This window comes from Roseibium sp. AWQ4_290 (assembly GCF_056160985.1).
The window spans coordinates 171,822-229,492 of record NZ_JBSWYG010000006.1 but is presented as its reverse complement, the minus strand read 5'-3'; the positions used below and the strand labels follow the sequence as shown (position 1 = coordinate 229,492).

The 57,671-nt window shown below is 56.9% G+C and carries 44 protein-coding genes and 1 pseudogene (2 of these 45 cut by a window edge); 25 read left to right on the top strand and 20 right to left on the bottom strand.

Going from position 1 to position 57,671, the window contains the following annotated elements; translation table 11 throughout:
* On the bottom strand, positions 1-2,310 hold the 5' portion of the coding sequence (locus ACXAH0_RS08465) for a GcvT family protein (RefSeq protein ID WP_475190269.1). 90 nt of this gene lie to the left of the window's left edge; only the first 2,310 of its 2,400 coding nucleotides appear in the window; the start codon lies at positions 2,308-2,310; its stop codon lies off the left edge, out of view.
* Positions 2,311-2,400: 90 nt separating this feature from the next.
* Here ACXAH0_RS08465 and ACXAH0_RS08460 point away from each other — a divergent pair, with 90 nt between their 5' ends.
* The 8 genes from ACXAH0_RS08460 (at position 2,401) to ACXAH0_RS08425 (ending at position 12,695) form a co-directional block, all read left to right on the top strand.
* Positions 2,401-3,270 (top strand): MurR/RpiR family transcriptional regulator, encoded by an 870-nt coding sequence (locus ACXAH0_RS08460; protein WP_475190267.1) that lies wholly within the window; start codon positions 2,401-2,403, stop codon positions 3,268-3,270.
* A 52-nt stretch (positions 3,271-3,322) separates the two neighbouring features.
* The gene (locus ACXAH0_RS08455; protein ID WP_475178437.1) at positions 3,323-4,288 is read left to right on the top strand and encodes a TAXI family TRAP transporter solute-binding subunit; all 966 of its coding nucleotides are present in this window, start codon (positions 3,323-3,325) and stop codon (positions 4,286-4,288) included.
* A 187-nt stretch (positions 4,289-4,475) separates the two neighbouring features.
* On the top strand, positions 4,476-7,091 hold the full coding sequence (locus tag ACXAH0_RS08450; protein WP_475190266.1) for a TRAP transporter permease: 2,616 nt from the start codon (positions 4,476-4,478) through the stop codon (positions 7,089-7,091).
* A gap of 14 nt (positions 7,092-7,105) precedes the next feature.
* The gene (locus ACXAH0_RS08445; protein WP_475178425.1) at positions 7,106-7,534 is read left to right on the top strand and encodes a universal stress protein; all 429 of its coding nucleotides are present in this window, start codon (positions 7,106-7,108) and stop codon (positions 7,532-7,534) included.
* 348 nt (positions 7,535-7,882) lie between these two features.
* A complete protein-coding gene (yghU, locus tag ACXAH0_RS08440) occupies positions 7,883-8,743 on the top strand; it encodes a glutathione-dependent disulfide-bond oxidoreductase (protein ID WP_475190263.1) in 861 nt (286 codons plus the stop codon).
* A 394-nt stretch (positions 8,744-9,137) separates the two neighbouring features.
* Positions 9,138-10,721, top strand: coding sequence for a Re/Si-specific NAD(P)(+) transhydrogenase subunit alpha (locus ACXAH0_RS08435; protein WP_475190261.1), 1,584 nt, complete (start codon positions 9,138-9,140; stop codon positions 10,719-10,721).
* A 12-nt stretch (positions 10,722-10,733) separates the two neighbouring features.
* Positions 10,734-12,167, top strand: coding sequence for an NAD(P)(+) transhydrogenase (Re/Si-specific) subunit beta (locus ACXAH0_RS08430; RefSeq protein WP_475190259.1), 1,434 nt, complete (start codon positions 10,734-10,736; stop codon positions 12,165-12,167).
* A 225-nt stretch (positions 12,168-12,392) separates the two neighbouring features.
* A complete protein-coding gene (locus ACXAH0_RS08425) occupies positions 12,393-12,695 on the top strand; it encodes a hypothetical protein (RefSeq protein WP_475190256.1) in 303 nt (100 codons plus the stop codon).
* Positions 12,696-13,018: 323 nt separating this feature from the next.
* Here ACXAH0_RS08425 and ACXAH0_RS08420 read toward each other — a convergent pair whose 3' ends face one another.
* From ACXAH0_RS08420 to ACXAH0_RS08400, 5 genes are all read right to left on the bottom strand, one after another.
* Positions 13,019-14,017, bottom strand: coding sequence for an ABC transporter ATP-binding protein (locus ACXAH0_RS08420; protein ID WP_475190254.1), 999 nt, complete (start codon positions 14,015-14,017; stop codon positions 13,019-13,021).
* Entirely contained in the window at positions 14,014-15,048 is a 1,035-nt protein-coding gene (locus tag ACXAH0_RS08415; protein WP_475178404.1) for a Gfo/Idh/MocA family protein, read from the bottom strand. The genes ACXAH0_RS08420 and ACXAH0_RS08415 overlap by 4 nt, the downstream gene beginning before the upstream one ends.
* A complete protein-coding gene (locus tag ACXAH0_RS08410; protein ID WP_475178399.1) occupies positions 15,045-15,884 on the bottom strand; it encodes a carbohydrate ABC transporter permease in 840 nt (279 codons plus the stop codon). Before ACXAH0_RS08410 ends, ACXAH0_RS08415 begins: the two co-directional genes overlap by 4 nt.
* Before the next feature lie 13 nt (positions 15,885-15,897).
* Positions 15,898-16,812: a carbohydrate ABC transporter permease gene (locus ACXAH0_RS08405; protein ID WP_475178394.1), complete on the bottom strand. Its 915-nt coding sequence runs from the start codon at positions 16,810-16,812 to the stop codon at positions 15,898-15,900.
* Between the two features lie 66 nt (positions 16,813-16,878).
* Entirely contained in the window at positions 16,879-18,132 is a 1,254-nt protein-coding gene (locus tag ACXAH0_RS08400; protein WP_475178390.1) for an ABC transporter substrate-binding protein, read from the bottom strand.
* 430 nt (positions 18,133-18,562) lie between these two features.
* On the opposite strand from ACXAH0_RS08400, the gene ACXAH0_RS08395 reads away from it, so the two are divergent.
* From ACXAH0_RS08395 to ACXAH0_RS08365, 7 genes are all read left to right on the top strand, one after another.
* On the top strand, positions 18,563-19,216 hold the full coding sequence (locus ACXAH0_RS08395) for an NADPH-dependent FMN reductase (RefSeq protein ID WP_475178384.1): 654 nt from the start codon (positions 18,563-18,565) through the stop codon (positions 19,214-19,216).
* Positions 19,217-19,386: 170 nt separating this feature from the next.
* Complete coding sequence (locus tag ACXAH0_RS08390; RefSeq protein WP_475178379.1) at positions 19,387-19,590, top strand: hypothetical protein; 204 nt, start codon at positions 19,387-19,389, stop codon at positions 19,588-19,590.
* Positions 19,591-19,905: 315 nt separating this feature from the next.
* Positions 19,906-22,368: a tetratricopeptide repeat protein gene (locus ACXAH0_RS08385; protein WP_475190251.1), complete on the top strand. Its 2,463-nt coding sequence runs from the start codon at positions 19,906-19,908 to the stop codon at positions 22,366-22,368.
* Positions 22,369-22,458: 90 nt separating this feature from the next.
* Complete coding sequence (locus tag ACXAH0_RS08380; protein WP_475190249.1) at positions 22,459-23,973, top strand: GumC family protein; 1,515 nt, start codon at positions 22,459-22,461, stop codon at positions 23,971-23,973.
* A 36-nt stretch (positions 23,974-24,009) separates the two neighbouring features.
* Positions 24,010-24,837 carry a CpsD/CapB family tyrosine-protein kinase gene (locus ACXAH0_RS08375; RefSeq protein WP_475190247.1) on the top strand — a complete coding sequence of 276 codons (828 nt, stop codon included), beginning with the start codon at positions 24,010-24,012 and terminating at the stop codon, positions 24,835-24,837.
* 507 nt (positions 24,838-25,344) lie between these two features.
* The gene (locus tag ACXAH0_RS08370; protein WP_475178359.1) at positions 25,345-26,064 is read left to right on the top strand and encodes a VPLPA-CTERM sorting domain-containing protein; all 720 of its coding nucleotides are present in this window, start codon (positions 25,345-25,347) and stop codon (positions 26,062-26,064) included.
* A gap of 498 nt (positions 26,065-26,562) precedes the next feature.
* Positions 26,563-27,318 carry an ExeA family protein gene (locus tag ACXAH0_RS08365; RefSeq protein WP_475178355.1) on the top strand — a complete coding sequence of 252 codons (756 nt, stop codon included), beginning with the start codon at positions 26,563-26,565 and terminating at the stop codon, positions 27,316-27,318.
* Positions 27,319-27,567: 249 nt separating this feature from the next.
* On the opposite strand, the gene ACXAH0_RS08360 is transcribed toward ACXAH0_RS08365, so the two are convergent.
* Together ACXAH0_RS08360 and xrtD are read right to left on the bottom strand one after the other, a co-directional pair.
* Positions 27,568-28,911 (bottom strand): nucleotide sugar dehydrogenase, encoded by a 1,344-nt coding sequence (locus ACXAH0_RS08360; protein ID WP_475190245.1) that lies wholly within the window; start codon positions 28,909-28,911, stop codon positions 27,568-27,570.
* 213 nt (positions 28,912-29,124) lie between these two features.
* Positions 29,125-30,741: a VPLPA-CTERM-specific exosortase XrtD gene (gene xrtD, locus ACXAH0_RS08355; RefSeq protein WP_475190243.1), complete on the bottom strand. Its 1,617-nt coding sequence runs from the start codon at positions 30,739-30,741 to the stop codon at positions 29,125-29,127.
* 294 nt (positions 30,742-31,035) lie between these two features.
* Between xrtD and ACXAH0_RS08350 the strand changes: the two genes are divergently transcribed.
* Complete coding sequence (locus ACXAH0_RS08350) at positions 31,036-32,292, top strand: glycosyltransferase family 4 protein (RefSeq protein WP_475190240.1); 1,257 nt, start codon at positions 31,036-31,038, stop codon at positions 32,290-32,292.
* 55 nt (positions 32,293-32,347) lie between these two features.
* Here ACXAH0_RS08350 and ACXAH0_RS08345 read toward each other — a convergent pair whose 3' ends face one another.
* The 6 genes from ACXAH0_RS08345 to ACXAH0_RS08320 all read right to left on the bottom strand — a co-directional run bounded on the left by ACXAH0_RS08345 (position 32,348) and on the right by ACXAH0_RS08320 (position 40,695).
* Positions 32,348-33,550 (bottom strand): glycosyltransferase, encoded by a 1,203-nt coding sequence (locus ACXAH0_RS08345; protein ID WP_475178336.1) that lies wholly within the window; start codon positions 33,548-33,550, stop codon positions 32,348-32,350.
* 2 nt (positions 33,551-33,552) lie between these two features.
* Positions 33,553-34,323, bottom strand: coding sequence for a PHP domain-containing protein (locus ACXAH0_RS08340; RefSeq protein ID WP_475178332.1), 771 nt, complete (start codon positions 34,321-34,323; stop codon positions 33,553-33,555).
* Positions 34,320-35,528: a hypothetical protein gene (locus ACXAH0_RS08335; protein WP_475190237.1), complete on the bottom strand. Its 1,209-nt coding sequence runs from the start codon at positions 35,526-35,528 to the stop codon at positions 34,320-34,322. Before ACXAH0_RS08335 ends, ACXAH0_RS08340 begins: the two co-directional genes overlap by 4 nt.
* A gap of 20 nt (positions 35,529-35,548) precedes the next feature.
* On the bottom strand, positions 35,549-36,217 hold the full coding sequence (locus tag ACXAH0_RS08330) for a polysaccharide deacetylase family protein (RefSeq protein WP_475190235.1): 669 nt from the start codon (positions 36,215-36,217) through the stop codon (positions 35,549-35,551).
* A 458-nt stretch (positions 36,218-36,675) separates the two neighbouring features.
* On the bottom strand, positions 36,676-37,215 hold the full coding sequence (locus ACXAH0_RS08325; protein WP_475178322.1) for a VPLPA-CTERM sorting domain-containing protein: 540 nt from the start codon (positions 37,213-37,215) through the stop codon (positions 36,676-36,678).
* A 735-nt stretch (positions 37,216-37,950) separates the two neighbouring features.
* Positions 37,951-40,695: a right-handed parallel beta-helix repeat-containing protein gene (locus ACXAH0_RS08320; protein ID WP_475190232.1), complete on the bottom strand. Its 2,745-nt coding sequence runs from the start codon at positions 40,693-40,695 to the stop codon at positions 37,951-37,953.
* Between the two features lie 594 nt (positions 40,696-41,289).
* On the opposite strand from ACXAH0_RS08320, the gene ACXAH0_RS08315 reads away from it, so the two are divergent.
* From ACXAH0_RS08315 to ACXAH0_RS08280, 8 genes and pseudogenes are all read left to right on the top strand, one after another.
* Positions 41,290-42,210 carry a glycosyltransferase family 2 protein gene (locus tag ACXAH0_RS08315; RefSeq protein WP_475184316.1) on the top strand — a complete coding sequence of 307 codons (921 nt, stop codon included), beginning with the start codon at positions 41,290-41,292 and terminating at the stop codon, positions 42,208-42,210.
* Between the two features lie 33 nt (positions 42,211-42,243).
* Positions 42,244-43,473, top strand: a complete 1,230-nt coding sequence (locus tag ACXAH0_RS08310) for a glycosyltransferase family 4 protein (RefSeq protein WP_475184319.1) — start codon at positions 42,244-42,246, stop codon at positions 43,471-43,473.
* 166 nt (positions 43,474-43,639) lie between these two features.
* Positions 43,640-44,479 carry a hypothetical protein gene (locus ACXAH0_RS08305; protein ID WP_475190229.1) on the top strand — a complete coding sequence of 280 codons (840 nt, stop codon included), beginning with the start codon at positions 43,640-43,642 and terminating at the stop codon, positions 44,477-44,479.
* 116 nt (positions 44,480-44,595) lie between these two features.
* Positions 44,596-46,047 carry an oligosaccharide flippase family protein gene (locus ACXAH0_RS08300; protein ID WP_475184325.1) on the top strand — a complete coding sequence of 484 codons (1,452 nt, stop codon included), beginning with the start codon at positions 44,596-44,598 and terminating at the stop codon, positions 46,045-46,047.
* Between the two features lie 385 nt (positions 46,048-46,432).
* Positions 46,433-46,580 (top strand): annotated as a pseudogene (locus ACXAH0_RS08295) (chloramphenicol acetyltransferase); the annotation flags it as partial.
* Positions 46,581-46,889: 309 nt separating this feature from the next.
* The gene (locus ACXAH0_RS08290) at positions 46,890-48,059 is read left to right on the top strand and encodes a polysaccharide pyruvyl transferase family protein (RefSeq protein WP_475184326.1); all 1,170 of its coding nucleotides are present in this window, start codon (positions 46,890-46,892) and stop codon (positions 48,057-48,059) included.
* A 198-nt stretch (positions 48,060-48,257) separates the two neighbouring features.
* Complete coding sequence (locus tag ACXAH0_RS08285) at positions 48,258-49,271, top strand: Coenzyme F420 hydrogenase/dehydrogenase, beta subunit C-terminal domain (protein WP_475190227.1); 1,014 nt, start codon at positions 48,258-48,260, stop codon at positions 49,269-49,271.
* A gap of 4 nt (positions 49,272-49,275) precedes the next feature.
* On the top strand, positions 49,276-50,679 hold the full coding sequence (locus tag ACXAH0_RS08280; RefSeq protein ID WP_475190225.1) for an O-antigen ligase family protein: 1,404 nt from the start codon (positions 49,276-49,278) through the stop codon (positions 50,677-50,679).
* A 171-nt stretch (positions 50,680-50,850) separates the two neighbouring features.
* On the opposite strand, the gene ACXAH0_RS08275 is transcribed toward ACXAH0_RS08280, so the two are convergent.
* The 6 genes from ACXAH0_RS08275 to rfbC form a co-directional block, all read right to left on the bottom strand.
* A complete protein-coding gene (locus ACXAH0_RS08275; protein ID WP_475184334.1) occupies positions 50,851-51,900 on the bottom strand; it encodes a glycosyltransferase family A protein in 1,050 nt (349 codons plus the stop codon).
* 214 nt (positions 51,901-52,114) lie between these two features.
* A complete protein-coding gene (locus ACXAH0_RS08270) occupies positions 52,115-53,146 on the bottom strand; it encodes a glycosyltransferase family protein (RefSeq protein WP_475190224.1) in 1,032 nt (343 codons plus the stop codon).
* A gap of 129 nt (positions 53,147-53,275) precedes the next feature.
* The gene (gene rfbA, locus ACXAH0_RS08265; protein WP_475190222.1) at positions 53,276-54,145 is read right to left on the bottom strand and encodes a glucose-1-phosphate thymidylyltransferase RfbA; all 870 of its coding nucleotides are present in this window, start codon (positions 54,143-54,145) and stop codon (positions 53,276-53,278) included.
* Positions 54,142-54,990, bottom strand: a complete 849-nt coding sequence (rfbD, locus tag ACXAH0_RS08260; RefSeq protein ID WP_475184340.1) for a dTDP-4-dehydrorhamnose reductase — start codon at positions 54,988-54,990, stop codon at positions 54,142-54,144. The genes rfbA and rfbD overlap by 4 nt, the downstream gene beginning before the upstream one ends.
* Positions 54,987-56,042 (bottom strand): dTDP-glucose 4,6-dehydratase, encoded by a 1,056-nt coding sequence (gene rfbB, locus ACXAH0_RS08255; protein ID WP_475190220.1) that lies wholly within the window; start codon positions 56,040-56,042, stop codon positions 54,987-54,989. The genes rfbD and rfbB overlap by 4 nt, the downstream gene beginning before the upstream one ends.
* A gap of 8 nt (positions 56,043-56,050) precedes the next feature.
* On the bottom strand, positions 56,051-56,602 hold the full coding sequence (gene rfbC, locus ACXAH0_RS08250; protein ID WP_475190218.1) for a dTDP-4-dehydrorhamnose 3,5-epimerase: 552 nt from the start codon (positions 56,600-56,602) through the stop codon (positions 56,051-56,053).
* 791 nt (positions 56,603-57,393) lie between these two features.
* On the opposite strand from rfbC, the gene ACXAH0_RS08245 reads away from it, so the two are divergent.
* Positions 57,394-57,671, top strand: partial view of a sugar transferase gene (locus tag ACXAH0_RS08245; protein ID WP_475184345.1) — the beginning only. The gene runs 397 nt beyond the window's last position; the window shows 278 of its 675 coding nt (coding positions 1-278); it begins with the start codon at positions 57,394-57,396; the stop codon falls past the right edge of the window.

Here is a 57,671-nt window from a genome sequence, read left to right as displayed (position 1 = left end):
AAGCCGGGTCCCGGTTGCCAGGGGCTGTTCGACATGGGCCAGGGCCACGGGCCGGCCGGTCCGGTAGCCATAGGCACAGCTTGTGGTTTGACCGATGATCTGACCGTTTAATAGCACAGGCTCGTGGCCGAGTGGAACGGCTGCGTCTTTGTCAAACCTTAGAGACATAATCTTCGGCTGGATGCCGTCAGTCCTTTGGGCCGCCAGTGCCTCAGCGCCAATAAAGCCCCCGGACGTGCGGGTCATGGCAGCCAGTCCGGCCTCCACCGGCGTCACGTCGCTGTCAAGCTCATGGCCCATGGCGCAGAACCCCTTTTCGATCCTCATGGAGGTCTGCGCGAACAGTCCGGCCGGACGGGCTCCGGCCTCCACAAACGCCCGGTAGACGGCTCGTGCGGTGTCAGCGCGGCAGGTGATTTCCCACCCCGGCTCCCCGACATAGGACAGCCGCGCCGCCCGGACATGGCAGCCTGCAATCTGTGCTTCTGCGTGTTTGAAATAGCCGATGGCGTTGAGGTCCGGCGCCCCGGCCTGCGCGGCGATCCGGGCGCTGTCAGGCCCCATCAGGGCGAGAACCGCATACTCCCCGGTGCTGTCGCTCAAGCGCACGTCATATCCGTCCGCCAGCCGGGAGAGCCAGGCAAGATCTTTCCGGATCGCGGCTGTTCCCGTGAAAATCCGGTAGTGGTCCGGTGACAGACGCTGGAGTGTCAAATCACTTTCATAGGTGCCCCGCGCGTTCAGGACAGCGCTATAGATCACAGATCCCGGTGCCCGGCCCACATATCCCGCACAGGCTTTCAGCAAAAAGGCCTCCGCATCCGGCCCCTCCACCTCGATCTTGCCAAAGGACGAAGCATCGAAGACCGCAGCCGCTTCGTGGGCGGCCCGCACTTCCGCGCCGACATTGTCAAACCAGTCCGGACGGGAGAAGGTCAGCACCGGCTCGTGCTGCTTGCCGAAATAAAGTGGCCGTTCCCAGCCATAGATCTGGCCGAAATGGGCCTTGGCCGTCCGGTACTCATCCTCCAGGGGCAAGGACCGCAGGAAGCGGGCTGTGCGGAACTGTTTGCCTGGAAAGGCGATCTCGTAATGGGTGCCGAGGACTTCCGGCGCCCGCGCCATCAGATGGTCTACGGAGTTGAAAACAGGCGCAAACCGTTTGGCGTCCGCCTCGGACAAATCATAGGCGGGCGCCCCGTGAAGGATCGTGTGCGCAAGGTTCATGCCCGCGCCCCCGCCCGCCGCAATGCCGACGGAGTTCATGCCGCAGCCCAGAAACAGCCCTCGGGTTTCCGCTGTCTCCCCCAGCATGAACGTACCATCGGGCGTGAAGCTTTCCGGACCGTTCAGCAGCATCTTCACCTCCGCCGTTTCCAGGGCCGGAAGCCGGTACAGCGCGTTCAGCATCATCGGCTCGAAATGATCCCAGTCTTCCGGCAGCAGCCCGAAGGCAAAGCTGTCCCCCAGCACGCCGGGCGCAATCGGCTTTCCCATCGGCTCGAAACAGCCGACAAGCAAGCCGCCGCTGTCGTCCCGGATGTAGAGATGGCCGTCATGGTCGCTCAAGGTCGGCATGTTACCGGAAATACCGCCGACCGGCTTGGTCAGGAGGTAGAAATGCTCGCAGGCCACCAGCGGCACGGCCGCTCCCGCCAAGGCCCCGGCCTCCCGCGACCAAAGCCCCGTACACAGGGCAATGGCGTCGCACATGACTGTACCATGCGGGGTTTCAACGCCCCTCACCCGGCCGTTTTCCGTGAGGATGCCGGTCACCCCGGTGTTCTCAAACAACCGCGCCCCGCGCGCCCTGGCACCCTTGACGAGCGCCGCGCAAACGTCGGACGGGCTGACCCGGCCGTCATCGGGGGACCAGACCGCCCCCAGCACATCATCGGCCCGCATCAGAGGCCAGCGCTCCTTGGCTTCGCCAGCGCTGATGGAGGAGGCTGCCACTCCGTATGCCCGGGCGAGCGCTTCCTGGCGCCGGATATGGATCAGCCGGTTTTCAGTGGTTGCAATCGACAGGGACCCTTTCTGGATCCAGCCGGAGGCCTGCCCGGTTTCCTCCTCCAACCGGCTGTAAAGCTCAACGGAATACTGGATCATGCGGGTCAGATTGCGGGAGTGACGCAAGGCGCGGACCTGCGCGGCCGAGTGCCAGGTGGTCCCGGAGGTCAGTTGATTGCGTTCCAGCAGGATGGCATCCGTTACCCCCATCTGCGCCAGGTGATATAGGGTTGAGCAGCCCATGATGCCGCCTCCGATAACAACGACGGGGGCATGCTTTGGAAGGGAGGGAGATGACATCGGAACCAGTCCATGTAGTGACACAGAGTCAACAAAGAAACATTTGTTTCAGAGTTTGACAACACAAAAAACAAATGGAACATTAGCCTTATGGAAACCACCTTGCCGCCCCAGATCCGGACCGCCATTTCGGCCTGCTATGCGGAATTGAGTGACGCCTTGCGCGTGGCCGCTGACTATATCGTGGAGAACCAGATCGACATTGCCACACGCAGCCTCAGATCGGTCGCCAGTGCCAGCGGCGTGTCTCCGGCCAGTTACACCCGGCTCGCCCGCGCGCTCGGCTTTGCCGACTATGAAGCCTTGCGTGAACAGGCCCGTGTTGAACTCAGCAACCGGGACCGGGGCAGCTTTCAGGACAAGGCCCGGCGCCTGCGCAACGACGCCAGCCAGCCCCTTCTGCCCCGTCAGGTGGCCGCCTGTACCGCCAATATCGAAGCGCTTCTTCAGGACATCGACCCTGCGGTTCTGGATGCACTGGTCGACCGCCTGGCCGCCTCAAGGCATATCGTTTTGATTGGCGCCCTCGCCTCGGCCGGCTTTGCCGACTACTTCGCCTATCTGGCCAACTGGTTTGACGAACGCTGGATCGTGGCCGGGCGCAACGGCACGACCCTCGGCAGCGCCATGGCAGGCCTGACGGCGGACGACACGGTTCTCATTCTTTCAAAACACCCCTACGCTCACCGATCCGTCCGCGCAGCGGAAGTGGCCGCAGGAAGAGGTGCAAAAGTCGGGGTTTTGACCGACAGCCATGCCTTTTCCGGGTTGCGGTTCGCAGACTTTCACTTCATACAACGCACTGAAAGTCCGCACTTTTTTTCATCCTATGCGGCCACGCTGGTTCTGATCGAAACGATTACAGGGATGCTGGCGGCACGGTCAGGTTCCGAAGCGGAAGATCGGATTGAGGAAGTCGACAGGCAGAACCGCTTGCTCGATGAGTTTGAAAATGTCTAGTGTGGTGGTTCACGCTGGACCATAGAAGTCTAACAGAGGGAAGCCAAATCTTATGATGATGAAACGAAACCTTGCAGGCGCTGTTCTGGCAGCCAGCTTCGCCTTCACCGGCGCTGCCTCCGCTGAAGAATTCATCACGATCGGCACGGGCGGGGTCACCGGCGTCTATTACCCGACCGGAGGAGCAATTTGCCGTCTTGTCAACAAGGGCCGCAAAGACCATGGCATCCGCTGTTCGGTGGAATCCACCGGCGGGTCGGTCTATAACAGCCGCACCATCCGCCAGGGAGAGCTGGATTTCGGCGTCGTGCAGTCTGACGTTCAGTCCGCGTCCTTGAACGGCACCGGCGCCTTTGCCGATGATGGTCCTTTTGAAGACCTGCGCGCCGTGTTCTCCGTCCACCCTGAGCCCATGCATGTGATGGCCCGCGCTGACGCCAATATCAGCTCCCCGGCCGATCTCAAGGGCAAGAAGGTGAATATCGGCAACCCGGGCTCCGGCACGCGCGTTCTTGCCGAAACGCTTATGAAATATACCGGCCTGAGCGCCGACGACTTTACCCTCGCCGCTGAGCTGAAGTCCTCCGAACAGGCCGCCGCCCTGTGCGACGGCAAGCTGGACGCGGCCATCTGGGCCGCCGGCCTGCCGAACGGCTCGTCCCAAGAAGCCACGTCAACCTGCGACATCAAGATCGTGCCGCTGTCCGGCGCACCGATCGAAAAGCTGCTGGCCGACAATTCAGCCTATGCGGCTGCGATTATTCCGGGCGGCATGTATCCCGGCAACCCCGACGACATCCCGTCCTGGGGCCCCAAGGCCACCATCGTGACCTCGGCCAAGACCTCCGACGATGTGGTGTATGCCTTGGTCTCCGCAGTCTTTGAAAACTTCGATACGTTCAAAAAACTGCACCCGGCCTTTGCCCGCCTGACGCCGGAAGAAATGATCAAGGACGGCTTGACCGCCGATCTGCATCCCGGTGCGGTGAAGTACTACAAGGAAAAGGGCTGGATGTAACCGGCCCAGGAAGCAGCCCGGCCTTCCGGGCTGCTTTTTTGTTTCCAGGCGTTCTGGCGCGTAGCTTTCAGGTCCTGCCCCTTTTTTCGGGATGACTGCCTTTCGAAAGCCCTTCCCCTGGCCCTCCAAGAGGAAGGCGCACGCGCCGATTTTGATAAAAACTGACTTTCAGCGGGTTGGGGACCAGATGACCGGCACATCGGCAGACACAGCATCAAACGACCTTGATGACATCATAGCGGAGGCCGACACCGGCGCCCGGGCCCCCAAAGACAGTTTTTCCAGAAACGTTCTGTGGATCGTGCCCCTGTTCTGGTCGGTCTATCAGCTGTGGATTGCCTCGCCCCTGCCCTATCTCGTCGGCATCGGCGTTCTCAATGACACGCAAACCCGCGCCATTCATCTGGGATTTGCTGTCTTCCTGGCGTTTCTGGCCTTTCCGGCCTTCAAGAGCAGTCCCCGCCATTACATTCCAAAGCTGACCTGGCTGGTGGCGATCATCGGCGCGGTCGCGTGTTCCTATCTTTGGTGGGACTACAGGGGCGTTGCCAATAGAACCGGCGTGCCAAGCACCATGGATCTTGTTATGGCCGGGACCGGTCTCGTTCTGCTGCTGGAAGCTGCCCGCCGCTCCCTCGGCTTCCCGTTGATGGGCGTCGCCCTGTTCTTCATGGCCTATGTCTTTTTCGGCTCCTGGGACGGGCTGCCCGATGTTGTGCGCTGGAAGGGCGCGTCCTTTGAAAAGGCTATGAGCCACCTCATGCTGACCACCGAAGGCGTCTACGGTGTCGCGCTCGGGGTGTCTTCCGGTTTCGTGTTCCTGTTCGTGCTTTTTGGCGCGCTGCTCAATCAGGCCGGTGCGGGCAACTACTTCCTGCAGCTTGCTTTTGCCTCTGTTGGGCACCTGACCGGCGGGCCCGCAAAGGCGGCCGTGATTGCCTCGGCAGCAACCGGCCTGATTTCCGGGTCCTCCATCGCGAATGTCGTCACGACCGGCAATTTCACGATTCCGCTCATGAAAAAAGTCGGGTTCTCGCCTACAAAGGCCGGCGCCATTGAAGTGTCCTCTTCAATCAATGGAGTGCTCACGCCGCCGGTGATGGGTGCTGTCGCCTTCCTGATGATCGAATATGTCGGCATTCCTTATGTCGAAGTGATCAAAACGGCAATCATTCCGGCGGCCATCTCCTACATCGCACTCGTTTACATCGTGCATCTGGAAGCGCTGAAAAGCGGCATGCGCGGCACGTTGCAGATGAACAACGCGAAATTCCTTCTGGCCGCAGTCGGCATCATCGTCCTTGCCATTGCCATCGGCGGTGGCATTCTGTTCTCGCTCGGCTTCCTGGTCGGTCTCAGCAAAGCCGCGTTTGGCGCAGCCTCAACCCCCATTCTGATTTGTTTGCTTGTGCTCGCCTATCTTGCGGCCGTCTGGTACGCGTCCAAGGTTCCAGATCTCAAGACAGACCTGGACTCCATGGACGATCTGCCGCCAGCGGGCACGATTTTCAAAACCGGTATTCACTACCTGCTGCCCGTTCTGATGCTCATGTATCTGCTGATGATCGAACGCAAGTCGCCGGGTCTGTCCGCCTTCTGGTCTGCGGTCCTGATGATGGTTATCCTGCTGACGCTGGCCCCGCTCAAAGCGTTCTTCCGGGGCGAAAGCGCCTATCTGGCAAATGTGGCTGCAGGCTGGAAGAACCTCGAAGAAGGCCTGGTGGTCGGCGCCAGAAACATGATCGGACTGGCTGCTGCCATGGGGGTTGCCGGGATCATCGTCGGCGCTGTGACCCTGACCGGTATCGGCCAGGTCATGGCTGAATTTGTCGAATATCTATCCGGCGGCAACCTGCTGGCCATGCTGTTCTTTGTGGCCCTGATCTCCATCATCCTGGGCATGGGCCTGCCGACAACGGCCAACTATATCGTCGTCTCCTCGCTCATGGCCGGTGTGGTGGTCGAGCTGGGCGCCCAGTCCGGACTGATCGTGCCGCTGGTCGCGGTTCACATGTTCGTCTTCTATTTCGGGATCATGGCCGATGTGACCCCACCGGTCGGCCTGGCGAGTTTCGCGGCAGCCGCCATCTCGAAGGGCGATCCCCTGAAGACCGGTTTTCAGGCCTTCTTCTATTCCATCCGCACCGCGCTTTTGCCCTTCCTCTTCATCTTCAACACGGACCTGCTCCTGATTGATGTGGGCCCTGTGCAGGCGGTGTTTGTGTTTCTCGTTGCCCTGATCGCCATGCTGTTATTCGCCGCCGGGACAATGAACTATTTCATCGTCAAGTCGCGCCTTTGGGAAAGTGCGGTCCTGCTTCTGGTTGCCTTCACCCTGTTCCGGCCGGGCTTTTTCCTGAATATGGTCGCCCCTGAATTTGAAACCCGGCCAGCTGCCGACATCTACCAGATGGCTCAGGACGCGCCGGATGACGCGTTGTTGCAAGCCCGTTTTACAGGGGTGAACATTGAAGGCGATCCTGTAGATGCCAAGTACCTGTTGCCGCTCGGCACGAAAGGAGCCGACGGCAAAGACAGGCTTTTCGAAAATCTCGGCCTGACCTTGCGCGACGAAGACGGTGCCTTGTTTGTCGACCAGCTGGAATTTGGCGCACCCGCCCAGAAACTTGGGATCGATTTTGATTGGGAAGTCAAGGAACTGGAGGTCCCTGCGGTCCGGCCGCCAAAGGAGATCTTCTATATTCCAGCCCTGCTTGTGCTCGGGATCATTGTGCTTCTGCAGCGCAGGCGCCATGCCATCGCCCATGCCGGCGAAGCCGGTCCTGTCTCAACCGCAGCCTGAAGGGAGCCCTTATCATGAAGAAGAATGTCCTGGCCGCGGTCGATCTGGCCCACCCCCAAGACCTGACCCATATCCTGCACGAAGCCAAGCGCTTTGTGGATCTGGACGGCGGCACCTTGAACGTCATGACGGTTCTGCCGCCCCTTGGCGGCGCCTGGGTGGCCACCTGGTTCAAGGATGACGCGGAAGAAAACATGCTGAAGGAAGCTGACAAAACCCTTCACGCCCAAGTCCGCGACGCGCTCGGACCGGACGTGAAGGCCCGCCACATCGTCAGCCACGGCACTGTCTATGAGGAAATTCTGGCAATGGCTGCGCGTCTCTCGATTGACCTGATTGTGATGGGCGCCCACCGGCCGGAACTCAGCGACTATCTGCTGGGTCCGAATGCGGCCCGGGTGGCCCGGCATTCCAAATGCTCGATCTATATCGTACGCGACTAGTGTGGTGAAATTGACATACGCCTGATTTGCGCAGCCCGCGCCGTTGCGTCCTTAAATCCAGAAAACCTCAATAGTAACAAAAGCCTTCTAGTCAAACCCATGAATCTGAAGGTCGTTCTGAACGCGCTGGAAAATGAGACGAACTTCCGCTCAGGATGACGAGGAGACGGGACCGGGACGGCCCTCCGGCGCCCCTTCGCTGCCGTGGCACCGAACCGGCTTTTCGGCCACAAGACCTAGGCAAATCCTGCAAGCCATCCTATTTAATCGCAAGAATGCGATGAATTGCCGGATTGACCCGGAAGAATCGCAGTCTTTTCAGTCTGATCCGATCCGGAGACCCTTTCCATGAGCGAGACTTCCTCCTACACGCCTCCAAAAGTCTGGACCTGGCAACAGGCCAGTGGCGGCCAATTTGCCAATATCAACCGCCCGGTCTCCGGGGCCACTCACGACAAGGATCGGCCGGTCGGTGCGCACCCCTTGCAGCTCTATTCCCTGGCAACGCCCAACGGCGTCAAAGCCACTGTTATGCTGGAAGAGCTGCTGGCGCTGGGCCATACGGGGGCGGAATATGATGCCTGGCTGATCCGCATCAACGAGGGCGACCAGTTTTCCAGCGGCTTTGTGGAGGCCAATCCAAATTCAAAAATCCCGGCCCTGGTCGATCACAGCACCTCACCCCCGACCCGGGTGTTCGAATCGGGCTCCATCCTGCTCTATCTGGCCGAAAAATTCGGGGCATTCCTGCACGCCAGCCCGGCGGCCCGTACCGAGACCTTGAACTGGCTGTTCTGGCAAATGGGTTCTGCGCCTTATGTTGGCGGCGGTTTTGGCCATTTCTATGCCTATGCGCCTGAGAAGTTCGAGTATCCGATTAACCGGTTTGCTATGGAAACCAAGCGCCAGCTGGATGTTCTGGAAAAGGCTCTTTCTGACCGGCCCTATATTGCCGGAGACGACTATACGATCGCGGACATTGCGATCTTCCCCTGGTATGGCGGCCTTGTGCTTGGCCGGCTTTATGAGGCAGCAGAGTTCCTGAGTGTCGATGACTATAAGAACGTGAAGGCCTGGGCCGAGAAAATCGACGCCCGGCCTGCAGTCATCCGGGGACGTAAGGTCAACAAGGTTTGGGGCGATGAGGCCGATCAGGTGCCGGAACGCCACAGCGCTGCGGATCTGGAGATGAAGCCGGCCGCCGAATAACCCTCGCCCGGCTCGCTCCCGCGGGCCGGGCGCCTGCGCGTTTCAAGTCACTCTTCATTCCAATTGATTTATTTTTGTTAGAAAAAAATATTAATACCGGGCAAAGCTCGAGTATTACGACCCTTTGATTTCTAAGGAGTCAAGTTTTCAGACTGACACTTCCTCAATTCACGTTTTCCAGCCTCTCTGGCCTAGCCATCAAATCACGCGCTTGTTTTGGTCTAGCGGCATGCAGGCGTCCTTTTCACGCAAAAACACGTCTTGTCATAAGTATATTTTTCGTCTCTATATGCGGAGAAACCACAAGGTCCACCGATGCGGGCACATTCCCCTGATGGACCCTGCGGCACCAGATTTCTTTGGCCAAGTCCTGGTCACCATCTTGGAGCGACATATGTCAGAAGCCCTTAAGATAGGCACACCCAAGGAAGCTTTTTCCGGTGAGGCGCGTGTCGCCATGACCCCGGAATCGGCAAAGCAACTGCAAAAGCTCGGCTATAGCTGCCTGGTGCAAAGCGGCGCGGGAAAGGCAGCCGGTTTCTCCGACGAGGCTTATCAGGCGGCCGGGGCCGAAATCGTCAAGACAGCGCCAAGCCTCTGGAAACAGGCCGATATCATCGCCAAGGTACGCCAGCCGGACGAGAAGGAACTGGGATACCTGACCGACGGCAAGACGCTGATTTCCTTCTTCAATCCGGGCGGAAACGAAACCGGGCTGGAAGAGGCCAGAGCCAAGGGCGCCAATGTGATCGCCATGGAAATGGTGCCCCGCATTTCCCGCGCCCAGAAGATGGACGCGCTCAGCTCCATGGCCAATATAGCCGGATACCGGGCCGTGATCGAGGCGGGTAACAATTTCGGCCGGTTCTTCACAGGGCAGATCACCGCTGCCGGCAAGGTGCCGCCAGCCAAGGTTCTGGTTGTCGGCGCCGGGGTTGCCGGGCTTGCCGCCATCGGCACGTCTACGTCGCTCGGGGCGATCACCTACGCCTTCGACGTGCGTCCGGAAGTGGCCGAACAAGTTGAATCCATGGGGGCCGAATTCGTCTATCTGGATTTTGAAGAAACACAGCAAGATGGCGCCACCACGGGCGGCTATGCCAGCGTATCGTCACCGGAGTTCCGAGAAGCCCAGCTGGCCAAGTTCCGCGAGCTGGCGCCAGAGATCGACATTGTCATCACCACGGCCCTGATCCCGAACCGCCCGGCCCCGAAACTCTGGCTGGAGGATATGGTTGCCTCCATGAAACCGGGCTCGGTGATTGTCGATCTCGCGGCTGAGCGCGGCGGCAATGTGGACGGCACGGTCGCAGACAAGAAAATCGTGACCGGAAACGGCGTGACCATCATCGGCTACACGGATTTCCCCTCGCGCATGGCCGCCCAATCCTCAAGCCTTTACGCCACCAACATCCGGCACATGATGACGGATCTGACCCCGGACAAAGACGGCAAGCTCGTCCATAATATGGAAGACGATGTCATTCGCGGGGCAACTGTCACCTATCAGGGCGAAATCACCTTCCCGCCGCCGCCGCCCAAAGTGCAGGCGATTGCCGCAGAGCCGAAGGAAAAGCCCAAGGAGCTGACCCCGGAGGAAAAACGGCAGCGGGAGGCGGACGCCTTCAAGGCCCAGACCAAACAGCAGGTCACCCTGCTGGCCGTTGGCGGGCTGCTGATGCTGCTGGTGGGACTGGTCGCACCGGTCAGCTTCCTGCAGCATTTCATCGTGTTTGTGCTGGCGGTGTTTGTCGGCTTCCAGGTCATCTGGAATGTCAGCCACTCCCTGCACACACCTCTTATGGCGGTCACCAACGCCATCTCGTCGATCATCATCGTCGGCGCCCTGCTGCAGGTCGGGTCAGGCTCGTTCCTGATCATCCTGCTCGCAGGCCTGTCGATTTTCATGGCCGGAATCAATATTTTCGGCGGTTTCCTCGTCACACGGCGCATGCTCGCCATGTTCCAGAAATCCTAAGGAGCCCGGCCTATGGAATTCGGTTTCACCATTGCCGTCTATGTGGTTGCGGCTGTCCTGTTCATTCTCTCTCTTGGCGGTCTGTCCGGTGAGGAAAGCGCCAAGCGTGCCGTCTGGTACGGCATTACGGGCATGGCCCTGGCGGTCGCCGCCACTCTGATCGGCCCCGGCTCGGGCCTCTGGTTCCTGTCCCTTGTCCTGATCGCAGGCGGTGGCATCATCGGCTATTTCGTTGCGCAGCGTGTGCAGATGACCGAAATGCCTCAGCTGGTCGCGGCCATGCACTCGCTTGTGGGGCTTGCTGCTGTCTTTGTCGGCTTCAATGCCTATCTCGAACTGGGCCGGGTTCTGGCCATGGGCGAGGAAGAACGTAAGGCGCTTCAGGGCTTTGCAGCCCTTCTTGCCAAAAAGACGGCCACCGAACAGGCAATCTTGAAGGTCGAGGTGTTTCTCGGTGTCTTTATCGGCGCCGTCACCTTCACCGGTTCCGTCGTGGCTTTCGGGAAGCTTGCGGGCAAGATCACGTCCAAGGCGGAAAAACTCCCGGGCGGCCATGCACTCAATGCCGGGGCTGCCGGCCTCTCGGTCCTGCTCCTGATCCTGTTCCTGAACGGGGCCGGGATCTGGACGCTGATCCTGATGACGCTACTGGCCTTCTTCATCGGCTATCACCTGATCATGGGTATTGGCGGGGCGGATATGCCGGTCGTCGTCTCCATGCTGAACAGCTATTCGGGCTGGGCAGCAGCGGCCATCGGCTTTTCGCTGGGCAATGACCTCCTGATCGTGGTGGGCGCCCTGGTCGGCTCCTCCGGGGCCATCCTCAGCTACATCATGTGCAAGGCCATGAACCGTTCGTTTATCTCCGTCATTCTGGGCGGCTTCGGCAACACGACCGGCCCGGCCATGGAAGTGGACGGCGAACAGATCGCCATTGATGGCGACGGGATCGCCGCCGCGCTGGAAGATGCGGACAGCGTCATCATCGTGCCCGGTTACGGCATGGCTGTGGCCCAGGCCCAGCAAGCGGTCAGCGAACTGACCAAGCGCCTGCGCGCCAAGGGCAAGACCGTGCGCTTCGCCATCCACCCGGTTGCAGGCCGTCTGCCCGGCCACATGAACGTGCTGCTGGCGGAAGCCAAGGTGCCATATGACATCGTGCTGGAGATGGACGAAATCAATGAGGACTTTCCCGAAACCGATGTGGCCATCGTGATCGGCTCCAACGACATCGTCAATCCGGCCGCGCAGGAAGACCCAAACTCCCCGATTGCCGGCATGCCGGTTCTGGAGGTCTGGAAAGCCAAGCAGGTCTTCGTCTCCAAACGCGGTCAGGGCACCGGCTATTCCGGAATCGAAAACCCGCTGTTCTACAAGGAGAACACCCGCATGTATTACGGCGACGCCAAATCAAGCCTGGACAAGCTGCTCACCATGATCGCGTGATCGCCCGGAGCCTCAAAACACAAAAAAGCCGCGCCGGGACACCGCGCAGCCCCTAACCTAAGTGTGGTTGCAAGTAATACGGCTCCGGCGGCGTTTAGCGAAGCAGACATTTGCGCCAGAGAGGTTCGATCAGTCTGCGGCGAAGGTCTGCCTGGAGGCCAATGTGGCATTTCACAAAACAAGAACGCAAAATCGATTACTGCTGATGCGAACTTGGAGGCTGAGTTGACCGAAGAAAATGATCTCCTGATGATGCAGGTCATCGAAGCTACGATAAAAAGGCTGGAACAAGCAGATGAGCTAGTGGTTTGTAGTGAAACAACTACAAAAGTGGCGACCGAAATCGCTAAGGCAGTGAAGCATATTGTGCCTGACACTGGCTTGTCCGCCCTCGAAATGTCCGGAGTTCGAGCCCTGATCTTTCAGGCGATAAGTCAGCCGAGATTTTTTGATTGGGAAATGCCGACACTCACAGGTTTTTCCGCAGAACAGTTTAAAGCAATAGCTGAAAAACTTCCTCGCGAATGACCGTTTTGTCTGCTTTGCTGCCGTTCGTTCAGGTCGCGACGAATGCCCAGTTCCCGTACAACGAGCGGCGGCTTTCATGACAAGTTCGAGCACTGGTGAATGATCAATTTGCGGGCGCGAAGCGGGCGATTTACGTTCATACAGGCTCAGGGCCATGGAAGTCACAGATTCTTGCTTGTTTCAGATTATTGAAGCATGTCCGAACCCCGAAAGGCCTGCTGCACCAAAGGGTCCGGCTTAATCTTTTTCTACACGCCCACATTTAGGTTAGGGGCTGGGGGACACCGCGCGGCTTTTTATTTTGGTATCCGGCAAGAGCGTCCCTACGGGCTCAATCGCTGCCCGTCAGCGTCGAAATAATAGGATTTACCGTCTGAAATCGCGAGGTCGAGATCGCTGCCTGGGGCAATGGCATGCTGGCCGAACAGCCGGGCGGTGATCTGGTGGTCCTTAACCGTGGCAATCACATTGGTGTCGCCGCCGAGCTGCTCCACGTGCTGAACCGTCGCTTTCAAAGCCCCGTCCTTAGACAGGGACAGATCTTCCGGGCGGATCCCCAGCGTGCGGGTGTCGCCTTCGCGAAGCAAACCGGCAGGCAGGAAATTCATGGCAGGTGAGCCAAGAAAGCCCGCCACAAACTTGTTGACCGGATTGTTGTAGAGTTCCATCGGACTTCCGGTCTGCTCCACCCGGCCCTCCCGCAGAACCACGATCTTGTCGGCCAGCGTCATGGCTTCGGACTGGTCATGGGTCACATAGATCATGGAGGCGTCGAGCTGACGGTGCAGATTGGCAATCTCAAGCCGCGTATTCATGCGCAGGGCCGCATCCAGATTGGAGAGCGGCTCGTCAAACAGAAACAGCTTGGGATGGCGCACGATGGCCCGGCCAATGGCGACCCGCTGGCGCTGGCCACCTGACAGCTCGGACGGGTACCGGTCCAGATAGGCTTCCAGATTGAGCATGCGGGTGGCTTCCGCGATGCGCTGCTCAATCACCTCCCGGCTCTGCCGCTCCTGTTTCAGGGCCAGGGACATGTTGCCGCGCACAGTCAAATGCGGATAGAGCGCATAGCTTTGAAACACCATGGCAATGCCGCGTTTGGAGGGCGGTGTCAGGTTCACATGCTCCCCGCCGATATGAATATCGCCCGAGGTCACATCCTCCAGCCCGGCAATCACCCTGAGGAGGGTGGATTTGCCACAGCCGGAGGGGCCGACAAAAACGACGAATTCGCCGTCCTCCACCTCAAGCGTGACATCTTTGAGCACGTGAACATCCCCGAAGGACTTGTTGACAGTTTGCAAGGTAAGCGCCGTCATGGCGTCGGCTCCTTCAGGAAAACGGGCTTGCCGGTGCGCACGCTCTCATCGGCGGCAAGACAAATGGCCAGAGACCGGACCGCGTCCTGCATGTGACGGGTCAGATCGAGATTTTTGCGTATTGCGTGCAGCATATAGGCCTGCTCCGCATCGCACAGGTCCTGGTGGCCGGGTTCGTCCGGCAAATCAATGCGGGTGTCCCCGTCCAGGCGGTGCACCAGCAGCCCCCCCACTTTGGTGTGGCCGTCCACATCCGCCGAGCCCCCTTTGTTGCCCTCCACAATGGAGACGGACCCGGCGGGCGAGACCACATCTTTGACGAAAAAGGCTGTTTCGGACATCATCGGGCCCCAGCCGGCCTCGTACCAGCCCACTGAGCCGTCGTCGAACACCACCTGGAACTGGCCGTAATTATACATGTCCGGGGCAATTTCCCCGGAAAGCCGCAGCCCCATGCCATGGACCTTGACCGGAACCGCGTCGGTGATCTGGCACCAGACATCCACATAGTGAACACCGCAATCGACAATCGGTGCGGTCGTCTGCATCAGGGCCTTGTGGGTGTCCCATTCCGCACCGGAGCTCTGCTGGTTGAGATTCATGCGGAACACATAAGGCCCGCCCAGCGCCCGGGCTTCCGTGATCAGGCGCTGCCAGGACGGATGGTGGCGCAGAATATAACCGACCACGAGTTTCCGGCCGGTCCTGAGCGCACACTCGGCCACCCTTTCAGCGTCTGCCACTGTGGTTGCCAGCGGCTTTTCGACAAAGACATGGGCCCCGGCCTCCATGGCTGCCACCGCATAACTGGCGTGCGTGTCCGAATAGGTGGCGATCACCACCAGATCCGGCTTTGCCGCAGCAAGGGCCGCCTCAAAGCTGTCATAGGCCGGATAGGCGCTCAGCTCCGGATGGTCCACCTTTCCCGACCGGTTGACCAGGGCAACGATCTCGCTGCCTGAGTGCCTGTGGTGGGCCAGGGCGTGGGACAGGCCCATATTGCCGAGACCGGCCACCAGAACGCGGGTCATTTGACAGCTCCGGAGGTGATGCCGCGGATCAGCTGGCGCGAGAATATCACATAGAGCACCAGTACCGGCAAAATGGCCATGCTGAGCGCGGACAGAACGGCGTTCCAGTTGGTCACGAACTGACCGATAAACACCTGGCTGCCAAGGGTCAGCGTCTTTGTTTCCTCAGCCGGGGCCAGAATGAGCGGAAACCAGAGATCATTCCAGATCGGGATCATGTTGAAGACGGCGACCGTAGCCATGGCCGGACGCACCAGCGGCAGCACCAGACGGAAGAAGATCGTATATTCGGACAGGCCGTCAATCCGGCCGGCGTTTTTCAGATCATCCGACACCTGACGCATGAACTCGCTCAGGATAAAGACGGCAAGCGGCAACCCCTGGGCCGTATAGACCAGGATCAGGGCGGTCAGCGTGTTCACAAGGCCGGTGGCGACCATCATGTCCAGAATGGCCACCGTGCCGATCCGGATCGGGATCATGATACCGAGCGCCAGATAGAGCCCCATCAGCAGGTTGCCCCGGAACCGGTATTCGCTGAGCGCAAAGGCGGCCATGGCGCCAAATAGCAGGATCAGGGCCAGCGAAACCACGGTGACAATCATGGAGTTCTGGAAATAAAGGAAAAAGTCCCCCTGCTTCAGCACCGTCTGATAGCCGATCAGGGAAAAACTCTCTGTATCCGGCAGGCTCAGCGGTTCACGGAAGATTGCCTTTCGGGTCTTGAAGCTGTTGATCAGGATCACAAAGACCGGAAACAGGGCAATCAGCGTATAGAGGATCAGTGCGCCATGCATGGCAAGGCTGTTGAGCGGGTGTGATCTGGCCTTGTTCATATCTCCCCTCCTCTCAAAGCTGATACCGGCGCAGCCGGGTCTGGATGCCGAAGAGATAGATGCACACACCGATCAGGATGATCGCGAACATGGCGCTGGCAATGGCCGACCCCATATGCGGGTCGCCCAGCTGCAGCTGAAAGCCGAAAAAGGTTCGGTAGAGGAAGGTGCCCAGAATATCAGTTGAGAAATCCGGTCCGGCCAGCGCTCCCTGGGTGGTGTAGATCAGGTCAAAGGCGTTGAAATTGCCGACAAAGGTCAGGATCGAGATGATGCCGATGGAGGGCAGGATCAGGGGCAGCTTGATTTTCCAGAACGCGGACAGGCCCGTGATGCCGTCAATCTCGCCTGCTTCCAGGATCTCATCCGGAATGGACAGCAGCGCCGCATAGATCAGCATCATCGGAATGCCGACAAACTGCCAGACGGAAATCAGCGACAGGGTCGTCAGCGCATAGGCCTCCTTGCCGAGCCAGGGCGCAAACAATGACCTCAGCCCGACCGCGTCCAGCATGGACGGTGCGATCCCCCAGATCGGTGACAGAATCAGTTTCCAGGCGAAGCCGACAATCACAAAGGACAGGATAGTCGGAATGAAGATGGCCGAGCGGTAAAAGGCGGCAAAGCGCAGTCTTGGATGGCTGAGCAGAGCGGCTAGCGCGATACCGATCGGGTTCTGCACCAGCATGTGGATCAGGAAAAACCAGAAATTGTTGCCGAGCGCGTTCCAGAACTGGTCTGCCCAGAGCGGGTCCCCGAACAGGGTCATGAAATTCTGCAGGCCGACAAACACCCGCTCCTGCTCGATCCTGCTGAAAAGGGCCAGACGCAGCGTGTTGAACAGCGGGAAGATCATCACGGCCGTATAGACCAGCACGGCAGGGGCCAGAAACACGGCGATGTGCCAGCGGAAACGAGGCTTGCTCATCCGAAGACGCTCCGGTCACAGTGCCCGGACAGGGCAAGCCCTGTCCGGACGCGTCAAAAAGGCTGGTTACTGTTGCGGCTTGTACCAGCTTGCAAGGCCGTCCTGCAGCTTCTTGCCAAGCGCCTCGGGGGTTTCCGTGCCCTTGATGGCGGCAGCGGATGCGCCCCAGGTCTCGTTTTCAAGGTTCGGGGTTCCGCGGGACAGGATCTGATAGGTGGAACGGATGGTGCTTTCACACTCGCTGCGCCAGCTGGCAAACTCCTTGGCCAGCGGATCGTCCAGTTCGACCGGGGCCTTGGACAGCGGGAAGAAGCCGGGCAGCGCATTGCCGAAGATCGACGCAAATTCCGGAGAGGCCACCCAGGCCAGGAAGGCTTTTGCAGCTTCGGGGTGGTCCGTCGCCGTGTTCATGCCAATGCCGATATCGGTGTGGTCGGAAATGTAGCAGGTGTCCCCTGCCTTGCGGACCGGCGGTTTGAACGCGCCCATTTCAAAATCGGCCTGGGCGTTGAAGCCTGCAATCTCCCAGCTGCCTGCCGGATAGATGGCCGCACGGCCAAGGGTGAAGAGGTTCTGGCTGTCCGGATAGGTCTGGGCTTCATAGCCGTCGCCCAGATACTGCGCCCATTTGGCCAGCGTCGCATAGGGGGCAACCCAAGCCTCGTCCGTGAGTTTCTGTTCCCCCTTGATCAGAGCCTGGCGCCCTTCTTCGCCTTTCCAGTAGTTCGGGCCGATATTGTTGTAGCCCATGGTGGCCGCTTCCCACTGGTCGTTGGTGCCCATAGCCATGGGGATGTAGCTGCCATCTTCTTTGAACTTTTCAAGAACCGCGAAGAACTCCTCTTCGGTCTGCGGAACCTCGACCCCGAGCTCCTTGAACGCATCCTTGTTGTAGATGAAGCCATGGATCACCGCAGCCATGGGCACACAGAAGCTGGCCGACCCGTCATCGGTCTGCCAGGCTGCCTTGGCCACATCGGAAAAATTGGTCATCGCCTCCATATCGTCGAGATTGGCGAGATGGCCAGCATCAAACAGCGCCAGGGAGGCGTCGAACGGGCGGCAGGTGATCAGGTCTCCGGCAGAGCCTGCCTCCAGCTTGGAATTCAGCGCGGCGTTATATTCGGTCGGCGCTGTCGGTGAAAAGGTCAATTTGATGCCCGGATGAGAGGCTTCGAAGGCCGGGATGATCTTGTCCTGCCACAAGGCCAGATCGTCGTTCCGCCAGCTTTCAATCGTCAAGGTGACATCTTCGGCATAGGCATGGCCTGTCACCAGTGCCGTGCTGATCATTGCCAAGGAGAATAACTTCAATTTCATAGCGCTGTTCCCTGTCTCAACCGGTATTACCGTTCATTGATTGACGCCGTCCGGCGGGTTGGCCCCGCTTTGGCACTGCACCGCCTTCTCCCCCTCTACACCCGCCAGTTCTCCTGACTTTTCGGTAGAGTCTCCAGACTTGCAGGCGCAGTCCCCGTTCGCCTCAAAACATAATACCTATCTAATACCATTTGTCGACGGCAAAGTTTCGATTCGCAAATCTCAAGGTTCTGCTAACCAGAATAGCCTGCGATTTCCTGAGGAATATGCTGAATTCAGCCGAGCAAACGGCTCAAAGGCATTGCAAAGGTATTATCAATTGAGAGCCCAGCCACCCGGTGCGCCGGCCCCCTCGCCTAAGGCGCCATTGCTTTCCACCTGGAGGGCGGTACAAACAATTCTCAAGGTTTCAGGGCAAGGGAGTGCGAGAATGCGGTTTCTGGTGTTTTTGGGGTCCGACAGAGACAGCACGCCTCCCCGGCCCGCCCGGCTCGGCGCCCGGGTCGCGGCAGCCTGCACGAGGAGACTGCACACCCTGAATGCCGAAGCAGAACTTGTGGATCCCCTGTCCATAGACCTGCCCTCTCCCTTCAAGCCGCATTTTTCCTATGCAGCCGGACAGGCTCCTGCCCAACTGACCCAGCTGGCCGACGGCATCCAGGACGCAGACGGATATGTGATGGTGAGCCCGGAATACAATCACTCCATGTCCCCGGCCCTCGCCCACTTGCTGAATCACTTCGGCAGCTCGCTGTTTTCCTTCAAGCCGAGCGTGATCGTGACCTATTCAGCAGGCCAATGGGGCGGCACCCGTGCCGCCGTTTCCATGCGCAGCTTTCTGTCCGAGCTGGGCTGCCTGCCCGTTTCCGCCATGATCCACGTTCCCATGGCACAGGACGTCTTTGAAGACACGGGCGCCTGTCGCTCAGACGCGGATCCCGAACGGTGGGACGGTTATCTGGACAGAGCCTTTCAGCAGCTCCTATGGTGGGCAGAAGCCGCCAAACGGCAGCGCAGCTGCGGTAACACCAGAGCAACCCCCGCGTTCCTCACATCTCCGGCGGAGCGGAATGCACCCAGATAAAGAATGCCTGACAACCCTTTAATGCCGCTAAGTTAACTATCGGATTAGTCGTATATTGACGCCAATGCACTTCAATGATTTACTCAAATCACAGGTAAACAATTATTAACTATAACCTGACAGACATGCCTAGATTTTGCGGCTTCCTGTACCGGCATTTTGGTTCTGACATGTTCTTTTTGATCGCCCTTGGCTTTTTTCTCTATTTCGCTCCGGCATTTGCGTTTTTCACGCTCAGCGCCATGGAGCTGGCGGAAACCGGCAGGAACCGGACGGCACCACTGGCAACCGCCTTCACGGCGGCCCTGCTCTGGCCCCTCACCCTGTCCGTGATGACTGCACTTGTGATTGTTCAAAAAACGCGTCCTTCCTGACCCTGCGCACCCCTCTCAGACAGCGTGTGCAGCAGCGGGCCAGTGCTTCCCTGCCCTGCCTTGCCTTGCTTTGCCTTTCCGAGGGTAGCGCAAACAGACGGTCTTTGCCGGTAAAGAGGTTGCGCACAAAGAAAAAGCATCTAAGATTTGAAAAATTGCGGACACAAACCGTGTTTGTGCACCGCAGCATTGCCATGGTCCACATCATGTGATTTAACCTTAAGTAAATTTTTACGTTTTGTTTACTCGAAATTTTGCGGCCAAGTCCCTATTTTCGCAGCAGTTATGATACGGAATTTCGCAGGAGCTGATTTTATGAACTCGACGCCTCGGTTCAGTCAGGCAGTCGCCTCTTTAGTATTGTTTTTGGGTATTTCGATCCTTGCTGGTTGCAGCTCCTCTGAAGAAAGAGCCCAGGCCCATTACGAACGCGGCCTCGAACTCGTGGAACAAGGCGATCTCGTGAAGGCGAGCCTTGAATTCCGCAACGCGGTAAAACTCAAGCCCGACCATGTTGATGCTCTTTATGCCTTCGGTGAAATCCAGGAAAAGCAGGGCGACGTTCAGGCAGCTTTCCGGGTCTTCACGGCAGTCACGGAGCGGGACCTTCAGCATCAGCCCGCACGCCTCAAGCTTGCTTATCTGCTCATGACAGGGAACCAGTTGGATCAGGCCAAAACGCTTCTGGATCAGGCTGCTGAAATCGACCCTGAAACCCCGGACTACCTGATCGCCAGGGCCACCTATGACTTGCGATCCGGCGATCTGGACAAGGCGGAGCAGCTGGGAAAGCAGGCCTTTGAGAAGGATCCGGAGTCAACGGAAGCGGTGATCGTTCTCGCGTCTTCCCGCATGGCTGCCAAAGACCCCCAAAGCGCCCTCGACTACATTCTTCAGGCGCCGAAAAGCGGAGAAAAGAACATTGGTCTTCAAGTCCTGCACCTGTCTGTTCTGGAAGCGCTGAATGATCAGGACGGCATTGAAAAGCTGTTCGGCAGGCTTGTGACCCTCTTCCCCGACGCTCCGCAATTCCCGCAGGCCTGGTCCCGATGGTACATGAGCAAGGGGCAGACCCGGGAAGCCGAAGGGGTCATCCGCCAATTTGCCGAGAACAACCCGGACAACAACGACGCCCAGCTCGCTCTTGTCGCCTTTGTAAACCAGCAGCGCGGCCCGGACGCCGCGCAATCCGAGCTGGAGCGCATGATCAAGACGCGCGAAGACGCGGATCTCGACGCTTTTCCGCTGCAATCCGCCCTCACCCGTCTGCTGTTTCAGTCGGACCACAAGGATGACGCCATTTCCCTGATGCGTTCGATTGTCGACAGCACAAGCGACAGGGATATAAAGAACCGCGCCCGCATCATTCTGGCCACCATGCTCGGTCAGACTGATGAGGTTGCGCAAGCAGAAGTGTTGATCGAAGACGTTCTCAAGGACGACGCCAAGAATGTCGAAGCGCTGCGTCTGCGCGCCTCCATCAGGATCTCCCGGAACGAGAATGCCCAGGCCGTCGATGACATCCTGGTGGCATTGAACGAATCCCCGGAAGACGCCCGCCTGCGCACCATGCTTGCCAGCGCCTATGAGCGGGACGGCTCCTCCGTCCTGGCGGAAGAGCAATATGCCAAGGCCATGGCTCTGGATAGGAACTCACCGGAAACCGGGCTGCCTATGGCCCAGTTCCTGCTGCGCCACGGCAAGGCGGATCAGGCGGAACGGGTTCTGGAAGCCGTTCGGTCTGAAAACCCGACAAACGGCCAGGTGATCGCCCTTCTTGCCCAGCAAAAACTGGCTCAAAAGGACTGGGCTGGCGCTCAGGAACTTGCCAGCATCCTCAGACAGATCAAGGATGTTGACAAGACCGGCACCGCGAATGGTGAGGTGGCTGACAAGATCTCCGCCGCAGCCCTCTCCGGTCTTCAAAAATATTCGGAAAGCCTCAAGCTTCTTGAAAAATCGACAGCAGAGGCGGATGACGATCAGGAGCTCCTGCCGGACCTGATCCGGGCCTATGTTCAGGCCGGGCGTCAGGACGCGGCCATCTCCCACTTGAAAACGCTGTTGCAGAACGACCCGAAAAACACCCTTGCTCAGGTTCTTCTGGGATCTGTCTATCTGTCGCAAAATCTTGTCGAAGAGGCGCAAGGGGCGTTCGAAGACGCCGCGGCTGACAAGGACAGCGTCGTCGGTGACACCTCGCTGGCCCAATTTCACATGGCCCTGGACCAGACGGATCAAGCGGAAAAAGCCATTCGCGCCGGGCTAAAAAAAGACGGCACCGACACGGCTCTGCGGTTGATGCTGACCTCCGTGCTTCAACATCAAGAACGGTTCGATGAAGCCATTCAGGAATATGAGGCCATGTTTGCGGAAGACCCAGAATCCACGATTGTCGCAAACGATCTGGCCAGCCTGTTGTCCGAACGCCGGGGGGACCCTGCGTCTTTGGAGCGGGCCTTCGAAATTGCCCAGCGGTTCCGGACCTCGCAAGTTCCCCAATATCTCGATACACTTGGGTGGATCTATTACCTGCGCGGCGAATATTCCTCGGCTCTCCCCCTGCTGCGTACAGCCTCACAGGAACTGGACAAGATGGGGCTTGCCCAATTCCACTACGGGATGACCCTTGCCGCACTGGGCCAGAAAACCCAGGCAATCACAGCGCTTGAAAAGGCGCTGGACCTTAAGACCGTCATGACGGATAAGGACATTCAGCAAGCCAATATGAAGTTGGACGAGCTGAAAAGTAAGAATGAAGTCACAGAAGCAAATTAATATCGTGCCCATCTGCGGCATCCAATAGCTCTTTCGTAATGGTTTGGATCGATGGAACAAGGCTTTAACCTCGGTGCAATTTGGTCAATCGTGAAGCGACGCTACGCCTTTTTTCTGGTGCCAGCCGTCCTTGTGTCCGCGGTTGCTGTGGTTGTTGCTTACTCTTTGCCGCGCAGCTATGTGGCAAAAGCAACAATCCTGATCGAATCCCAGCGCATTCCGAATGAACTTGCTGCCGCAACAGTGACAGCAGATCCGCGCGAGCGGCTGAAAGTGATTGAGCAGAGGCTGATGGCCCGCGACAATTTGCTGAGCATCGCCGACAAGTTCTCGCTTTACCGCACAGAAAAGGGCACTCCGTCGCCCACCGCGCTTGTCGCCAACATGCGCAGGGACATCAAGATCCAGCAGATCAGCGTCTCCCGCTCCCGCCGCAACACCCAGGTTGTCGGCTTTGACGTATCGTTCAGATATTCCAACGCAACCATGTCGGCCCGCGTTGCCAACGAACTGGTCACGTCAATCTTGTCGCAGAACCTTGAATCGCGGATCAGCCGTGCGGCTGAAACCAGTGAGTTCTTCGAAGCACAATTGCGGGATCTGGACAACGAGCTGTTGTCGATGGAACAGAAAATTGCTGCCTTCAAGCGGGACAATGAGGCAACTTTGCCGGAAACGCTCAATTTCCGCCGGGAGCAGCTGTCTTCGCTCAACACCAAGCTGGAACTTGTCAATCAGCAGCTGCTCGTCGCCGAGCAGTCAGATGATGGCACTGGCGGGCTGGGCGATGCAAAGGCCCAGCAACTTGGCTTCAGCCTGCAGTCCAAGGAACTCAGTTACCAGGCCATTGTCGACCGGCGCGAGCGCCTTGCGCCACTGGTGAAAAAGGGGTTTGTCTCCCAAAAAACTCTTGAAGATCTGGACAGGCAGATCACCCAGGCGGAAATCGGCATTGCCGCGCTGAAATCCCAAATGGCCCAGGAAGGGTTTTCAACTGACCCTGCAACCCGGCTGAAGCTGCTCAAGGCCCAAAAGACTGAGCTTGAAAGACAGGCAGGCCTGGTGCAGCAATCCATTGCCAGGACCCCCTCCACCGAAGTGGAAATGTCGGCCATGGAGCGGGATTACGACAACCTGCGCAAAGAATACAGCCAAACCAAAGCAAAGCTCACAGACGCCCAGATCGGTGAGCGCCTGGAGCAGGACCGTCAGGCCGAGCGCTTTGAGGTTCTTGAACAGGCCACCATTCCGGAATCTCCGGCAGCGCCGAACCGGATCCAGATTGTTGCTGCTGGCGGTGGCGGGGCTGTGGCAATAGGCATCGCTCTGGTGTTCATCCTGGAGTTTCTGGACAACAGCATCCGCACAGCAAATGATCTGGAACGCCGCCTCAAGCTGCGTCCAATCGCCGTTATTCCTTACGTCACCACACGGCAGGAAAGAATGCGCCGGGTTGCCCGGCGGAGTTTAACAATTCTCGTAGTATTATCTGTTATTGTCGCAGGACTGGCAGCCGTTCATCTGTTCGTCACACCATTGGATATTCTCGGCGAGCAGCTATTGCAAAAAATTCAGGCTTTTGTGCCGAGTTCCTTGCTGCCTTAATGACGGTCCCGGACGTTTATTTTCGGAGAAGATGAGTTGGAACACATCAAGAGTGCACTGAAAAAGGCTGGCGTTGCGGACGACAGCACCGAGGCAGTAACGCCGATTTCCTCAGTGCAAAAGCCCGTGAAACAAGCCTTGAAAGAAGTGGCGTCTCCGGAAGACAACAAAGGACTTGTGCTTCGCCAGGTCGAGATTGATCCGAAACATCTCGAGAAAAAGCGGATCGTTTCGAAATCCATGGACGATCCCAACCACATCGCCTTCAACCTGTTGCGCACACGGGTGCGCAAGGCGATGGCTGACAATGACTGGAAATCGCTGGCCATCACCTCTCCGACCCCGGGCTGCGGCAAGACAATGGTAACCCTCAATCTTGCCTTCAGCCTTGCACGGAACCCGGGATTGAAGACGATTGCTGTGGATCTGGACCTGAAGCGTCCCTCAATCGCGCCGACCCTGAAGATCGAACCGGACCGGTCCGTTGCCCAGTTCCTGCTTGGCAAAGCGGAGGCAAAAGACTGTTTTGTCCAGGCCGATCCGAACCTCATTCTCGGCCTGAACAGCGGTCATACCCCCGCTTCGTCCGAACTGCTTCAAGCGCCGAAAATGCTGGAGCTGTTCGAGTTCATCGAAGCCATGTCTCCAGACATTGTCCTGTTCGACCTGCCCCCCATGCGCAACAGCGACGATGCGCTCGGATTTCTGCCGCGCATCGACACGTCCTTGCTTGTGGTTGCTTCCGGCACAACCACAACAACGGAAGTCGACGAATGTGAACTGCAGATCAGCGAACTCGACAAATTGCTCGGAATTGTTCTCAACAAGTGCGACGATGTGAAATCCGAGGCATATTACTACTAGGGACCCAGCGCTCAAGCGGTGCTTCTGTGCGGCCTCTGCTTTGAAGATGAAAGAGAGCGTTAACGCCCTGACGCGCGCCGCAGTGGCCACAAGCGTTTCTGCAGTGACATGGCTGTTCTACATCAGCCAGGCAGTAAGCCGCCAGACATGGCGGCTTTACCGACACGGCCCGAACGCGTTCAGGCTGCGCCGCACACGCTCCACTCGTTTTTCGAGAACTCTTTGTAATCATTTCAGGATTTTTTTCCAAAGAACCTGCCCAACAAGCGCTGCCTCCAGTGTTTACCGGTTCTTTTCTTTTGCACTATTGACGCAACCACATTTCTCGAGGGCCCAGTCCCTGAGAACTCCGCCTTCCCTACCTCTTTTGCATTTACCACCTGCAGAGAAACCATAAGGCAGCCCCTGCAGAAACCAAGGAATATGCTTGTAACTTACCGTCACAAATGCTAGGACTTTTCTAAATTTTAATTAAGTGTGAACATTCTAAAAAGGTAGAACTCGAGTATGAAATTCACCAGTTTGATCACCGGCGCGGCATTGCTTGCCATGAGCGCTGGGTTTGCAGTTGCCTCGCCGGTAACATTGTCGAAACAGAACAAATGGGACGTTTTCGACGGAGGCGGCAGTCAATCCGTCAAGATCCGCAACAAATCGTATCCATTTGAAAGCGCACGTGTGGATGCAGGTGGCTTCCGGCTCTCCGACGGTGTCAATGACTTGATTGCCTGGTGCCTGGATATTACCCATAACCTGTCCCTCCCGAGCCCTTACAAGACGACCGATGATCCGTTTTCCAACAGCTACGGCCTGACGGATGTCCAAAAGGCGAATGTCGAGAACCTTTTCGAGACCAGTTATTCGACGCTGGACCTTAGCAACGACGCTCAGTCCGCGGGCTTCCAACTGGCGCTTTGGGAAGTCATCTACGAAAAGTCCGGCACATTTGATGTGACCGATGGCAATTTTTACGCGCGTGCGTCCAGTGCGGCCAGCGATCTGGCGAACGCCTTCCTCGGCAATCTGGGCGGCGCCATCACCCAAGCCTACAATTTCACCTACTATGAGTCCCTCGGATACAAGTCCGGCTGGGGCAAGAAAAAGTGGAAGAAAAAGTACAGCCAGAACCTTGTCAGCGTGACCCCGGTCCCGCTTCCAGCTGCCGGATTGCTGCTGACCTGCGGTCTCGCCGGGCTTTATGTCGTGAACCGGCGCAAAAAAGCCTGACCCTGTGCGGGTGTCTGAACAACCTTAAAAAGATCCGCGATTTTTTCGCGGATTTTCCATGTTCGATGTTGAATACACGCGTAAATTTTTGTCGCACGGATAGTGATTTATTTGCTTCTCTGCAGCTGCCTTTCAGCCTAAAACGAGAGGCGCAAGTTTCGATTGAAGCCTTGGGCACCTTCCTGCCCTGGATGTCTTAGCGTCTTGAAATGTCCGGTAAGAGACATATCTCAGGATTTACCCTTTTAAGAGTATTTCCTTGATAGTAGAGCGTAAACTTGCGATTTGAAACACTAGATGAAACGGTAAAATTACAGTCAAAATAGAGAATTCGAATTGGTGTGGTTTTGCCGGTGAAAGCCGATGCAACAAGATTCGAAAATTGGAAACTCTCGCTCTTCGGGGTCGCTGATGTATGAGCCGTATTACGGTCTCTTGACGAAGCCGTTTGCACTAGTACCTGATCCCCGGTTCATATATTGGGCCGGCCCGCACAGCATGGCCTTCGCCATGCTTGAATACGGTATCGTCAATCATGCGGGCTTCACGGTGATTACCGGTGAGGTCGGTGCTGGCAAGACAACCTTGATCCAGCATTTGCTCGGCAAGCTCCCGGGAGATATCTGTGTGGGGCTGCTGTCCAACACAGGCGGAAGCGGCGAATTGCTGCAATGGGTCCTGATGGCCTTTGATCAGGACTTTGAAACGGACTCCCATGTCAAACTGTTCAAGCAGTTCAAGGACTTCCTTATTTCGCAATATGATGCGGGACGTCGGACCGTCCTGATCGTGGACGAAGCCCAGAATCTCGGCTCTGAGACGCTGGAAGAGCTGCGGATGCTGTCCAACATCAACACCCATGACCGGGAGCTGCTGCAGATCGTGTTAAGCGGCCAGCCGGAGCTGAAAACCCTGCTCGCAGCCCCCAATCTCCGCCAGTTCGTGCAGCGGGTGACCTCCGACTTTCACCTGTCCTTTCTTGAACAGCAGGAAGTCGCGGGCTATATCGCCCACCGGCTCAAGGTCGCCGGTGCAACAAGGTCCCTGTTCACGCCCGGGGCCTGTGACCTGATCTATTATGCAACCCAGGGCACCCCCCGTCTGATCAACACCTTGTGCGACACTGCCCTTCTCTACGGGTTCGCAACGGAAGCTGATGAAATCACACCGGACATCGTCAAGCGCGTTCTTGATGACAAGCGGCGTTTTGGCGTGTTCGCTGTTCAGCCCGACATGGCACTGCCACAGCAATAGACAAATAGCCGGGGGCGGGATGCGTTAAAGCATGCCGCCTTTTTGACGGGCTCTTTCCACTCGGCCACGGCCGGACACCACTCTCAATGAATAGAAACCCATCTGATCTCGAAAACCGGCCTATGCTGGCGTGTTCCAACATGCCAGACGGCGCTGCGCTGTTTGAATGATATCAGACCGTCCGTCACAACGCCCCTTGCCTGCCTTTGGAAAGAACCATCAAATCGGGTTCTATCAATCGAGATTGCTTCAGGCCTTGGTCACCAGCTCCGTTGGCAGGCCTCGCGACGCAATCGCGTTTCTGGTGTCAATCACCGGCAATCCAAGGCCCAGCAGCCTCTCATAATCCAGCGCATCGTGATCCGTTGAAATCAAAACCGCATCATAGTCTTGCGCTTTGAGGCTCTCAAGGCTAACCGCCTCGCGGTCCTTCAGATGTGCAAATTCCCGCATGGGAGGGATGGCACCGATATGGGGGTCTAGAAAGTCCACCCGGGCCCCGCTTTTCAGCATCATATCCATCAGTACGACGGACGGGCTCTCCCGCATGTCAGGCACATTTTTCTTGTAACTGATCCCCACCAGCAGAATGCGGGACCTTGACAGGCCCTTGCCGCACTGCCGGTCCAGAACCTCACGCAATTTGCCTATGACGTAGTGTGGCATGGTGACATTGATTTCCCCGGCCAGCTCGATGAAACGGGTTGAATGTCCAAATTCGCGAGCTTTCCAGGTGAGGTAAAAAGGATCGATCGGAATACAATGTCCGCCGAGACCTGGCCCCGGGTAGAAGGGCATGAAGCCGAACGGCTTCGTGGCTGCGCCGTCGATCACGTCCCAGACATCAATTCCCATGGCGTCATAGATCACCTTGAGCTCATTCACGAGCGCGATGTTCACAGAACGGAAGATATTCTCCGTAATTTTGACCGCTTCAGCCGTTCGCGTTGAGGCGACGGGCACCACCTGGTCAACAATCTGCCCATAGAAGGCGGCCGCCAGGACCCGGGCACTTTCAGTATCCGCCCCAACAATCTTGGGGATGGACTGGGTGCGATAGGTCGCGTTGCCCGGATCCTCCCGCTCGGGACTAAACGCCACCCAGAAGTCCTGGTCCACCTGCCGCCCGCTGGCTGTCAGGATCGGCGTCAGCACCTCGTCGGTCGTTCCGGGAAAGGTGGTCGATTCCAGAACCACCAGAACTTTCTCCCGCAAATGCCGGGCGATCTCACGGGCGGTCTTTTCGACAAAAGAGAGGTCCGGCTCCCGGTGTCGGGTCAACGGGGTCGGCACACAGATGACAATCACATCCATGGCCGCCAGTCCTGCAAAATCCGCAGTCCAACTTACCCGTCCGGCTTGTGTGACCTCCTCGAGCATAGCATCCGTCACGGCGCCAATATAGCTGCGGCGTGCCTCAAGCCGGGTCACCTTGCTGGCATCAATATCGAACCCTGTAACCTGAAAGCCGCGCAAGGCGGCTGTCACAGCCAGGGGCAGACCGACATATCCCAGCCCGATCACCCCGACACGGGCAGCCTTGCCGTCAATCAACTTCAGAAGTTGGCGGCTTTTCGCACTGTCAGATGTCATGATCAAATGTCCGTAAAACGGTCAGCTCCCGAGGCGCTGCTGGACACCTCAGATACACCGTAAGGGTCTGGAAAAAGGCTCGAGAGGCAGACCTATCCCGATTTGACGTAAAGCGTCAAATCAGAAGCAGCCACGACGCGGCAGCTGACCGGTCTGCATCAGTGACCCTCATGGCAAAGAGCAGAAGCGAGACGGCCTATGCATGAACAGGCCTTAAGCATCTGCACCCATGTCTGGAAAATAGCTCGGCAGTTGCGGCACGATCTCTTCAAGGAACCCTTGAAGCCTGTCATCCGCCCGGGCCACATCCTCTGTCTGGCCAATGGGAGTGACCACCCGCACGAGGCCGCCGTCGGATCTGCCTTCGGTGAACGTGTCCCACATGGACACGAATTTTGCCTCAAAGTCGTTGGTGATCTGGCGGCCACGCTGTTCAAACCAGAAATAAACCAGCTGCCGGTTCAGACCCTGCTGGATGACCGCCCGGTTCACGGTGATGGTCTTCGGGCCTGCACCGGTCTCGATCGTCACCGGCTTCTGTTCCCAGTTGGAGACCTCCCAGCCGCCGCCGGGCAGACAGATTTCCGGAGAATGGATCCCCGACCCCTGGGTCTGGGATTTGTAGAATGTCATCAGCAGATTGATGCTATCTTTGCCATTTGTGTAATCCGCCAGCAAATATTCATCGGCGCCGAGCACCCGCTCGATGTTGCGGTCCAGGATCGTCGAACGCCCTTGCCAGTCACTGACCTGAAGCGGAAAGACCCCGAGAGGAATACGGTTGATCGCGGGCGGAACCGGTGTCGGGATCACCTGCCACAAAGCACCAGCCACCACACTAACCACCGCCGCAGCAATGAAGGCCCGACCGGCCCGCATGGCTGGAAGTTTCTTCAACGGCCCCAGCAGCCCCTCAAAATCCATACCGATCACATAAGCCGGACGCGGCCGCCCAAACAGGAAGAAACGTGACAGGAACCAGGCCAGCACATAGAGCAGCAGTGTGCAGGAAATGAAAATCACCCAGCCTTCGAAAAAATGCAGGAAGCCTTCCGCCTGCGCGATCCCGTACTGATTCACCAGCACGCCGATCATGCCGATCCTGAAGCTGTTCATCAGGATCGTGATGGGAATCGTCGCCAGGAAGATCACGACCCGGTGCCAGTTCGGGCCGTTATAGAGAATGGCCATCAGCCAGCCAAAACTGAACAGCGGAAAGAGATAGCGCAGCCCGCTGCAGGCTTCTGCAACCAGAAGCTTGTATTCGCCCAGATCGATAACCGTTCCATCCAGCAGAACCGGGATGTTCACGAACTGGATCACTGCAACGCCCAGCTCCGCAGAGACCGCCTGAAGATAGGTGGAAACGTTCAGATAAATGAATTGCGGCAATGGCAGCATGAAGATCAGATGCAGCCAGCCCGGCCAGAACCGGACCCCTTCCCGGGTGCCGGCAAGCAGGAGAATCAGCGCACCGATATACAGAATAAACCCATAGGTGATGATGTCCGGGATCTCGACCAGATTGCCGATCAGTCCAACCAGCAGCGCCAGTGCGAACACAAGAAGGCCGACGATCCGGCTGCCGTGATCCGGTTTGACCGGATGCCGGTGAATTTCCAGCAGGGTCATGTAGCCGGTAATCAGCGGCACAAGCGGCCCGTAGCTGTATTCCGGCCGCGCCCAGGCCACGCCCAGCGAAATCAGCCCGTCCCAGAAAAACGCGACGGCTCCGAGCGACGCCACCAGGATCCAGGGGATCGCCCGCATGGAGAAGGAGAAAAATTCCTTCGGCATTCCGGGAGTATCGTTTCGAACATCGGCCGTCATGGAAATTCCGTCCAAAAGCGTTTCAAAAGACAAGTTATTCAGCAAAGAGAAAGCCAGAGCGCAATTATCATCAGACGCTCCATGCCCTCTTCATACCCAAATCCGGGCCTCATTTGTACTTAAATTCTTGGTGAGGACGTATCGTCGCTTCAAATTTTAATAAAACAATTGAAGAATTAAGCTTAATATTGAATGTGATTTGAAATTGGGGCCACCGCATTTGACGCTTCGGACGCCAGCGCCCTATAGGAAACACAATTTGATTTTTGATTTGCACATTGAGGAGTTGGATTGTTGGGTGAAACAGAGATCATGCCGCGCCCTGCGCCCGGAAAAGTACTGATCATCGTCGAGAACCTCCCGGTTCCCTTTGACCGCCGGGTCTGGCAGGAGGCCAGCGCGCTGCGTGAAGCCGGGTATGAGGTCTCTGTCATCTGCCCAAAAGGGAAGAAGCACACTCTCTCTGAGGAAACTCTGGACGGCATTCACATCTACCGTCACAGCCTGCCGCTGGAAGCCACCGGTGCGCTCGGCTATCTGGCAGAATATTCCGCCGCCCTTTTCCACGAGATGCGGCTGTCCATCCGGGTTCTGAGGCGCCATGGCTTCGATGTGATCCATGCCTGCAATCCACCGGATCTGATCTTTCTGGTCGCGCTCTTTCACAAACTGCTCTTCGGCAAGAAATTCGTGTTCGACCAGCATGACATCAACCCGGAACTTTATGAGGTCAAATTCGGCAAAAAGGGCTTCTTCCACCGCCTCCTGACCATCTTCGAACGCTGCACCTTCCGCCTTGCCGATGTCAGCCTGGCCACGAACGAAACCCTCAAGGGCCGGGCGGTCACGACCGGCAAAATGGCACCTGAGAATGTCTGGGTGGTCAGAAGCTTTCCCGACATTGCCCGCTTCAAACGGACCGCGCCAGATGAAAATGCCAAACGGGGCCGCAAGTTCCTGGCCGGATATGTCGGCATCATGGCTGAACAGGACGGGGTGGAATACCTCGTCAGGGCTATGGACCATATCGTCAATGTGGAAGGCAGAGATGATATCGGCTGCATCATCATCGGGGATGGCCCCGATTACGACCGTCTGCGCGCGCTCTCAGTGGAGCTGCAGCTGACAGACCATGTGGAGTTCACTGGCTATGTGTCAGGCCCTCCCCTTCTGGAAAAGCTGTCCGCCTGCGATATCGGTGTGATTCCCGATCCGCCCAATGTGTGCAACGACAAGCTGTCAATGAACAAGGTGTTCGAATATATGGCGCTCGGCCTGCCCTTTGTTCAATTCGACCTCGAACAGGCCAGGATCGACGCGGGCGACGCGGCGCATGTGGTGAAAGACCGGACCGCAGAAGGTCTCGCCCGGGGCATGATGGACTTGCTCGCCGATCCAGAACGCCGGGAAAAAATGGCGCACTATGCCTCCGACAGAGCGCAGCGGGAGTTCCATTGGGACATTGAAAAACAGTCGCTTCTGGACGCCTATCAGACCGTGTTCCACCCGCGCGAAGTCACGGACATGAGCGGGCCGGTGCGGGCTTCCTGAGGCAGGAAACCGGATTGCTGTCGGCGTGGAGCCGAAGCCCCAGACTCCCTTCGGATCAGGTGCTTTGCTCCCCGGACAGGACCTTTCGAACGGCAGTCTCATAGGCTGCAATCACATTGCTGCGCTGAAACCTGGCAAGCTGGCCGGTCTGCTGCCACTCGGCCAGGTCTCCTTTCAGGCGCTCCTGGTCCGTGATGAGTTTTTCCATGGCTGCTTCAATGGCCGGCACATCATCGGAGGGGGCTGCCAAGGCAAAGGAAGCACCGTCAAAGAAGCCATCAATGGCCCAGTCTTTGGGATAGACAACCGGACACCCTGCCAGAATCGCCTCAAGAAACACCATGCCGAAAGTTTCCCGCTTTGAGACCATGGCAAAGCCGCACATGCCATTGAGCATGTCCTGCACGTTTTCATGGGCGATCGGGCCCTTACGCACGAAAGACGTAGCCTCTGCCTGTGCGGCCAACTGATCGATCCGGGATTCGTCCTGAAGACTTCCGCCGCCGTAAAGATGGAAGGCATAATCCCTGTGCCGGTCCTGCAACGCCTTGCTGGCCGTCACCAGGGCGGCAACATTCTTGTTTTTCTGGTCTTTCAGATGAAACACCGAAGACAGCACGGGGGCGGTCACTTTCGGGGCAAGAATCCGGTCCTGGGACGAACTGCAAGGTAAAAGACAGGTCGGTTTGTCCCGAGGCCCAAGCACCGCATCACACACACGCTGCCCCATCACCGAAAACGGAAACACGACGGCTGCGCCGTGATAGATCCTTCGGTAGGCTGGCGTCAGATCCGGACGGAATTTCAGGATTTTTCTGTCGGTATTCACCTGCAGCGACAAAGCGAATGGGCACTTGAAACGCAGGCTGACCCGCTCAGCAATCAACCCTTCCAGCGTAAGCTTGTGCCCGTGAAGAAGGTCGGGCCTGATCCCACGCCGGACAAGGTCATCCGCAATCCGGTCCGCCAATTGTGACAAGGTTCCCTGCATGAACAGGCCCGCTGGCAGGCCGTCATATTCAACCGCGGTCACACCGTTGTCCGCCTCTGTCAGACGCACCTTAAAACCGGGCTTAACCGGATTGCGCATCAGTCCGCTCAACAACTCCCTGCCGGAAGGGGATGTGCGGTTTATAGAATAAACATGCTGGTCAAATGTGTCATGCACAGCCTCCACGAGGCTGCTCACCGCTCTGGTTTTGCGAGGCTGAACCGCATCCGGATAATCGCCGGAGATGTGCACGATCACCTTTGCCATGGTCAGCTGTCCGCGCCTGTCCGGCTGCGTTGTCCCGGACCGTCCCCCGATCCCGGCTTAACCCGTTTCAATCCCTTGCGCAGGGCCTCCAAACGGTCGGACACGGGTGTTGAAACCTCACCGTTCTTCGTCAGGACCGGCTGCGAAGCGATCATTGGCTGCAAACGGCCTGCGCGGATTTCCGCAACCAGTTCGCGCTCCAGATCTTCTCCGGCGACTTCGGCCCGGTGCGTTAACGGCCAGTAGTGGCGCAAATGATGGAAGTCGACGCCGACCGTGGCATGCAAACCCGTTTGGGTGATGAGTTTCTTTGCCTCTGCCCCGGGCGCAATTCCGTCGGACTTCCGGTTCCAGACTTCGATCCCGGCGAGATAGGGCACGAAGGCGTCCTGAAATTTCCGATACGCCTCCCGGCGAATCGGATGAGCAAATACCGCCACCCCTCCGGCTTTCTGAACCTTTTCAAGGGTTTCCAGAACCGGGCGGTGCTCGGCAAGAAAGTGATCAAGCCCCCAGGTCAGAATATGAATGTCATTGTCGGGACAAGAATATTCAATACCCGGGATCAAGGTGCATCTTTCCGTGGACGCCTGCACGCACGCAGTTCGGAACTCGGCAAACCGGTCTGGTGCAAAGCCTGTGTCATGTTCGCTCATCATGACCACATCGACACCGCGCCGGCCGAAAAACTTCGCGATCTGAGCCAAGGTCCAGCGGCCATCATAAGACCAGGTGGAGTGGGCATGCAGCACCACGGACAGGGACCGGTTCATCCTTTGCGCTTCCTGATTGTTTTTTTCACCGTAGCCAGGGCCTCACGCAGGAAGAACCCGGGAAAGGCGGGATCATAGTTGTAAAACCGGGACAAGGCATGGAGGGCAAACACCCCGAACAGGGACCGCAGGAGATTTGGCCACCGCTGCGCATGAAACCTGCTTTTGGGCCCCTTGATCACAAACAAGAGGTGCAACAGCTCCCGCCCCAGGTGGCGGACCTGCTGATGGCCTTCTACTACCGGCACATCCTTCGGGACAAAATCGGGGTCCAGAGCCTGCTCGACGGCCCAGCCCGGGTAGTCCAGACCACTGCGGCGCGACAGAGCTGTTGATCCCCACAGACGCCCGTTCAGCTCGATAAACCATCCGGTTCCGTCATCATCCGTCAGAAGTTCCACCATGAAGGGGCCACGCCATCCGATAGAAGAAACGAATGTCTTGACCTTTTCTACCAGATCAGGGGCCGGAGCGACCGAGCGGCAGGCACTTGCTCCAGAGCCGTGCGGGTTCATCATGCGCACCCGGCGGTGAGCGAACAAATGGCTGATGCCCCCCTCGCCTGCAAAGCCGAATATCCCTTCTCCCGCGCCATGGATCAAGGGCTGCACCAGCATCGGAAAGGTCATGGCGTCTTCCGGCGGAAGCGTCTCCAGGTCCTTGGCCTCAAAAAGATAAAAGGCGTCCCCCTTTTTCAGCGTGCCAGAGGCGTCGAGGGAAATCGCCCGGGCGGGCTTGACGATTGCCGGAAAAATCGTCGCCTGGAAAATGTCTTCCCGTGTCTCAGCCACAAGTGTTGGCGGCACGGAAAGACCCGCGGCCTCAGCCGCAGCAATCTGCCGGGCCTTGTCCAGGGCGATTTCCTTTTGCGGCCCGGTTGCATTTGCGAGCGCCGGCCTGGCCTCCCCTTCTCCCAAGCCCGCAAGGGCCTCATTGGCAAGCCAAAGCCCGGTATCATCCAGTGCCAGCACCACATCAATCTCCGGATGCGCGCGCAGATGCTCTGCAAGATCCGCTACAGCTTTCCCGGAATCGTCTTCCGGAGCGGTGACAAGGAGAGGCTCGCCAACTGGCAGAAATCGGGCGACCGGTGCCAAGGCGCCCTTGCGCTGGAAAACGCGGACATTCATCCCCTTGTGATGCAGGCTGAAAAACACCTCCGGCGCAGCCAGCGCGTCCGCAAAGCCGATAAGAACCGTTCTCATGTCTGAACCGGATACCATCTTTAAAAAAGCTGTTTCTTGGTTTTCGCCAGGGCCCGGCGGACTGTTCTGACGAACGGCTCGTCTCCCGCAAGGAAGCCGGCAAGATCCTGTTGCGAGGTGTCCGCACGCACAGACCAGCGCGGAATGGGGAAAGGCATGCCCGTGAAGCTGCCACCGTCACTGGAATAGGCCCTGCTAAACCCGGCTGCCTTTAGACGCTGCAAAGTGGATCTTCCGTACTGACCGAAGGGGATTGCCGCTTCGCTGATCTTGCGCCCGATATGGCTCTCCAGCAGCGATTTGGCCTCGGCAAGCTCCCGCTGCGCTGTTGCATCATCCATCTGTCTCCAGCTCACATGATCATGGCCATGAGAGCCGACTTTGTGACCGAGATGCAAGAGTTCCAAAAGATCGTCCGGCCCAAGCGAACCTGTGTCCTCAAGCCGCCCGGCCAGAGGAAAAAACGTGGCGGTCAGGCCGCATGCCTCAAGGCCCTTGGCGCCGATTTCCAGGTCGGAGAGGTTGCCGTCGTCAAAAGTAATCAGAACCCGTTCGCCAGCCGCTGCAATCTGGTCCAGAAACCCTGCATATTGGTCAGTGCTGATCCAATAGCGATCTTCACCCGGCTCCAGCGGGCGCTTTGGCGTTCCGATTCCGTGAAAATTTACGATCTGAAATCTATCTGCCAAGGTGAAACTCTTAAATATTGCAACGTTTGTTCACGCTCAAATCTATCCCATCGCCTCGTCAATGGTTCGGGCGGCGAGGTCAATATGTCCCGGGCACATTTTCATGTCCTAGCGGTACACGCAAACGATAAAACCTCGAGCTCCCGGCTTTGCAGCACATTTGGCGTCTTTCTCCGCCGGATCCAGCAAGACAAAACAAGCCAAACGACCAGCCCCGCTTTTCCCGCAAAAGCGGTTTTCCACTCTTCCCTCCCTTCAAAACCCAATACTTGCCTGAAAGAGAAAAGAATGAGGGCAGTGCACACGCCTATTCTTTGAAAACGTGCCCGGGGCCTTTTGATCCGGCCGCCGGTTCAGGATCTCAACACCTGCCAGCCTGTCCGGAGGTCCAAAAAAATATCCCGCCCGCAGGGCAGCCTGCGGGCGGGATATCATCATCATACCGAAAGGAGGCTTGATTAAGCCTGCTTGCGGCGAACCATAGCCAGACCACCGATCGCGGTGACCAGAAGCAGAGCGCCCGCCGGAAGCGGAACCGGGGTTACGCGAACGGAGTCCACGTCGAAACCACCAAAGGTCTTGCCAGCGTACACTGGAAGGGATGTATCGGTTGTATCGACCAGCTTGATCGTGTCGAACAGGCCCGCACCAAGACTGATGACGACCCCGCTAACCGCATCAAGGTTGGAGATCTCTGCCACCTTGGTGAAGACGCCACCGATGCCAACAAAGAGGTCAGCGCTCTCCGGCCACCCAGCAACGTCATCGAAGGTCACCTCGAAGACGGAGACACTCGTGTCGAAGAGTTTGCCGAAAGTAAGCTCGATATAGCTGCCGAACCCGATTTCGAAGAAGCTTCCATCGGTTGCCCCAAGGGCGTTCGCCGCGTTATCGCGGCCGTCCGCCGTACCACGGGCTGCTGCGTCGTCATAAGTGATCTGCGTCGCATATCCATTGTCAAATCCGCCGGCACCGACGGTAACAGGAGCTGCGCTCACAGCACCCGCTGAGCAAACTGCAAACGCAGCCGCCAACATTGTAGCTTTAGCTTTTCCAAACATTGTTTTCACTCAATTGAAATAGTTAAACGTTCAGCGGAGTACCGCCACCTGAGGGACATTAGGCTATTACCGCCAATTGTGTCAATGAAATTCATACATTTTTAATCAAAAAACCCCGGATCTTCCTGAAAAAAATCAAATCACCCTAACGGTAGAACAATTTCTAACTCATGATTACAGATGAGCTTCCTGTAATTCTTAAGATATCGATTTAGCACACTCAACAGAACATCATTAACATGCTGGATCTCATCAGTTCACAGGAGGAAATTTTCCACTATTTTCAATCGAAGGGGCCGTGCAACACGCATAAATCCAGCTTATACTTCTATTGGAAAACTTGATATCCGTGAGCCGGAGGTAATCAGACCAGTGGAAGACCCGATTTTTAGCCAAAAACAAAGGACCTACGTGCGGGAGACGCATAGGAGAGATACACACGGAAATAGTTTCCAGCCACCGCCCCACCCTCCTGTTATCGCAGAATAGCCACGGAATCGCGCCAGAATCACCACTGCTATGTCCTGTCAGTGAGGCCTTTTCCAACGGGGCGCCCGAACAGCTGAAGGAGACCGAGAACAAAAGACCCGGTTCGGCCTGCAAAAAAACGGAGGCAAAGCGTCTGCCTTGCCTCCGCATTCTATAAGCCCCCGCCGCTCCGGGCGGAAACGGTCAGATGATCATGTCGCTGTCCAGGGGGGTCAGCAAATGCCCGTCAGCATCATAAACGCTTGCATCCGCATCGACGTAAAAGACACGGTCTTCCTTGTAGCGGGTGGAAATCAGCACATTGAACATGTCGCCGTCGATTTCCATCTGCCCATCGTAGCGCACCGAAAGGAAGCTCTCGCTGTCATCGATGACAACGGTGTCGCCCTGGTTGGCAAAGATGAACAGACCGTCAGATGAGTCCAGCTTGCCGGCATCGCCGTGATCAACAATGAGCTGCTGATCTGCATCATTGTCGATATCAATGCCTTCAACCCCTTGAACATAGGCACTGAGAAGGCGCATATCCACCTGATCCAGGCTTTCGTCAAACTGCAGCTTGTCGAAGCCTTCACCGCCATCGATACGCTTGTCGTCGTAATCAACGATGATTGTATCGTTACCGCTCCCTGCGATCAGCGTGTCTGCTCCTGCACCACCGACCACAATGTCATCACCGCCATAGGTCGCAATCACATCATCGCCAGCCTTGCCGTCGACATATTGACCGTCAGAGCTGCCGGCAAACATCGTATCATTGCCGTCGGTTCCGAACTCACCGTTTTCAGTGCGGTCGTCCTCGTCGATAACAGGAATTTCGTTGTCGTCCGTGACATCCCCGCTCGTATTGTCCCCCGTATCGGATCCGCCGCTATCGCCACCCAGATCGCTCTCTGCCAGGACTGTGACGCCGGAGGCCACTTCTTCTTTGGTAAGGTCATAACCGACAAAGGACAGGTCGGAAATGGCCACACCGAGATCCTTGTCGCTGTAAGGATCTCCCAGAAGCAGACTATGGCTGGTGCTGCCAATCTGCACCTGTCCTTCAAGTCCGGTCACCTCTTTCAGAAGCTCCCCATTGAGATAAACAGCTGCGACACCGGTTTCCCCGTTGAATGTGAAGGTCACGTCGTTCCACTCATCAGCCGTCAGTTGCGGGAAGGACGACTTGATCCAGGTGCTGCCTTGATCGGTGGTCAAGGCTACGTTCAAAGATGTCGGAGTCATGAAGACAACGAAGCTGGAGCTGAAATTCAGCACACGGCCGCCGGCGCCGGTTTCCGAATTGAACGCGATGTCAAAGGAAACCGAGTATTTGGAATTCACAAAGAAATCCTGGCTCGCACCCACCTTGACCTTATCGCCGTTGAGGACCAGTCCCTCTTGACCATCGATCGTTTCCACCGCGACGTTCTCCCCGAGGGAAATCGTGTTGGCTTCGGAAGTGTTGTCGACAGCGACGCCACCCGAAATGTCAAGATCAAGGTAATTGGGGGATTCCAGGATGACCGACTTTTCGAGGACCACCTGCTCCCCACTCTCGTAGGTGATGGTCGCAGTCGCGGACTGCTTGCCATAGCCCGAGAAGGCGTGCTCCACCGCCGCACCCGACGCAGTCCCGCCGTCGGAGAAGGTCCACTCAACCGATGTTGCACCATCCGTCTGGTAATCTTCCAGCTGATAGCTCACCGAATTGGCTTCACGCCCGGTTCCAACATCCGCAGACACAAAGCCATCAAAACCAACGCCGGACAGGTCCGCACCCGCTGAGTCAGACAACTCATCCGAGACAACCACAAGGTCTTTCAAAGACATCGTATCGGAGAAGTAGTTCGCGAAGACATCGCCAGCGTAATTTTCACCGTAAGGATTGTTTGTTTGAATGACCGTATTGTCGCTGGCGACTTGAGTGTCTTCATTCAGGCTGATTTTCGTTTCCGTGATGTTGTCCGTGACCGTCACATTCACGGCAGATTGCCTGATATTGATCGCCGGAACCTCGATCGACGACGGGGTGTCCTCCTTGCTGACCAGAGTGTTGTTGGCAATCACAAGGCCATCCGTTTCCCCAACAGTGATCCCGTGCAGGTGGCTGTTGATGATCAGATTGTTCTGGATCGTGAGGTTCTGGTAGTACATGTCCTCACCGCCGCCCAGCGAATCCACAACCTCATTGCGGATGAAAATAGACTGGGTCGGGTTGCCGTCCGCCTGATCCAGAATGTTGTTCTGAATGACAACGTTCTTCGTCGGCTCATCCGTACCGCTCGTCCAGAACTGGATCATGTCCAGATGGGACTTGGTGTCCGGATGGGCGTCAAAATCATGGAGGTGATTGCCCTCAATGAGCACATCCGTGACCTCGGCAAAGTCCAGCCCGTCACTGGCCATGTTGTGCACATCGTTGTTCGTGACGGTCAACCCGTCCGTCTCGACGAATACCGCACCGCGGTAGAAATCGTACATTTCCGTGTTTGTCAGCGTGATGCCCGTCGAATCGTCGACGAACAGACCGAAAGCATTGCCGTATCCATCCGCCTTCGTGCCGGTGCCGGACGCATTGTCGCCGTCAAATACGGAATTCGAAATCGTGATGTTTTCCGAATTGAGGACCTTGAAGGGTTTTACGTAATTCGGATCGCCTTCTTTATAGTCATAGTCGAAGGTGATGCTATCCAGCACAACATTCGAGGAATTGCCGACATAAAGCGCAGATACCGAAGCGGGATTGTCAGGGTCAGCAGACTTGATTGTGACTGTTGATGCCGGGTTGAAATCACTCAGCCCCAGACCGCCCCAATCTCCGCCTTCCAGGAGGATCGTTTCGCCGCCATTTGCCTTTGCGAGAGCTTCCTGCAGCTCTTCAGAGTTCGAGACCCGGTAGGTCGTCGTGGATTCCGATGTTGCGTCAAGCGTAGTTCCGGACATTGTTTGCCTCTCATAATGACCGTGCTGAGAGGAACCTACCAAGCCGCTGTTGATTGCCGGTTTAATACTGGAGTGACTATTGATGCAAAGTTTAAATAACTCTGTATTACCTTGTAGAACCGCATTTCCGCAATATTCCCTTAACGCTATTTTTTGTGAATCATGCAATAATTCACCATGTTTTCTCTGCGTATAAATTAAGGAATTGCGATTTTCTACTCTATTATCACTACCTACCACCGGCAAATAAAATGAATAAGCACTCACAACATTTATGCAAACCAGAGAAATTACACCAAAAGCAACCAAAAACAATTGACGCAGAGACGACCCTAACTTGCTCTTTTTTATTCCGAGCATACTATCAACCCCTTTTGAAAATTTCTTGACCGTTCACAGAAAAATTTTCGCATTCAGGCCCTAAACTCTCATGTGAATATTTCTCCAGTAAGAAATCGAGCAATGCAATCAAAATTCGCGTTTCTTCCGAATGGCTGCGGCCGCAGGCTGTTAACGAAGCGATAACCAATTGATAGCCATGCGACCTTTCGCATGATAAGGAGTGCGCTGTTTTTTAAAAAGTGAGTTTTCCGAATGGATCTGTCCATTGTGATCGTCAATTGGAATACCATCGACATGCTGCGGGATTGCCTGAAGAGCACATTTCAGGGGCTGGGCGATTTGGCCGCGGAAGTCATCGTAATCGACAACGCTTCTTCCGACGGTTCACCGGATATGGTTGAACAGGAATTCCCGGATGCCGTCTTGATCCGCAATAGCGAGAACCGGGGGTTCGCAGCTGCGAACAATCAGGGTTTCGCCAAAGCTGCCGGACGGCATATCCTCCTTTTAAATTCTGACACACTTGTCCACGGAACCGTGTTGCCGGAAACGGTCCGGTATCTCGACGCGCATCCCGATATTGCTGTGCTTGGCTGCCGTGTTCTCAATCCAGACGGCACCATGCAGCCAAATACCAGCCGGTTTCCCTCCCTTATCAATCTGGTCATTCTGTCATCGGGTCTGTGGCGTTTCAAAGGCGTGCCCTTTTTCGACCGCTACCGGATGCTCAATTGGGACCGGCGCGACGCACGCGATGTTGAGGTTGTCGCGGGCTGTTACATGGCCGTACGAAGGAGCGCCATGGACCAGGTCGGGGTTCTGGATGAGGATTTTTACTTTTTCGGAGAAGAAGTGGATTGGTGCGTACGGTTCCGGAAAGCCGGCTGGCGCGTCCATTGTGCACCTGTCGGAGAGATCACCCATTTGGGCGGCGGCTCGGCACGCAAGCTGAACTTCAAACGCGACGTCATGCTGACGGACGCCACGATCCGCCTGCACCGCAAACACTACGGCAAGGCGAGCCGCTTTGGCGCCTGGACGATCCTGATGCTCTTTAATGGCAGCCGGTATCTTTACTGGAGCCTCATAGGCGCACTGACCCGCAAAACCGCAGCGCAGGACCGTGCCCACCACTTCCGCAAAGTGGTTGCTGAAATGCCAAAGAGTATCTGACCGTATTCCCTCCAGCTTCATCCGGGCCGCTTCATGGGACATGACGACAAATTGAAGGTGCTTGTCGTGGCACCGCATCTGAGCCTGCACGATGTCGGCGAAGGACCTCTCGCTCACCATCTGGTGAAAGCCATGTGTGCCCATGCCAACCTCACCGTCCTGGCGCTCGAAGCACCGAACGGGCCTCCCCTGGCGCAGCAACTGCCTGATGCCGACGTCATCACCTGGCCGGAGCCAGCCTGGACGGGCAAAAACCGCTTCGTCCGGACCATGCTTAAACCGCATGTCTTCTATCTGTCCAAATGTGTGAAGGCTTGGCTCAGCAAGGAAGTAGCCAACGGGCGGACGTTCGACATCGCCCATCAGATGCTGCCTGCAGCCCCACGATATCCGACGGCTCTGCGCTTCTTCCAGATCCCCTATGTGATCGGTTCCTTGGGCGGCGCCTTGCCAACCCCCAAAGCGTTCCGGGAGGAAGCCGGCACGGAAAAACTATCCACCAAGCTCAGGGTTCTTGATCCTGTGCGGTTCCGTTTCGACCCCTGGCTTCGGGAAAGCTATCGCAAGGCTGCCCTCGTTCTGGGCGTTGCGCCTTATATGCAGGAAGTCCTGTCTTCTGCGCCCATCCGCCGGTTTGAACCTTTCCTGACGATCGGCCTCGACACAGTCCCTCCCCCCGTCATGCGGTCCCGTAAGGCCGGTGAACTGACCCTTTTGAGCGTTGGCCGGACCACGCGTACAAAAGGGCTGCGCGATACGATCCGGGCGCTGGCCCAGCTCAAGGACCTGCCCGGCGTCAAGCTGGTCTGTGTTGGCGATGGCGACGACCTGCCCGCCTGCCGGGCAGAAGCTGAACAGCTCGGGGTTCAGGACCGGATCACCTTCGCCGGACGCCTCCCGCGCGACGCGGTTGAACACCACTATAAAACGGCTGATGCCCTGATCTTTCCGAGTTTTCGCGAAAGTATGGGGGCGGTTCTTTATGAGGCGATGCGCTGGAGCCTTCCCATCATCACCACCCGCATTGGCGGCCCTGGCAGCATTGTCGATGACACCTGCGGGCTTCAGGTGGATGTCGACACTCCGGCCCAGCTTGCAAGCGATCTGGCGGAAGCGATCCGCAAACTCGCGCTTGATCCGGATTACGGGCACCGGCTGGGAACGGCCGCCCGGACAAAGGTGCTGAGCAAAGCCCTTTGGGAGAAAAAGGCCGAGGAATTGATCAAGATCTATGACAGCGTCCTGGTAACACAAGCGGCATGATCATGTGCTTCCGCCAACCTCAACGGATCAAAAGGCACCGGTTTGCTTCGACGCATTGCAGTGGCGTCAACTTTTTTAACAAAGCGAATTGTGGCCGATGCCGGGACCTGATAACCGTCTCCAGACTTCAAACTGACGTTTTTGCTATTGTAAAAAGTGTTTCTTCATGACTGAGTTTCATTTCGTAGTACCCGTCAGACATCCAAAAAATGTGCGCAATGCCGACGAGCAATACGCAGCCATGGAAGAATTGTTCTATTCTTTCTCTGACCAGTCGATGCCGAAATTTGTCGTCAACATCGTTTGCAATCACGAACAGGACCTGCCAGAGCGGCCCAGCTTCGTCCAGCGGATTAATGTTGATTTTCCGCCGAATGAGACCATTCAGACAGCCTCATCTCCCAAGGCCGTCTATCAGTCTGTCCGCTTCGACAAGGGGCACCGCGTGCGTGCCGGTTTCATGTCTTTGGCTCCGGAAGACTATGTCATGATTTGTGACGATGACGATCTCATCTACAGACATCTCGTCCAGACTGTGCTCGACGGTGATCCTGAAACCGCACGCTTCATTCGAAAAGGCTATTCTTGGATTTCAGGCACCCGGCAGATGAAAGAGCTGGTGCCTTTTCACAAGATCTGCGGTACATCGCTGATCATTCCGGAGTTGGGCAGCCATCTCCTGCCTTTTGACAATATGCAGTCTGCGGGACGTAAGTTCAAAGCAATCGACTATTTTGCCGCGCTGTACCGGCTTCAAAGTGCAAATTCCACGCAGGTCGAGGTGAACCGCGCCAAACCTACGTCAGTGCAGTCTCCCCTCACCCTTCTTCACAAAGTCGTTCAGAGAACCAAACGCCTCCTGCAGCCGGGAGGGTTTTCCGCGTCAAATTACGCGTCTGCGTTTGCCTTTGAGGCGGGCGACTGGCTGGAACGGAATTTCCTCGGGCGCCCCCTCCTTGCCCACACGACAGCTCCGCTGGACAACAACCTTACAGACCGGGCTTGACCGAATGCTGCACACTCAAACTCCTGTGCCTTGCACGCCCTCTATCGAAAGCAAATCCGGCAGAAGTGTGAGCCGGTTTTGCGTCCAGATCAGCGAGGGCAGCGGCAAAGCGAATAATGATTAGACAAGTCGCATATCTGTTTGCTGGCAACGGGGCCGCCGCGGTCATTCCGTTCGTGCGCAATATCCTGATTGCACGGCTGATTTCCGTTGAAGACTTCGGCATCGCAGCAACATTTGCGTTGACATTCTCACTGATCGAGATGGTGACGAATGTCTCGCATGGACGGCTGCTCGTTCAGGCGCAGGAAGGCGACAGCGAAGAGTTTCAGGGCAATCTGCAAACCCTCCAGGTGTTGCGCGGTCTGTTGAACGCGGCGCTTCTTTTCGCCATTGCCCATCCTTTTGCAGCCTTCATGCAGGTTCCCCAGGCGGCCTGGGCCTATCAGGTCATTGCCCTGTGCCCGTTGCTGAGAGGATTGTCGCATTTCGACATTGTCCGCGAACAACGAGGCATGAAGTTCTCCGGTATTGCAATTGCGACTGCAGTGCCGGCGTTCGTGTCGCTTGTTTCGGCCCTCGGACTGTCTCTGGTGTTCGACGATTACCGGATCATGTTGTGGGCAATCATCCTGCAGCAAGCGTCCTATACCCTGGTCTCTCACATTCTGGCAACACGCCGCTACCGGCTGGACTGGGACTTGGCTGTCTTAAAGCAAGCGTTCTCTTTCGGCCTGCCCCTGTTGGGCAGCAACATCCTGATGTTCTTGATCTTTCAAGGGGACCGCCTCCTGATTGGCAATCAGATGGGACCTGAAGTCCTGGGCTGGTATTCCGTCGCCTTTCTGCTGGTTGCCACCCCCAGTCTCAATCTTGCCAACACCTATCAAACCCTGACACTGCCTGAGCTGGCCAAACGGCAGACGGACAATCCTGCATTTCTGGATCAGGCCCAGATCACTATCGAAGGCATGCTGTTTCTCGCTGCGGGTATGGTGCTTGGGGTTGCCTTCTTCGGACCCGCCGTCCTGATCCCGGTGTTCGGCACGAAATATGAGCCAGCCCTGTCGATTTTGGTGATTTTTAGTTGTGCACAAGCGCTGCGCCTTCTCCGGGCTGGGATTGTCATCACCTGGATCGCGCGCGCCAATACCAAATTGGTCCTCTACACCTCGCTCATTCGAGTTGTCGCCCTGCCCTGCGGCTATGCCACGCTGGTCAGCGGGTATGGCGTGAACGCGCTTCTGTTCTGCAACATTCTGGGAGAAATCCTTGCCATAGGTTTTGCGCTGGTCTATTCGAACCGGAAAAACTTGCTTCGGCTGCGGAACGCCCTTGTGCCGCTTGCAGCATTTCTCGCGGTTCTGACGCTCGCGATCGCAGATGCCCTGTTGTTCCCGCCTACTGCGGATCTTCTTAACAATCTTCACGTCTTTCTGTGCCTGCCCGTCCTGGCCTTCCTCTGTCTGACGTGGTCTCTGCATGCTGGCAGACGCTATCTTGGAGAGACTGTCTGGGAGCGGTACCGTGGCCGGCTCTCGCTGAAAAGGAAGACAAATGGCTCCTAACTTCACCGAAAAAGCGCTGCATGCGGACCGTTCGGAGCCAAACCGGCTCCTTTTGCGCCTCTGGCGCTACCGGCGTTTGAGAAACCTTTGCTCCAAGCTGCTTTACCGGATGGAAGGCCCGCCCATGGTTTCGGCAACCCACCGGGCGATCCTGCAGCACTATCTGGATGTCGAAGTGGGGCTTCACAGCTATGGCGATATTCTTGGTTTCGGACGGTTGCCGCGCGGAACCCGCGTGGGCGCCTGGTGTTCCGTCGGACAGGAACTGATTGTACGTCGGCGGGATCATCCTGCCGAACGGCTGACGCAGCACCCTTATTTCTACAATCACAAACTAGGCTTTCTGGAAAAGGATTCCATCCAGTCCGACACGGACAACCCGCTCACCATTGGCAATGACGTGTGGATCGGCGACCGGGTGACGATCCTGTCCGGCTGTAAATCCATCGGCAATGGTGCAATCGTCGCAGCAGGTGCCGTCGTCACCAAGGACGTCCCCCCATACACGATCGTTGGCGGCGTTCCAGCAAAACCGCTGAAAATGAGATTTGACGAGGCGACGATTGCCCACCTCGAAGCGTCAAAATGGTGGCGCCTGCCCCTAAGACAGCTTCTGGAGCAAAAACATTTGCTGCTTGAGCGTCTGGGCGTGGAACAGGCCGCAAAAATTGAAAAATGGGCACAGCAACATTTTCACAACGCGAAGAAGGTATCATAAAGTTCAGTCTGGCGATTATCGCCATTGCGTTGCAGACAACCGGCAAAAACGTACAAGATCACTTAGCGAACGATAATTCCATTCTCATCCTAATTGCGCCCTTAATCATTCCCAGCGAGATCTTATGAGCATTTTGACAATCGGCCTTTTGTGGCACTCGGCGAATTCGGACAATCTGGGCGTGGGCGCCCTCACGGCATCCAATATCGCCATTATTGAAACGCTCTGTGCGCCGCTGGGCCTTGAGCCCCGCTTCAAGGTTCTCGGATGGCGTGACCCGGGCCCCTGCTATATCGAGGGCGATAATGTGGAGGTTGTATCGCTCCGGACGCGCGATCTTGTGATGCCTTCAAAATTGCATTCGGCAATACGGGCCTGTGATCTGGTCATTGATATCAGCGCAGGCGACAGTTTCGCCGATATCTATGGCGCCGGACGCATCAACAAGAACTTTCTCGGCAAGCTCGCTGTCCTTCTGGCCGGAAAACCACTCATTTTCGGCCCCCAGACCATTGGGCCTTTCAAGGCACGCTGGGCCCATGTTGTGGCCAGCCTGTTCATGAAACGGGCCGCGCTTGTGACAACCCGGGACCGTCTCTCCAGTGAGTTCATTGCACCGCTCCAGCTTGGCGACAAGGCCATCGAGTCCACGGATGTGGCGATGCGCCTGCCCTATGATGCCAGCGCCTACCCGAAGGGGGGACGGCCGAGCATTGGCCTCAATGTCTCTGGACTTCTCTTCAATGGCGGCTATACCGGCAAAAACATGTTTGACCTCAAGGCCGACTACCCAAGCGTTGTGCGGAAGATCGTCCGAGCCCTACTGGAAGATGACAGCAAGCCGGAGATCCATTTTGTCGGACATGTCAATTCCGATATTCTGCCCGTTGAAGATGATTTCCGCGTGGCCGAGGCACTGAGCCAGGAGTTTACGGGAACGGTCCTTGCCCCGCGCTTCAAGAGCCCCTCTGACGCAAAGAGCTATATTTCAAGCCTGGACTTCTTCGCCGGAGCCCGCATGCATGCGTGCATTGCAGCTTTTTCTTCCGGTGTTCCTGTGGTGCCCATGGCCTATAGCCGCAAGTTTGAAGGCCTGTTTGGAACCCTCGGTTATGCCCGCACGACTGACTGCCGGACTGAAAGTGAAGAGCAGATTGTTGCCTCCGTCGTCAGCGGCTACCGGGACCGGGCGGTGCTCAAGGCTGAGGTCCAAGACGCCTTTGCAAAGGCGGATGCCCGCCTGAAGACGTATCAGGACCGGTTGATTGCCGAGATCGGAAAAGTCCGGGGCTAGCAGAAGATGACCTCTTTCAGATCCCCGGTGTTGAAAAAAGTCATGGACGCCAATCTGTGCGCCGGCTGCGGATTGTGCGCTGGTGTTTCCGGGGGGGCTGTCCAGATGCAGCTTGACGGCCAAGGGTATCTGCGCCCTCATCAAACTGGACCTCTCTCGCTGGGCAGTGAAAGAAAGCTGGAAGCAGCCTGTCCTGGCGTGACCGTTTCCCGGTCCATGACGGGCAGCAACCACCATCCGATCTGGGGTCCATTTGAAGAGGTTCATACAGGCTGGGCAACCAATGAAGACCTGCGATACCACGGCTCTTCCGGCGCCGTGCTGTCAGCGGTCGCACATCACCTTGTGAAAACCGGCCAGGTCGATTTCATCCTCACGATCCGGGATAGTGATGAGGATCCGATTTCCAACAAGACGCATGTTGCCGAGACATTCAAAGACATCTACCGGTCCGCAGGCTCCCGCTATGCGCCTTCCGCACCTCTGTCGGAAATTGACGCCTATCTTTCGGGTGACAAGCGCTTCGCCGTCGTCGCCAAGCCCTGTGACATTGCTGCCTTGCGTGCCCTTGCCCGCGTAGACAAGCGGGTCGACAGCAAAGTGCCTTTCCTGATGTCCTTCTTTTGCGCCGGGGTTCCGAGCCGGAGGGGATCTCTTGCGGTGTTGAAGAAATTGAATGTCGCAGAAGAGGACCTTAACAATTTCCAGTATCGGGGCGATGGCTGGCCCGGCTATGCCAAGGCCACGCGCCATGACGGGACTGTCGAATCCATGAGCTATCATGACAGTTGGGGCAAGGTTCTGTCGTCCTTTGTTCAGTTCCGCTGCAAGGTCTGTCCCGATGGAACCGGCGGCGCAGCGGATCTTGTCTGCGCAGATGCCTGGCACTCGGACAAGGATGGCTATCCCCTTTTTGAGGATGGGGAAGGCACCAGCCTTGTCATGGCACGCACAAAGCGGGGACAGGCTCTCCTCCACGAGGCCGTTGCAGCCGGTGAAGTCGCCCTCGCCTCTTTTGACATCGACACTCTTTTGACAATCCAGCCGGGCCAGACCCGCAGGTCCCAGGCCCTGCTGGCCCGCTTGCTCGGACTTTTTTTCAAAACCGGATGGCGGCCAGCCTATAAGGGGTTTTCGATCCTCAAAAACGCAAGATCCCTTGGTGCACGCGATTTTATCAGCAATCTAATCGGCACGTTCCGGCGGGCATAGTATCATGAAGCCAACGTCCATCTTCATTCCGCTTTTCCTGATTTCCCTTGCCATCCCGATGTTTTTCTTCGTCGGGCCGCTGCGTCTGTCCCCTTACCGGCTCTTCCTGTTGCTGGGGCTGGTTCCCGCTGTCATCATCTGGCTCACCAACAAGCGCTACAAAAAACTCCCGTCCGACTTTCTCATTCTGTTTTATCCCATATGGACCACGCTCTCGCTCACAGTCCTTTACGGCACGGACCGCTCGATTGAAGCCGGTGGTATGATCGCGATTGAGACGATTGGCGCCTATTTCATCGCCCGCGTTCTGATCTGCACCCCCGAACGCTTCAATCAGCTTTGCAAATGGCTGATTTTCATCATTTTGTTTCTAACTCCATTTGCTCTTTTCGAAACTGTGACCGGCCGCGTTCTTCCCATTGAGATCTTCCGGACAATTGGACGGACCTATGGAATTGCCATCACGGATCAACGCTGGGGCCTGGACCGCGTTCAAGGCCCCTTCGAACACCCCATTCTGTTTGGGGTGTTTTGCAGCATGGGCATCAGTCTCGCCTTCTATTACCGCTACAATGTCCAGTCAGCGTTCCAGCGATATATTCGAGCTTTCGCGGTGTTTGTCACCGCGGCCCTGTCCCTGTCCTCCGGCCCTCTGACCGGCATGTCGGGTCAGCTCCTGCTGATCGGCTATGACATGGTCACCCGTCACATCGTCAAACGCTGGCAATATATGCTTGCAGGGATCGCAGCGCTTTGGGTCACCATTGATCTTTTGTCGACGCGTTCGCCCCCGCAGGTCTTCATCACCTATTTCGCCTTCAGTCCGCACTCGGCCTATAACCGGGTCTTCATCTGGCGCTATGGTACCCAGTCGATCGTCAATCATCCGCTGTTTGGCATCGGCTATGAAGAATATGAGCGGCCATGGTTTGTCTATTCTTCCAGTGCCGACATGTTCTGGATCGTGCCTAGCCTTCAATATGGCATGCCGGCCGGCTTCGCGCTGATCATCGCCTTTGCCTATAACGCTATCCGGACATCCCGCGCCAAGATCGTGGACAAGAATGTCCTCATTCAGCGCCGGGCGATGATGTTCTGTCTTGTCGGAATTTTCCTGTCAGGCTGGACAGTTCATTACTGGAACGCAACTTATGCGATGGTTGTGTTCATGTTCGGCGCCTGCGCGTGGTTCTTCACCAATCAGGACATTGCGGTTGAAAAAACGGCTGATGAGACGGATGATGACGAAACCGGATCCAAAGCGGGTCCCCGCCGCCCGGTGAAGAATGCTCAAGCAAGGCCGCGCTACCCTTTCAACCGCTCAGGTGAAAGGTCTGTGTCAAAGCAGGACACCAGACGCAGTAGCCAGAGGCAGCTTTCATCAAGGCGTCAACAGCCGGAAGATTGATCAAGACGCCGGAAACGCCCTCTTGAGCGCATGAAACAAAGCTCACCTGATAGCCCTCTTCTGATGAGATTGGTGTCATACCGAGTGCAATTGATGAGGACCTATTTGACCGCGCTTGGCCGTTGAACGGAATTGGGACATCAAATAGGGCATCATCAATTGCGATGGGTATCAAATGCCCAGACCCAGCGATTTACGGATGTCCAAATAGACCACTTCCAGGTCTTTCCGGTCCGCCCTGAACAGCCGGGAAGAAAATCTCAAGGCAGCAAACGCCCCTTTAAATCGTTCACGACCGAACTCGGTTTTCAAGCCGCTCAGATACAAAACCAGTTTGTACAAGGTGAACATTTGAAAGGTGAATTTCAGTCCCCAGCTAAGATCTGAGCGTTTTGCCAGAACATACGCCATGTTCAGGATCAGGATAACGCCCATCGTGTAACCATTGTCCCGGCGTTCCGGGGACTTGTAATGATAGATCTGCGCGCGCCGCGCCCCGATCAGCAGACAGCTGTCCAGAACCCCCAAACTGGCATCCACGTCCTCATGGGCCGCGTACCGGCCCAGGGTTTCGTCAAACAGGATCGAGCGGATGACAGATGTGCGGAACGACATGCGAAAACCGCTCTGCCATTCCACCCGGACCGCATCATACTCACCCAGCCACTCAGGGGACGGTAGCGCTTCCATTTTCTGCCGGGCCAGAACAATGAAGGGGTTCTTGAAGACATTTCTTTCCAGATAATAACGCAGGCGGGCTACCGTTTTGCGCAGCCTGTCTTCCTGATTTTGCGAATAGCTTTCCTGGGCCAGTTCCTTCAGGGCCTCCGGCAGCTTTGTCGCTTCAGCGCTGCAGACCCCACCGACGATCCCGTCCGTGTCCCGCTCATAGACGGCCAGGATCTCTTCCATGGCGCCGTCAAACAGCAGGGAATCATCATCAGGAAACAGCACGATCTCATGCCTCACCAGTGCCAGACCAATATTGCGCTGCTTGCTGGTGCCTGGCTCGCTGACATGAAACTCGATCTCAAAATTGAACTTCTCGGCACAGGCTTGCGCAACCGACCGGCTTTCCTCCGGATTGTCACTAGAGTCGATAATGATCAGCTGAGAGGGCGGACGGCTTTGGGTGAGCATCAAGGGCAAGCTCAATTCCAGAGCTTTGGCTCTGTTCCGCGTCGCAATAACGATCGAATAATCGGTTTTGGTATCACTCATGGGCTCTAAATGTCTTTCCGTTTGCAATCCGCCGGTCCGGAACCTTTCCGCTAAAAACACACTCCGGAAAAGATCTCATTCTCTGGGCTTCTTAACTCAGAACACAAAGCCCGTACTCACGTCTGCTGCACACGCTCAGGCTACATATGTGCAGCACATTTCCACACTTACCGCTAGCAGGCCCGGCAAGATCCGGCTCGTTCACGCCGTTGGCTCACCCTCCATATTTGACCTTCAGGGAGTGCAAAGCCGCGCTCAGCTGTTCCAGCCGCTCCGCCCGTTTCGCCTCCGCGCTCAGGTAAGGCCGCTCTGCCTTGACCTTGTTGAAATAGTGCGCAACGGAGTCCGCTCTTTTCGCGTTCAGGCTGTTCATGAGGCCGGTCCTGCGCGCCACATTCACACCACCGACCAAGCTGGTCCTCGCGTCGCGAAGCGCAAGTTTGACCTTCTTCTTCGCCCTTGCGAGCGCACCGGGGTTGGACCGGGGCGGCGGGCTGGTGCGCACATCGAATGTGTCATTTGGCACCTGGATGCGCTCAAGGGGCCGGTCGCCGAAACCGGTTGGCCGTTTCTGAAACACCGCATCCAGATAATCAGACGCAGGCAGCGCAAAGGGTTCATAGGGCAAGTCGAGGGACATGCACCAGTCCAGCCATTTGAATTTCAGCACCCTGGAGGGTGAAGCCACAGGAATCCAGGGGGTGCGGAAATAGTCGGCAATGATGGCCCCATGCAGCGATTCCACAATGGCCAGGTCCGCACCGGCCAGGGCCGAGAAGACTGTTTCGCAGGTATCCAGAGGGTCCACAAACGTTACGTCTGAACGCGCGCAGGCGCCTTCCCAGTTTCCATAAAAGGCACTCTCCCAATGGGGGATGAAGACGGTTCCCTTGCGTTCGGGCGAAAACTCTGCCCAGCGCGGGATGTTGTCGATCAGCCAGGCGCCATCGGTGATGGCGAGCTCCGGATCCAGCCCCAGGAACCGGGCCGTCAGCGGCCCGCGCACGGCAAAGAAATCCCACGCAGCGACATCTGCCTTTGACGGCAGATTTCCGTATCCGGAACCGGTCCCAAAGACGACCTTGTTGCCCGGAACGACATTCAGGCCATGGGACAGGAGCGATCCAATCCCCACAAGAACGTTGTCATCTTTCCTGTCGAGCAATTCGGGAATGAGAGCGGGCCACAGCCAACTGTTCAGGTAGTCCCCGAAGTTCGTTGTGACGTGATGGTAAAATAACTTCATTCCAAAGGCCCCGATGTCAAAGAAATGCAATCTCGTCACGCGCTGTGACCAAATCTGGTTTCATGAAGAGAGTTAGATTCAAAGATGTTAGAGGTCGGTTCTAATTTGTTCGTGATTTAGTCAAGCTGTTCACACCAAGGATGCAAGATATTTTCCATAATCCGTCTTGCCAAACAGCTTGGCATGTTCCAGCAGTTTTTCCTGATCGATCCAGCCATTGTTGAACGCGATTTCCTCCGGGCACCCGGATTGCATGCCCTGGCGGACAGACAGGGTTCTGACAAAGTTGCCCGCATCCAGAAGCGATTGATGCGTGCCCGTGTCCAGCCAGGCATAACCGCGCCCCATCCGCTCCACATTCAAGGAGCCTTCGCGCAGATACATTTCCAGCAAGGTCACGATTTCCAGTTCGCCCCGGGAGGACGGCCTGACATCCCGGGCCCTACGGGGAGCGTCCCCATCCAGAAAATAAAGCCCCGTCACCGCATAGTTGGATGGGGGCACGGCGGGCTTTTCGATGATTTCCTCGGCAAGCCCATCCTGGTTGAATTTCACGACGCCGTAGCGCTCCGGATCGGCCACATGATAGCCGAACACCGTTCCGCCAGACTCGCGATTGTCCGCAGCAAGCAGCACTTCGGGCAAGCCGTGGCCGAAGAAGATATTGTCTCCAAGCACCATGGTGGAGGGGGCAGCGTTCAAAAACGCTTCCGCCAGCAGATACGCCTGTGCAAGACCATCGGGCGACGGCTGTTCAATATATTCAAAGCGCATGCCCCATTGGCTGCCATCGCCCAGCAACCGCTTGAATTGGGGCTGATCTGCCGGTGTGGTGATGATTGCAATCTCCCGGATGCCGGTCAGCATCAAGACGGACAACGGATAGTAGATCATCGGCTTGTCGTAGATCGGCATCAGCTGCTTCGACACGGCCATGGTCAGCGGAAACAGTCTGGTGCCTGACCCGCCGGCCAGGATAATGCCCTTGCGCTTGGTCATGACATATCCCCCAAGTCTTTCAAAACCTCTGTGATCCCGGACCGCCAGTCCGGACGTTCAAGACCGAATACCGAAAGGGAACTGCATTCCAGCCGGGAATTGGCCGGGCGCCTGGCAGGCGTCGGATAGGCTGAGGCCGGAATATCTTCCACCTCAACCGGACGGTCTGCTTGTGCAAAAATCTCCCTGGCAAACGCTGCCCAGCTCACATCCGGAGCACCTGAAAAGTGGTACGTGCCGGATTTCTCCGGCGCTGTCTTGAGCTGGGTCAGTATTGCAACGCAGGCGGCCGCAATGGCGGCTGCTGGTGTGGGTCCGCCAATCTGGTCCGCAACAACCGTCAACCGGTCGCGGCTCTCGGACAGGCGCAGCATGGTTTTCAGAAAATTGGAACCATGGGCGGAGAACACCCAGCTGGTGCGCAAAATCGCATGGTTGGCCCCTGAGGCGCGAACCGCGACCTCCCCTGCCAGTTTGGTTCTGCCGTAAGCCCCAAGCGGGCCTGTTACGGCCTCGGGGGGAAAAGGTGTCTCCCCCTGGCCATCAAAGACATAATCCGTCGAAATATGGACAAAGGGCACACCCAGCTCGCAGGCCGCCTCGGCCATCGCCGCGGGTGCGTCTCCATTGATCTTGAGCGCCAGCGCCTCTTCTTCCTCAGCCTTGTCGACGGCTGTATAGGCCGCAGCATTGAGTATGCCGTCCGGGTTCTTGCTGGAAATGATGTGCCGGATTGATGCAATGTCCGCGAGATCAACAACGTCCCGGCCCAGAAAAGCGGCATCGGGCAGCAGCTTGCGCAACTCGCTTGCTACCTGCCCGGACGATCCGAAGACCAGAATCATGACTTTGCACCCGGTGCGGTTCCGAGACGCTTGCCGACCCCCTTGCGGTCCTGCAAGGCCCGCCACCAGGGCTCATTGTCCAGATACCATTGAACCGTCAGCTCCAGGCCCTCTTCCACGCTGACGCTCGGACGCCAGCCCAGCTCGTCCCGAATACGGGCGGGATCAATCGCATAGCGCAGGTCGTGGCCCGGACGGTCCTCAACAAAGGTGATCTGATCAGCATAGGACCCTTCCGGTTTCGGCCGTTTGTGGTCCAGCAGGGTGCAAATGGTCCTGACCAGATCAATATTGCGCCGCTCGTTCTCGCCGCCAATATTGTAGCTGCGCCCGGGCGTGCCCTTCATGAGGGCCAGCAACAACGCATCGGCGTGGTCTTCCACATAGAGCCAGTCGCGCACGTTCTCGCCCTTGCCATAGACCGGAATCGGCTTGCCGGCGAGCGCGTTCAAGATCACAACCGGGATCAGTTTTTCCGGAAAATGGAACGGTCCGTAATTGTTGGAGCAATTCGTGACGATGACCGGCAGGCCATAGGTTTCGTGCCAGGCGCGCACCAAATGATCTGACGCTGCCTTTGACGCTGAATAGGGACTGCGCGGATCATAGGCTGTTGTCTCCTGAAACAGCCCCGTTTCGCCTAGTGACCCGAACACCTCATCCGTGGAAATGTGATGAAACCGGAAAGTTTCCGGCCGGCCGGCATCCTCCCAGTAGCGGCGGGCGGCCTCAAGCATGTTGAACGTGCCGCCAATATTGGTCTCGATGAAATCGGACGGGCCGTCAATGGACCGGTCAACATGGCTTTCCGCAGCCAGGTGCATCACTGAATCGGGTCGATGCTCTGCAAAAATGCGTTGCAGCGCCTGCCGCTCCCGGATGTCGGCCAGCTCAAAGGCATAGGCTGGATTGTCTGCGACCTGTGCAACGTTCTCCAGGCACGCAGCATAAGTCAGCGCATCGACGTTCACAACGCTGTGCCCGCGCTGGACCGCAAGCCGGATGACTGCCGACCCGATGAAGCCTGCACCACCTGTGACAAGAATTTTCATGGAAATCCTCAATATTCAAAAGGGGTCTGAAAGTCCGCAAGCGGCGTCGCAACTTTGTCTTTTTCAGACAGGACCGGCTCAATTCCCCTCAGCGGCCAGGCAATCCCGCAGCTGTCCCAGCACACGGCTCCGTCACAGTCGGGTGCATAAAAATCGGAGCACTTGTAGATGATTTCACTGTCGGGCTCGAGGGTCATGAACCCGTGCAGAAAGCCCTCGGGAACAAACAGCTGCTTGCCGTTTTCAAAACTCAACTCCGCCCCCGTCCATTTGCCATAGGTTGGCGAGCCACGCCGAATGTCGACCGCCACATCGAAAAACCGGCCCCGCCCGCATCTGACCAGCTTGGCCTGGGCATGGGGCGGACTTTGAAAATGTAGCCCCCGCACCGTGCCTGTCTGGCGGCTGAGCGAGTGATTGTCCTGAACGAAGTCAGTCTCAATCCCATGTTTCGCGAAAACCTGCTGGTTCCAGCTTTCGCAGAAAAACCCCCGGTCGTCCCCGAACCGTCTCGGCGTGATCAGAAAAACGCCGGGCAGTTCCGTATCTTCGACAATCATTTGGCCTCTCAATCAATAAACTTAATGTCTTCCCGAGCCGCCGACCAAAATGCTGGTCTTCCGGCCCGATGCGGTCCCTGCTCGCGGTTTCCAGCCCCCTGAACAACCGGCCTTTTCACCTTCCCAAACGGAAGATCCTCAGGAGCGCGGCGCGACTATACCTGTTTAATCCCAAGAACACGAAATTTAATTGACTGTTTTAGGGTTTTGGTAAACCTGACCAAGTGTTTGGATGGCTTTCAGACACCTAGGTGCCGGCGATGCATCTGCGTCAAAGCGCATGGCTTGGGCCTCACCTCAAAGATAGCCAGTCTGTGCATCGGCCCCCTTAGCGTGATGAAGCCCGGACACTTGCTGCGGGACAGAGCAGATGGTCAACTCCCAACAAACACAGGGCGGCGTCGCCGACTGAACAGCCTATCAACCCGTGTAAGCTGCCGATTCCACACTCTGTCTGGAGCGTCTTCCTGACAGAGGCATTTTGCACCGCACAAGAAGAATGGCTTTTACCCTTAAGGAAGAGCCCTCAAGGTCAATGCGCTCAATATTTTGGTCGTAAAAAAAATCCCAACAACTCCAATTCGTTATGCGGCTGAATGAATGCAATTAATCTGATTTCCCGTGCAACTTTTCCTGAATTTTGGCGTTGCATTGGATATCTCTTTCGTTTAACGTCCCATTAACCAGATTTATGGCGACCACAGTTTTTTTAGTGGGCATTGAATTGATGAAGTTGATTAGCGCCTGCGGTTTTCGTGGGTTATTGCGGGAAAAATATAAGAGTTTTTGAAATGACTGATGATGTCTATGGTTTTCACAACACGGACGTGGATCGCTCCCTTGCGACGGCAGATCCTTCAAATGGCTCTCACATTGTCAAACGCGGACTGGACCTGATTGGGGCTTCGGTTGCGCTTGTTCTGTTTTTGCCGCTTCTTCTTCTTATTGCGCTCGCCGTAAAAGTGACCAGCAAAGGACCCGTCCTGTTCCGCCAGAAGCGGCACGGTCTCCACGGCAAAACTTTTGTCGCGTACAAGTTCCGCTCCATGTACACGGACAATTGCGATCA

What these genes read in the sequence shown, in the direction of transcription:
- ACXAH0_RS08400 (WP_475178390.1), bottom strand. Translation starts at nt 18,132, where the DNA reads ATGAAATTGAAGTTATTCTCCTTGGCAATGATCAGCACGGCACTGGTG.
- ACXAH0_RS08445 (WP_475178425.1), top strand. Translation starts at nt 7,106, where the DNA reads ATGAAGAAGAATGTCCTGGCCGCGGTCGATCTGGCCCACCCCCAAGAC.
- ACXAH0_RS08460 (WP_475190267.1), top strand. Translation starts at nt 2,401, where the DNA reads ATGGAAACCACCTTGCCGCCCCAGATCCGGACCGCCATTTCGGCCTGC.
- ACXAH0_RS08275 (WP_475184334.1), bottom strand. Translation starts at nt 51,900, where the DNA reads ATGAGTGATACCAAAACCGATTATTCGATCGTTATTGCGACGCGGAAC.
- ACXAH0_RS08340 (WP_475178332.1), bottom strand. Translation starts at nt 34,323, where the DNA reads ATGAACCGGTCCCTGTCCGTGGTGCTGCATGCCCACTCCACCTGGTCT.
- yghU (WP_475190263.1), top strand. Translation starts at nt 7,883, where the DNA reads ATGAGCGAGACTTCCTCCTACACGCCTCCAAAAGTCTGGACCTGGCAA.
- ACXAH0_RS08310 (WP_475184319.1), top strand. Translation starts at nt 42,244, where the DNA reads ATGGGACATGACGACAAATTGAAGGTGCTTGTCGTGGCACCGCATCTG.
- ACXAH0_RS08420 (WP_475190254.1), bottom strand. Translation starts at nt 14,017, where the DNA reads ATGACGGCGCTTACCTTGCAAACTGTCAACAAGTCCTTCGGGGATGTT.
- ACXAH0_RS08410 (WP_475178399.1), bottom strand. Translation starts at nt 15,884, where the DNA reads ATGAACAAGGCCAGATCACACCCGCTCAACAGCCTTGCCATGCATGGC.
- rfbA (WP_475190222.1), bottom strand. Translation starts at nt 54,145, where the DNA reads ATGACCAAGCGCAAGGGCATTATCCTGGCCGGCGGGTCAGGCACCAGA.
- ACXAH0_RS08385 (WP_475190251.1), top strand. Translation starts at nt 19,906, where the DNA reads ATGAACTCGACGCCTCGGTTCAGTCAGGCAGTCGCCTCTTTAGTATTG.
- ACXAH0_RS08370 (WP_475178359.1), top strand. Translation starts at nt 25,345, where the DNA reads ATGAAATTCACCAGTTTGATCACCGGCGCGGCATTGCTTGCCATGAGC.
- ACXAH0_RS08430 (WP_475190259.1), top strand. Translation starts at nt 10,734, where the DNA reads ATGGAATTCGGTTTCACCATTGCCGTCTATGTGGTTGCGGCTGTCCTG.
- ACXAH0_RS08300 (WP_475184325.1), top strand. Translation starts at nt 44,596, where the DNA reads ATGATTAGACAAGTCGCATATCTGTTTGCTGGCAACGGGGCCGCCGCG.
- rfbB (WP_475190220.1), bottom strand. Translation starts at nt 56,042, where the DNA reads ATGAAAATTCTTGTCACAGGTGGTGCAGGCTTCATCGGGTCGGCAGTC.
- ACXAH0_RS08450 (WP_475190266.1), top strand. Translation starts at nt 4,476, where the DNA reads ATGACCGGCACATCGGCAGACACAGCATCAAACGACCTTGATGACATC.
- rfbD (WP_475184340.1), bottom strand. Translation starts at nt 54,990, where the DNA reads ATGATTCTGGTCTTCGGATCGTCCGGGCAGGTAGCAAGCGAGTTGCGC.
- rfbC (WP_475190218.1), bottom strand. Translation starts at nt 56,602, where the DNA reads ATGATTGTCGAAGATACGGAACTGCCCGGCGTTTTTCTGATCACGCCG.
- ACXAH0_RS08405 (WP_475178394.1), bottom strand. Translation starts at nt 16,812, where the DNA reads ATGAGCAAGCCTCGTTTCCGCTGGCACATCGCCGTGTTTCTGGCCCCT.
- ACXAH0_RS08305 (WP_475190229.1), top strand. Translation starts at nt 43,640, where the DNA reads ATGACTGAGTTTCATTTCGTAGTACCCGTCAGACATCCAAAAAATGTG.
- xrtD (WP_475190243.1), bottom strand. Translation starts at nt 30,741, where the DNA reads ATGACGGCCGATGTTCGAAACGATACTCCCGGAATGCCGAAGGAATTT.
- ACXAH0_RS08270 (WP_475190224.1), bottom strand. Translation starts at nt 53,146, where the DNA reads ATGAAGTTATTTTACCATCACGTCACAACGAACTTCGGGGACTACCTG.
- ACXAH0_RS08315 (WP_475184316.1), top strand. Translation starts at nt 41,290, where the DNA reads ATGGATCTGTCCATTGTGATCGTCAATTGGAATACCATCGACATGCTG.
- ACXAH0_RS08365 (WP_475178355.1), top strand. Translation starts at nt 26,563, where the DNA reads ATGGCCTTCGCCATGCTTGAATACGGTATCGTCAATCATGCGGGCTTC.
- ACXAH0_RS08395 (WP_475178384.1), top strand. Translation starts at nt 18,563, where the DNA reads ATGCGGTTTCTGGTGTTTTTGGGGTCCGACAGAGACAGCACGCCTCCC.
- ACXAH0_RS08280 (WP_475190225.1), top strand. Translation starts at nt 49,276, where the DNA reads ATGAAGCCAACGTCCATCTTCATTCCGCTTTTCCTGATTTCCCTTGCC.
- ACXAH0_RS08345 (WP_475178336.1), bottom strand. Translation starts at nt 33,550, where the DNA reads ATGGCAAAGGTGATCGTGCACATCTCCGGCGATTATCCGGATGCGGTT.
- ACXAH0_RS08455 (WP_475178437.1), top strand. Translation starts at nt 3,323, where the DNA reads ATGATGATGAAACGAAACCTTGCAGGCGCTGTTCTGGCAGCCAGCTTC.
- ACXAH0_RS08290 (WP_475184326.1), top strand. Translation starts at nt 46,890, where the DNA reads ATGAGCATTTTGACAATCGGCCTTTTGTGGCACTCGGCGAATTCGGAC.
- ACXAH0_RS08390 (WP_475178379.1), top strand. Translation starts at nt 19,387, where the DNA reads ATGTTCTTTTTGATCGCCCTTGGCTTTTTTCTCTATTTCGCTCCGGCA.
- ACXAH0_RS08320 (WP_475190232.1), bottom strand. Translation starts at nt 40,695, where the DNA reads ATGTCCGGAACTACGCTTGACGCAACATCGGAATCCACGACGACCTAC.
- ACXAH0_RS08415 (WP_475178404.1), bottom strand. Translation starts at nt 15,048, where the DNA reads ATGACCCGCGTTCTGGTGGCCGGTCTCGGCAATATGGGCCTGTCCCAC.
- ACXAH0_RS08360 (WP_475190245.1), bottom strand. Translation starts at nt 28,911, where the DNA reads ATGACATCTGACAGTGCGAAAAGCCGCCAACTTCTGAAGTTGATTGAC.
- ACXAH0_RS08435 (WP_475190261.1), top strand. Translation starts at nt 9,138, where the DNA reads ATGTCAGAAGCCCTTAAGATAGGCACACCCAAGGAAGCTTTTTCCGGT.
- ACXAH0_RS08335 (WP_475190237.1), bottom strand. Translation starts at nt 35,528, where the DNA reads ATGAGAACGGTTCTTATCGGCTTTGCGGACGCGCTGGCTGCGCCGGAG.